We start from the raw sequence: 46,604 nt of genomic DNA, 5'->3' as shown, positions 1-46,604 counted from the left end.
CTTATCCCGGTTATATTGAACCCGAGCGATATCATCCCAAGGCATATGACCCTCCATCTTCTCATCAAAGACGGTTGAATCACAACCTATTGATATCGCTCAACTACTTTTAAATCTGGCTCTAAGGGGCAGAAGAATGACTATAATGACGCCGAGGCCATTGCCGAAGCGGCCTTGCGACCGAACTTGCCGACAGTGCCCGAAAAAAGTCAGGACCAGCTCGACCTGCAAGCTCTCCATCGCGTCAGATCGCGCTTGGTGTCGCGTCGAACAGCAACGATAAACCAGATACGCGCCTTCCTGATTGAACAGGGCATTACAGTTCGCAAGGGTCTGCGAGCTTTGAAGAATTCCTTCGAAACCATTCTCGAGCAGCGCAAAGATGAAATATCTCCTCGAATGCGCAACATCCTGTTTGGCCTCTATGGAGACTGGCTTTGGCTTGATGACCGGATCGAGGCTGTATCAGATGAGATTGAAGAGATCAGTAGAACCGAAGAAAACTGCATCAATGTGATGACGATCCCTGGCATCGGGCCGATAATATCGACAGCAATGGTCGCGGCGATTGGCACTGGCGAGGCTTTTGACCGTGGCCGTGACTTTGCCGCCTGGGTTGGGCTGGTTCCCCGGCAATACAGCACCGGAGGCCGGACGGTTCTTGGTCGCATATCAAAGCGGGGCAGCCGATATTTGCGCATGCTCTTCGTTCAAGCGGCCAAGGTCATCCTGATGCGGACCAATCGATGGCCAGACTTCAGTTTTGGTGAATGGCTGACAAGAGCTTCTGAACGGATGCACCGGAACAAGTTGGCAGTGGCTCTGGCCAATAAGTTGGCTCGGATGGCATGGAGTATATTGAGACATAAGACGGCGTTTGATGCGCCCAGAGATGCGGTCGTGGTTGGCATTTGAAAGCAGCCTCGACCTCAAAGAAGTTCGCGATAGACAGACTGCATGGAACGGAAACATTACGCCCCCAGAATCTGACGGCCCTTTCGGTCAACTTGGACCTTTCCGGTAATGAGATCACGGAGCGAGCGTAACCCCAACAAGGCCACGACCCGCGTGTCGATCAATAGGCCGGATACATATGAGCGACTTCCAGCAACATGCAAAGAAACCTCTTGCGAACAGCAGCCGGTACATACATAAGGGCCGAAAACGTAAAAATCTTTGCTTGATAGCAGAGCAAACATCTCTCACTGAACGGATATCGGCTGCAGCATATTGTCGGTATCAAGGTTGATCGCACTGCGCCAGAGCGGGGTTTTGAATACATGACATACAGGCTTGCTGCCTCCATCTTCACGTGTTTCCACCAGCAACCCAGCCCATTCGAGCGGGCGAAGTACGGAGGCTGAAAACACAGCCATCTCTCTCCACCCCGCGGTGTGCCAATCTTGCGGCTCACCATAGAAGGTTTCGAACAAGGCTGCCTCGGTCGTGCCATGATCGGCTTCGACGTTAATCACATTCATCCAGACGTCCCACTTCCCGAGGGGACGGTTCTCAAAACGTGAATAAAAAGCGTGATCCATCTGAAGCACAAAGTATGGGATCAATTCAGCAAACAGATGGCCAGGAGATTGCGCCAGCTTCATGCCTCGCTTGGTTAGCCGAAACTCACTCTTGATGTGGCGTCCCAGGCGCAGGGAAATTAGTAAGAAATGGATAATCTCGAGCGGTGGAAACTCATATTCATTGATTACCTTGTTATAGCGGAACATTTCTTCTGCGCTTTTTCCCGGCCAATTGAAATTCTCTACAGCCCAATGGACGAAAATGCGCTTGAAGGCCTTAGTTTTGGTTAGACCGATTGACCCGTGCTTCTGCGCATATTGCAGTGTCAGGATAGTGCCCTGCAGCAGCGGAGAATGCGCGAGGTCGGGGTGGTCATCTGGAAGGGGGCGGAATTCTATCATTCCAAGATCTTGCCACAGACAGTGCCTTGGTTCCATAATGTCCGCATAGTGTAAGGGCATATCCCCTGAGATTGTGCACCTACGGCGAATGACCGGATGTGAAGGGCGCTGCAACATGTCGGCTTGTTGTTGATTTAGGTTAGGGCCTTGGCTTTCGAGCTTCATCGATTCCTCGACAGGTTCGTTCACTCCGCCCAAAAAGAACAGTTCGACCACGAATCTATTGGGGAAAAGGGTCCAAAACAGACCAGACCTTCGTATGAATTTGTGTAGCAAAATGTGTAGCAAAAATGGGCACACCCATCGCCCCGGACAATCTAATGCGTTGTTTTTGCTATGAAAATTAGAAATTTTGGAAAGAAAAATGGCGGAGAGACAGGGATTCGAACCCTGGAGACGGTTACCCGCCTACACGCGTTCCAGGCGTGCGCCTTCGACCACTCGGCCACCTCTCCGTACCAAAGTGTGGGCGCAATATAGCCAAATAGAACGGGAACGCAAGCCCTCTTGACCCTATCTGTCAACAGAAAGTCAGACTCTTGTGATATTGCGCCCTCCCCTGTGCATATCACCAGCCAAAAATCAGGCCTCATGCGCCTTATGGTCATGTTCGCATGTCTGCTAACCCCATGGCGCACCATAAAAATCCACACTGAACATCAAATCATAACTTGCTGTTGTCGGCGTGACGTGGGACGCTTTTTGGATCTCATTTTGGCCTTTTATCTTGTGATAGACTTGAATGACGGATTGGGGAGCGACAAGTGTGTTGCGTCGGGCAGCAAGTTTTTCTATTGCCTGAACCATCACGTGTGTCAGCGTTTGAAAGGATAGAGTCATGCGTCTTTTGCGTTTCTTCAGTTCCATGCTTGGTCTGTGGACCTGCGCGCTTGCGCTTCTGGCTCTGGTGCTGGACGGGGTGCGCTCGATCGCCGCCAATGAAGTGGTGATGAAGTCGCTCGGAGCCACCTGGTTCGAAATCGACAATGCCAGCCTAAATTTGGCGCAGGCGGTGATCCAGCGCAACGTCCATCCGTTGATCTGGGATCCTGTGGTGCAGTGGATCTTGATGATGCCAGCCTGGTTGGCCGCGGGGCTGGTTGGTGCCCTTTTCATCTATCTGGGCCGCAAGCGTCGCCCAAAAGTGATCCGGATTTGATTTCTTCGAACGGGCCATGTGACCTAGAACAGACAGTCAGCCGTACCGATATAGATGACTAGTCTTTAGAAACCCTGCCCTTCGACACGCAACCCGGGCAATGGTTGCCCGGGCGGGGACTTGTTTCATGTGAGGAGCGACGATGTTTGGATTGACACGCAAGAAGCTTGACATGCCGACCAAGGAAAGTGCGCTGCCGGGGCGGGTAACCCCGATTGAAACTGCCAGCACCCATTATGTGCTGGGCAGCCCACTCAAAGGCCCCTTTCCAGAGGGTTTGGAAATGGCGATAATTGGAATGGGCTGTTTCTGGGGAGCTGAGCGGGCCTTTTGGCAACTGGATGGAGTATATACCACCGCAGTCGGCTACAGCGCGGGGCTCACGCCCAATCCCACCTATGAAGAAGTCTGCACCGGTGGAACCGGACATAATGAGGTGGTTCTGGTGGTGTTTGACCCGGCCAGGCTTTCCTATCGCAGCTTGCTGAAGACCTTCTGGGAACAGCATGACCCGACTCAAGGGATGCGGCAGGGCAATGATATCGGCACCCAGTATCGCTCCGGCATCTATACGTTCAGCGATGATCAGGCGAAAGTTGCCACCGGATTGCGGCGAGAGTATCAAACGGCTCTGAAGGAACGGGGCCATGGCACCATTTCAACCGAAATTATCGCTGCCGAGCCATTCTATTATGCCGAAAGCTATCACCAGCAGTATCTGGCGAAAAATCCTGGTGGCTATTGCGGCCTTGGGGGCACAGGGGTGTCCTGTCCGATGCCGTTGGCCTGAATGCATCAAGAGACTACCGACAGAAAAAGCCTCGTCCGATGGGAGCGAGGCTTTTTTGATTTTTCGCCTCACTGCCTCAGTTTGGCAATGGACGCGGTTTGGGCAGGGCCTGCAATGGCAGGATATTGTCTGGTGCAACAGCCGACCTCGCCGCACTGGCGGTTTGCAGCGGCGCGGCATCGAGTACTGCACTGCAGGCACTTGGCAAATCGCTCAACGTGACCTGACGGCGTTTGACGGGCTTCTTGTTGGGGTCTTTCTTGACCGGCTTTTTCGGCTTCCAGGGTTCGTCGGAGAGCCACCAGGCCAGTTCCTTGCCGCAGCCATCACCGGCCGGAGGCGGCGCCTGATTCTTGCAGCCGGGATTGCCTGGCGGGCAACTCATCCGCACATGGAAATGATAGTGATGGCCATACCATGGGCGGACCTGTCGCAGCCATGCGCGGTCATCGCCCGCACGATCACAAAGGGCTTTCTTGATACCCGGATGAACAAAAATGCGGGCCACACCGGGGGTTGAGGCGGCGCGTTTGATCAGGCGAAGATGGGCCATGGTGAATTTGTTGGCATCCACCGTCCGGGTGCCTGTCTTGAGCATGGAAATCGCCGAGACCTTCTCGCGCTCGGAGCGGGTGAACCGGCGCTCAGGCATCGGCCGAAGCCAGATATCGGCATCCAGTCCAATCTGGTGGGAGGCATGACCGGTCAGCATCGGCCCACCACGCGGCTGGGCCAGATCGCCGACCAGCAGACCGTTCCAGCCATCATAGGCTTGTGCATCAACAGCCAGCTTCTCCAGAAAGGCAACCAGCACCGGATGACCCCAATTGCGATTGCGCGACAGGCGCATGGCCTGCCAGGCCGGACCATCGATCGACAAGGCGCGACCACCAGCCAGACACCCTTTGGCATAGGAGCCAATGGCACGGGATTGCAAATCGGCAGGCGCTCTCTTCTTGCCGAACAATTGCTTGGCAGGCGTCTGTGCCCATGCCGCATCGCCCGGCAAGGCTGCCAAAGTCAATGGCAGGAGCGCCAAGGCAGAAAGACAGACAGCAACCACGCGCCCCGGTAGGAGGGTGCGGCGGCTGTGGGTAGGGTGACAGGGATGCGCCAACAGGGGCATCTTGGGCAGCGGCATGGCCTTTGCTCCACTTTATCGCAGTTTGAATGCTTGCGACTCTATGCACGAATTGTTAACCATACGTGGATGACGTCCATATTTCCATCCCTCTCGCCATGAAGTTCCTGCCATGCGTCCCTTCATTCCTGTCCTGCTCCTCTCGGGTCTGCTTGTCGGCTGTGCCAGCCTGACCGAGGATGAATGCCATATCGGCAATTGGCAATCGATTGGTCTCAACGATGCCGTTCAGGGACGAACCACTGCGCGTTTCAACGATCACATCAAAGCCTGTCAACGCTATGGGGTGCTGCCGGACAAGGGGCTGTATGACAAGGGGTATCATGAGGGACTGGTGCGCTATTGCACTCCGTCGAACGGCTTCAATGTCGGGCGAAATGGCTATCAATATCATGGCATTTGTCCCGCGGGTGCGGAGGCTTCCTTCCTCAGGGGCTATGAGCGGGGGCATGATCTGCACGAGATCGAAAAGCAGATTGCCGAAGCGCGGAACAGTCTGGGCGACGTGCGGAGCAAGATTGCGTCCTTGCGCAGCCACAAGGCAGCTCCGGGGAAAAAGGACAAGGTGAGCGAACGGGAAAGAAGAGCCTCGTTGCGGCGCTTGTTCCGCGAAGCCGACCGTCTGGAAGACGAGATCCATCGACTCAATCGTCAACGGGATCGGGCGCTGTTGGCTGCCGATGACTTTCTGGCTTCGGTCAGCCCGGATATCTGAACCGCGCGCTGCAATCCTTAATAGACCTTCCGGAATTTTATAGAATCAAATTGAGATTATCCACACGACTGCAAGGGATGAAATATCAAAAGGCATTCGGACACCAAGGATTCGACTCTTTTGTATATCCCTTTAATAATTTGAAACTATTACATATTGTCTTGTGTCTAGCGCAGAATCTTCCATCAGATCAGGCTCATTCTATTCACTGATACCAAAAATTAACTTTGTTGCATGATGGACATCAAGACGTGCATTTTTGGCTGTGGTCGTATTAGTACGTTAAGGCTCATGACCTAGGATGCCCATCAGTTACAACACAAGGCCGGCGCCATGAATGCTGTTTGACATGCATTCACTTGGGGGCAAGGGCAGTTTGCCTTGTGTAAAAAAGACCCGGGGGCAAAATGAAGATCGTTCTAGTGGAAGCCAAAGGCGCTGAGCGTAGCGCCATACGCTCAATGCTCGAAAAGCGACAGGAGACGGTGTATGCCTTCTCCAAGGGGCAGGATGCGTGGTCTTTCATCGAGCAGACACCCGACATCAACATCATTATCGTTTCGCTCAATGACGAAGGCATGTCCGGTCTGGAGATATGCTGGAATGCGCGCATTCTTGCCGAGCAACGCAAGGGCATGTATGTGATCGCCATTTCTGGCGAAGACAATGACGACATGTTGGTCGAAGCACTTGACAGTGGTGCAGATGATTATCTGCAAAGGCCACTACAGGAAGAAATCCTTCTGGCGCGCCTGCGAGTAGCAGAGCGGATGATTGTGCTGCAGCAGCAGCTGGTGCAATTGGCAAACCATGATTCCCTGACAGAGCTGCTCAATCGTCGCGCCTTTTTCGAGCATGCGGATCTGGAACTCTCCGACCCGGAAAAAAGCCCATCGATCCATGCCATCATGTTCGATATCGACCATTTCAAGCGGGTCAATGACAGCTTTGGCCATGATGCCGGTGATCAGGTGATCCGTACGGTCGCCAAGATTGCACAGGCTGAGGGCGATCTGATCGGGCGTCTGGGCGGGGAAGAGTTCGCGATGATTCTCAGCGACCAGTCGACGCTGGGCGCAGCGCGCAGCGCCGAACGGATGCGCGAGACCATCGAGAATACACCGATCCTGATCAATGGCCACCGGATCGAGATCACATCAAGCTTTGGCGTTGCCAGCTATCAGGACGGCGACAGTGTGGACGAACTGCTCAAACGCGCCGACATTGCGCTCTACCGCTCGAAGAATGAGGGGCGAAACCGGGTTTCGGTGGACAGACCGCATAAATCGGTGATCGAGGATGATTACAAAGCCACCTGCAATATCAGACAGAAAAGCAGGGCCTGAGAGCCCTGCTTTTCTGTGGTCTTTCTGGCGCCGTCCGTCTTCAGGGCCGACTATCGTCAGAATGCATCAATTGTCCATCTTCAGTGCGGCGATGAAGGCTTCCTGCGGGATCTCCACCTTGCCGAACTGGCGCATTTTCTTCTTACCCGCCTTCTGTTTGTCCAACAGTTTGCGCTTGCGGGTGGCGTCACCACCATAACATTTTGCGGTCACGTCCTTACGCATCGCCGAAATGGTCTCACGCGCGATCACCCGGCCCCCAAGAGCGGCCTGAATCGGGATCTTGAACATGTGACGCGGGATCAGCTCCTTGAGCTTTTCGCACATGGAACGGCCGCGAATGTCGGCCTGCGAACGGTGGACCAGCACGGACAGGGCGTCCACGGGTTCTTCATTGACAAGGATCGACATTTTCACCAAGTCACCTGCGCGATAGTCGGCCAGCTGATAGTCAAAGCTGGCATAACCCTTGGAGATCGATTTCAGGCGATCATAGAAGTCGAACACCACTTCATTGAGCGGCAAGTCATATTGCACCATGGCGCGACTGCCGACATAGGAAAGATCGGTCTGGATACCGCGTCGCTCCTGACACAGGGTCAGGATCGGGCCGAGATATTCATCCGGCGTCATGATCGATGCCTTGATCCAAGGCTCGCGGATTTCGCGGATCTTGACCACGTCGGGCATGTCGGCCGGATTGTGCAGGCTGATGTCGGAGCCGTCAGTCAGTTCCATCTCATAGACCACACTTGGAGCGGTGGCGATGAGATCGAGATTGAATTCGCGGCTGAGGCGCTCCTGAATGATTTCCAGATGCAGCAGACCGAGGAAGCCACAGCGGAAGCCGAAGCCCAATGCGGCAGAGGTTTCCATCTCGAAGGAGAAGCTGGCATCATTCAAACGCAGCTTGCCCATGGCAGCGCGCAAATCTTCAAAGTCGTTGGCATCGACCGGGAAAAGGCCGCAAAACACCACCGGCTGGGCCGGACGAAAGCCCGGCAGGGGCGTTTCGCACGGTTTGCGAACATGGGTGATGGTATCCCCCACACGGGTATCGGCCACTTCTTTGATCGAGGCGATCAGGAAACCGACCTCACCGGGCGCCAACTCCTGAACCTCGGTCATTTTTGGACGGAAGACGCCGATGCGGTCGACGTCATAGGCGGCACCGGTGCCGACCATCCGGATCTTGTCGCCCTTCCTCAGAACACCATCGACGATGCGGACAATCACCACAACGCCGAGATAGACGTCATAGTAGCTGTCAACCAGCATGGCTTTGAGCGGCGCATCCAAATCCCCTTCCGGGGCAGGCAGGCGCTGGACGATGGCTTCGAGTGTTTCCTTGATGCCGATGCCGGACTTGGCGCTGGCTTCAATCGCGTCAGACGCGTCAATGCCGATTACATCCTCGATCTGGGCGCGGACACGGTCGGGCTCAGCCGCTGGCAGATCGATCTTGTTGAGGATCGGGACAATCTCGTGATCATTCTCGATTGCCTGATAGACGTTGGCCAGCGTCTGGGCTTCCACCCCTTGTGAGGCATCGACCACAAGGATCGACCCTTCGCAGGCGGCCAGCGACCGGCTGACTTCATAGGCAAAGTCGACGTGACCCGGCGTATCCATCAGGTTGAGCGTATAGGTTTCCCCATCATCCGCCGGATAGGTCAGGGACACGGTCTGTGCCTTGATGGTGATGCCGCGTTCTTTTTCGATGTCCATGCTGTCGAGGACCTGCTCGGACATCTCGCGATCGCTCAAGCCACCGGTCAACTGAATGAGCCGGTCGGCGAGCGTCGACTTCCCGTGATCAATATGGGCAATGATCGAGAAGTTGCGGATTTTATCAAATGTCTGTTTTGTCATGGCGCGCTTATACCCTTAGCTCTCTCAAGTGAGAAGAGGCTTTTTTCCGGCCGATATGCTTTTTCTTGGCTATCTCATGAACAGAGAGAATGTTCCAGCAGGAATTGCGCGATTGAGCCGATTTACGCGCATATTCGTGCATTGAACTGGCCCGCTGAGGGGGAAAGCAGGACAGAAGCGGGCAAAGACGAAAAAACCCGGCCTTAAAAGACCGGGTTTTCTGACTTTGCAAACCGCTGGCCGTCTCAGAGATCGAGCGCCAATTTCCGGGTTCTGGTGGCTTCCCATTCGGAAATCATCACATAATCGGACGCAATCTTGCGGAAATCGACAAAGCTCTTGTAGATCTCGCCTGCCAGTGGCGAGGTATCTGCAATTTCCTTGGTAACGATGGCCGACTCTTTGGCCAGAGCCATGGTGATGTCATCGGGCAGGCTGCGCAGTTTGACGCCTTCCTTGGCCAGCAATGGTCCCAAGGTCATCATGTTGTGATAGGCAAAGTCCGCCATGGTGTCCATCGAGGTCGCCAAGGCTGCTTCACGGACGATGGCCTGCAGATGGTCTGGCAGGGCGTTGAATTTCTCGGTGTTGACGATCACTTCGAGCGATGGCCCCAATTCATGGAAGGCCGGCATGTAATAGTTGCCAACCACCTTATAGAGACCGAAGGCCAGATCGTTCCACGGGCCAACCCACTCGGCGGCATCAATGGTGCCTGCCTGCAACGCGGAAAAAATGTCGGTTGGCGGCAGCATCACGACAGACGCGCCCAGGCGACGCAGCACTTCGCCACCAAGGCCTGCAATGCGCATCTTCAGGCCCTTCAAGTCATCAAGGGTTTTGATTTCCTTGGCAAACCAGCCACCAGCCTGGGTGCCTGAAGAGCCAGCATAAAGCGGTGTGACGCCAAATGGTTCATAGGCGCGCTCCCACAGAGCTTGCCCGCCCCCATATTGCAACCAAGCAATATGCTCGATCTGTGTCAGGCCAAATGGCACACCGGTGAAGAAATGGAACGACTGATCCTTGCCCTGCCAGTAGTAGGGGGTGGCGTGGCCACATTCGGCAGCGCCATTGGAGACCGCATCAAACACTTCGAGCGGCGGCACCAGTTCGCCCGCGCCAAAGACCTTGATCTCCAGCTCCCCGGCCGACATCTTGTTGACGCGCTCGGCAAAACGGACACCGTTGACACCAACGCCCGGCACCTGCTTTGGCCAAGACATCGGCATTTTCCATGTGATGGTCTCATTCGCCTTGACAATCGCCGGGCTTGCCAAACTGGCTGCCCCGCCTGCCGCCAACCCCGTCAGGACCGAGCGGCGATTGATCGAACCATTCTTCGACATTGTTATTCTTCCTCTGGCTATTATTGAACTTTCTTATTGGATAGACCGTAGGTTGGCACGAGGATGCCAGTGGTGCAATAGGGACAAGACCGGTGCGACATCACTATCCTCAATCCATCCCGAAGACGTGCCAGCCCGCGCAAAGCCAAAGAGGCGCCGAATGCAGAAACTGGTGGAGAACCCAATTTCATGCGCCCTTTTAGGCACCTGAATTGACTTGCATAATACGCAGCATCCTGTAAAAACCCTATGAAACGCAACATATTGTTTCGTTTAAATGCCTCGAACCGAAGGATCCCAGCCTTGCCGCGCAAAAGCTCAAAACTCGATCGGATTGACCTGCGTATTCTTGATGAGCTGCAAAAAGATGCCCGCATCACCAACAAAGCGCTCTCGGAGAAAGTCGGATTGTCGCCGAGCCCCTGCCTGCAGCGGGTCAAGCGGTTGGAGGATATTGGCCTGATCAGTGGCTATCTTGGCCTGATCAATCTGGAGCAGCTTTGCCGCCATGTCACCGTGATGGCGACCATCACCATCCGTGACCATGATCATTCCATCTTCTCCACCTTTGAGGAATCGATTGCCGATCTTCCAGACGTGGCGGAGTGCCTCAAACTGAGCGGCTCGTTCGATTATCTGGTGCGGTTTGTCTGCACCGACATCCAGCGCTATCACTCGGTCACCGAGGATCTCTTGGTCAAGATTGGCGGCAAAATGCAGATTGCCAGCCATGTTGTGTTGGATCAGACCAAGCAATATCGTGGCGTGGCGCTGGATGAACTGGTCAATGGCTAGACCCTGATCGGACGCCCAGCCCCATTTCAAGCCCGCTTCTGTCAGAGCAGGTCTGTCACAACTGATCTGGCCGGACCGGCTCTTCTGTTTCCCAGTCAAGGATCCGCAAGTGCGGCCAGTGGCGTGCCATACGTTTGGCTTTTTCGGCATAATGGGTGCGGTTGGTCGGTAGCTTGCGACAAGGGCGAATGGTCAGGGCGAAAATGTCTTCCAGCCCAAAGGGCGCGGCAATCGACAGGCTGTCGTCGTCTTCGAGCCGGACCGCCACTGCATGGGTGGTACACATATAATTTTCCAAACTCTCATCGGTGTCTTTGAGCTCCGGATAAGAACCGCCAAAGCGCTCGGGATACCAGAGATGGACGCGGGCCTGATTGCGCAGCTCTATGCGCCCTTGCCATTGAGGCATTGCCGCCTCCACCCGCTTGATCATCGCATCTTCCGCCTCATAAGAGCGATCAGACGCGTCAAAATAGGCGACGTCATAATCCTTGATGCCGTGGCCCTGTGGCTGGCCTGTGAGGCGGTTCCAAACCGTTTGATAGATCGCGCCAGAGACCAGCCGCCAGTCGGGCAAATCGAGCGCGCGCAAGCCTGTAAGGATCTCCATCAGGTCATCGTCTTCTGAGACGAATTGCGCCAGCAGAAAGCGGCGCTCCTGCTCGTCGAGTTGATTGTCTTGAGCGTTGGCCTTGATCAGATGCGGGCTTTCCATCTTTGGATCTCCGTGCTGGACTCTCCTGTCGTTGCGTGGGCAGGGTCGGCGATTCTGGCAACCATCTCAACCGTACATGAGAGATCTGAACAAAAAAGGCGGAGCCGATGGCTCCGCCTTTTCAATCCATATCGGATCAAGATCAACCGCGCAATTCGCCGCCGGTTGACTTGGCGACCGCATCAACGATTTTCTTCGAGATGGCCTCGATGTCTTCGTCGGTCAGGGTCTTGTCCTTTGGCTGCAAGGTCACTTCGAACGCAACCGATTTTTTGCCCGGCTCCAAACGGTCGCCTTCGTAAAGGTCGAACAGATTGACGCCGGTGATCAGCTTTTTATCCGCGCCATTGGCGGCCCGCAGGATGGTGGTTGCGGTGACGTCCTTGTCGACAAGGAAGGCAAAGTCGCGGCGCACCGGCTGCAGGTCTGACAGGGTCAGAGCAGGACGGGACTTGGACGGCTTTTTCTTCGGCGCAGGTACCGCTTCGATGGTGATTTCGAAGGCATAGACAGGACCGTCAACCTTCAGATCATCAAGGACTTTCGGATGCAATTCACCGAAGGTGCCGATGACATTTTTCGGGCCCAACTGGATTTTGCCGGAGCGACCCGGATGATACCAGTCAGGACCACCAGCGACGATTTGCAGCTTGGTGCTATCAAGGCCCATGGCATCGAGTACACTCAAGGCATCGGCGCGGATGTCAAACACATCAACCGCCTTGGCAGGCTCGCGCCAGTGGCGGCCATTGCCGACCAGCTGGGTAGCACCGCGACGGATGCCAGAGGCGTGGGTGAATTGCTCTTCGGGCTGATCGCCAAGGAAGATCTGTCCCACTTCGAACAGAGCCAGATCATTGAAACCGCGGTCGACATTGCGCTGGGCTGCTTGCAGCAGACCCGGCAACAGGCTCGGGCGCATGTCGGACAGGTCGGCAGAAATCGGGTTGGTCAGGGCCAATTCCGGTTTGCCGCCGCCGAACAGGTCGGCCAAATGCTTCTCGGTGAAGGACCATGTGACCGCTTCGACCATGCCACGGGCCGCCAGTTGGCGACGGGCGGCGCGGATGCGCTTCTGACGCTCGGTCAGCGGTGGCTGGGTCACCGCATGCAGGCGCGGCAACGGGGTGTTTGGCACCCGGTCGACGCCAACAATGCGCGCGACTTCTTCCACGATATCCGCCTTGCCGTGAATGTCCGGGCGGAAGCTCGGCACGGCGATTTTGACGTCATGGCCATGGCCTGACACCCAGAAGCCGAGACGGGTCAGCACGGTCTTGATTTCCACTTCCGGCACATCGAGACCAACCAGACGCTTCACTTCCGACATTGGGAAGTCGATGATCTTCTCGCTGACCGGGGCCTGACCGGCAACGACCATATTGGATGGTTCGCCACCACACAGGTCAAGCACCATCTGAACGGCCGCATTCTGACCGGGAATGACGAATTCCGGATCACAGGTGCGCTCGAAGCGATAGCGGGCATCGGACTGGATTCCCAAGCGACGTCCCGCGCGAGCCGTCAGGATCGGATCGAACCAGGCACATTCGATGAAAACATTGGTGGTTTCGGGTTGGGAGCCGGTTTCCTCGCCCCCCATGATCCCACCGAAACCAACAAGGCCCTTGTCGTCGGCAATGACACAAATGTCCTCACCCTCGGTGATTTCATAGTCCTTGCCGTCAAGCGCCTTCATGCTCTCCCCCGGCTTGCCAAGGCGCACATGGATGTCACCGGTCAGCTTGTCCGCATCATAGACATGAAGCGGGCGGCCGCGGTCGTAGGTGATATAATTGGTGATGTCGACCAGCGCGTTGATCGGACGAAGACCGATGGCCCGCAGACGCTGCTGCAGCCAATCGGGGCTTGGGCCATTTTTGACGCCTTTGACATAGACACCGGTGAAGATCGGGCAGATCGGATTGTCGCCCTCTTCCTTCAGCAACACGTTGATCGGGCTGTCGAAAGAGCCATCCACCGCTTTGGGATGCTTTTCTTTGAGCACACCGACGCCAGCGCCGGCCAGATCACGGGCAACGCCATAGACACCCAGCGCATCGCCTCGGTTTGGCGTGATGGCAATGTCGATGACCGGATCATCAAGGCCCAGCAACGGCGCAAAAGGCTCACCGATCGGGGCATCTTCTGGCAGTTCCATAATGCCGTTATGCTCATCGGACAGGCCCATTTCGCGCTCGGAGCACATCATGCCGTTCGATTCCACACCGCGGATCTTGGTTGGTTTCAAAACCATACCGTTGGACGGAATGACAGAGCCATTCTGAGCCAAAACGACCTTGATGCCAGCGCGGGCATTGGGAGCGCCACAGACGATCTGCAGCACTTCCTTGCCGGTATTGACCTTGCAGACCCGCAGGCGGTCGGCGTCGGGATGCTGAACCGCTTCCTCGACATGGGCGACCGTGAAGGCCTTCAAAGCCGCAGCCGTGTCGATGACTTCCTCGACTTCAAGGCCGATGACGGTGAGTTTTTCGAGGATTTCTTCGAGCGACGCATCGGTGTCGAGATAATCCTTCAGCCACGAGAGGGTGAATTTCATGAGGAGAGCCCTCCTACCAGTCCGGGAATATCAAGGGGGCGGAAGCCATAATGGTCGAGCCAGCGCTTGTCGCCATTGAAGAAGGCGCGCAGGTCCGGCATGCCATATTTTAGCATGGCGATGCGGTCGATGCCCATGCCCCAGGCAAAGCCGGTATATTTGTCCGGATCAAGGTTGCAGTTGCGCAGCACATTGGGATGGACCATGCCGCAGCCCAAAATCTCCAGCCAATCGTCGCCTTCGCCAATGCGCAGCTCATTGCCGACGCGCTGGCAGCCAATATCGACTTCCATGGATGGCTCGGTGAAGGGGAAGTGCGAGGCGCGGAACCGCATTTTGACTTTGTCCACCTCGAAGAAGGCCTTGCAGAATTCTTCCAACACCCATTTGAGGTGCCCCATATGGGCGCCTTCTTCAATGACGAGGCCTTCAACCTGATGGAACATCGGGGTGTGGGTCTGGTCACTGTCGCAGCGATAGGTGCGGCCCGGACAGATGACGCGGATCGGTGGTTCCTGATTGACCATGGTGCGGATCTGAACCGGCGAGGTGTGGGTCCGCAACACCATCTGGCTGCCATCTTCTTTCTCAGGCAGGAAGAAGGTGTCATGTTCCAGACGCGCCGGATGGTCGGGCGGGAAGTTGAGCGCGGTGAAGTTGTAGAAATCGGTCTCGATGTCAGGGCCTTCTGCGACCGCAAATCCCATGTCGGCGAAGATTGCGGTCAATTCGTCCGTCACCTGAGCGATCGGATGCACGCGGCCATCAAAGGTCGCGCCCTGACGGGTGGGCAGGGACACATCGACGGTCTCGCTCTTCAGGCGGGCATTGAGGGCTTCTTCCTTCAGAATCTCTTTGCGCGCTGCCAGCAAATCACCGACGCGGCTTTTCAGCCCATTGAGGGCCGGGCCCATTTCCTTGCGTTCTTCCGGGCTCATCTTGCCGAGCGTTTTCATCAGCTCCGAAATCTTGCCCTTCTTGCCAAGGGCGGAGACGCGGACATCTTCCAGTGCAGTTTCGTCACCGGCCGCATCAATGGCGACGGCGATTTCCTGCTCAAGTGTTTCAAGTTCCGACATAACTATTCCGTTGGGACAGGTTTGGCCGGGCGAAGACCCGACACGGGGTGCGATTGCTGCGGTTTTAGCAGATTGCATGCGGCTTGCCAGTGGCTTTGTGGCAAAAAGATAAGGCAAATCTGATAGAACCAAGAAAAAACCCGCTTCGATTGCTCGACGCGGGTTTTCAAATCGTGAAATCTGTGTGTGCGCCGATATGAGACCATCCTGCGAGACGGACAAACCCGCTTCGCAACAGTTAGAGCCTCAACAGCAATCCCAGACCCAAAAAAGCGCTAAGCGCCTTTGCGGGAAGAGATTTAGGCAGCAGCAGTAGATTTGGCCTTTTCAACCAGAGAAGCGAAAGCTTCTGGCTGATGAATGGCCATATCGGACAGAACCTTGCGGTCAATTTCGATGCCAGCCTTGTTGAGGCCGTCGATAAATCGACCATAGGTCAGGCCCTGTTCGCGAACAGCGGCGTTGATGCGCTGGATCCAGAGCGAACGGAAGTTGCGCTTCTTGGCCTTACGGTCGCGATAAGCGTACTGACCGGCTTTTTCAACCGCCTGTTTGGCGACGCGAATGGTGCTCTTGCGGCGGCCATAATAACCTTTGGCAGCCTTCAGAACTTTTTTGTGGCGGGCATGAGCGGTTACACCGCGTTTTACACGTGACATGTTTTGATCTCCTTATAATCGGAATGCTGTTCTCAAGGTCTGCGCTTATTTGTAAGGCAGGAACTGCTTGACAATTTTTGCATCCTGATCGCACAGAGTGGTCGTGCCACGGGCTTTGCGGATGAACTTGGTGGTGCGCTTGATCATACCATGCTGTTTGCCAGCCTGTGCTGATACGATCTTGCCGGTACCGGTCACTTTGAAACGCTTCTTGGCGCCGGACTTGGTCTTCAGCTTGGGCATTTTGCTCTCCTGAAACTGTATCTTGGCCCGAATTCCCTTGATCGATTGAAGACAATCAATCGGAACGCGTGCTCGGATCGTTGTTTTTTTGAAACTGCTCGAAGGCGGATTGGCATCTCCGAAAAAATGGGGTCTGCAGCACCGTCTCGGATTGAGCATTCGAGACCCACCACGGCAGCCCTTACGATAGCCGGATGAGTCGAGACTGGCGGGTTATAGCGATGTGGGTGCAGAGAATCAAGGGCAAAGGGGGAAGATTCTGACAGGGGGGGTGACGGGAGGGGGGCTGTTCGGACGTTTTGAACATTCGGTGCCGAGCAATGCTTTTCTTAGAAAGAATGCAGCAACTGGTAATCGGGCGAAGAGCGGACATTAGCTCAAGAAGCGCGATATAAAGATTGGACACGCAAAAGCTGACATGAATTGAGCATCGAATCCAATTGCGCTACACTCTAACCATGGCTGAAACTCTATATCTCGACCAGAATGCGTGGGTGTCGCTGGCGCGAGGCGCTTGGGACAAGGCTAGCTATCCGAAGGACCATAAACGACTGGTGAAGGTAGTCGAGGCGCTTCAGCAGAACCGCTTTGTCGTCCCATTAAGCTTCGCCAATATCTACGAAACCTCGAAGATAAACGACCCGGCCCGTCGAGCCAACATGGCGCGAACCCAGGTTACAATCAGCCAGGGGCAGGTCTTTCGTGGCAGGCGTCGAATCTTGGGTGAGACACTCGCTTTATATTTGGCCGACAAATTTTCGATCGTGCATGCACCGCCGGAAGAGCACTGGTTCCTGTCTGACCTATGGTTCGAAGCGCTCGCTGACTATTCGCCAGAGACATTCGGCTTCTCGCTATCGGACGCAGCGCTTGACCATATGCATTCCTACCCTGCAAGGGTGCTGTTCGACTATCTTACCTCCAACGATGAGGATGTTAGGCTCGAAGGTGTTAGGCGCTTTAGCGCTAGCTCGGCCGATCTTGTCATGGGAATCGAAGCACGACGGGCTATTGTAGCTTCCGAACCGTTGGCGCTGCGCAAACGTGCTTATGGCGCGCGGCTGATTATCGATGAGCTAGATTTCGTCCTTGCAACTGGCCGAAGTCTTGGGTTGGATTGGAATGGCTTTACCGATATTGGATCTTCATTGGTCCGAAGTATACTAGGTGACGTACCGATCCTAGCTACAGAGAGGGAACTGGCTATCCGACTCGAGGATCTGGCGAGGCCCATCGAAGAAAATGACCTACGAGACATGTCGGCCTTCACTACAGTGTTGTCGCTTGCCGATGTCGTCATCGGCGAAAAGACGTTTGTCAATCTCGCCCGTCAGGCATGTCTGGACAAAGCTTATGGCACACGGCTTCTAACATCTATTGACGAACTTTGATCGCGGAGTGTGGGCTGAGGGCCGGCTTTTCTTGCCACCCTTTGTTGCATTGGCAATAAATTCTTCATTTTGAAGGCCAAAAAAGAACTCAAAGCATCCCTCCCCATTTCACACCTAAGGCCAGCCAGTTGTTCTTCTAACCCCTGCCTCACCCGATCAGGCAATGACCTGTTCGAGGTGCCAGATTTTGGAGATGATTTGCCAGCCTTCTTTGCCTAAATCAAAGCCCAGATGATCGACAAAGACATTTTCATGGGCGCGGATGTGGATTTTGGCCGTGGCGCTGCGGGGCGACAGAACTCGATCAGCCCCCTCAATTCAACGCCACCAATCCTGCATTGAGATAAGCGGCGAAGGTGACCCATAGGGCATAAGGGGCAAACAGCCATGCGGCGAGACGCTGCCGGTGCCATGTGGCGCGGATGAAGGCGGCGATGGTTGCGAGAAGGGCGAGGATCACCAAAAGCCCCAGCAGCAATTGATTGAGCGTGAAGACAATCGGGCTCCACGCGAAATTCAGGCCCATTTGCAGAATCCAGAGCATCATCGGGCCGCGCGGACCGGGCAAATCGAGCACATGCGTGCCGGCAACCGCAATGAGAATGTAAAGCAGGGTCCAGGCTGGCGCGAAGAGCCAGTTGGGCGGAGTGAAGGCTGGCTTTTCCAGCCCTGCATACCATGGGCCGGGAATATTGGTCGCCCCGATCAGCAGGCCGCCACCAACGGAAATAGCCAGAAAAATCAACAAAGCGATCCAGTATCCTCGGGTCATACACGCTCCTCAACCAATAGAAATGACAAAGCCCACTCACGCGTTCTGCCATAAGTCTGGAGCGCAAGAAAGCCTTTTGCAATGGGTCGATCGTGGGATGGGGAAAGGGCGCTGCCGCCCTGATCCAACGGAGCGTCCGGGGACGGATCGCTTGTTTGTTGTCAGGCCGTGCGCTGGGCAAGATCCGACAATGGAGGCCGGTCCGCCTGATCCAGAACACGATCCTCTGCTGCGGCCTTGGCTCTGGCAAGGGCTCGCAAGGCTGCGACATGCGCATCGGTTTCCTGCAAGTCGGCCTGCTCCGTCATGAAATGGGTCAGATCGGCCGGAGCAGAGGTGATGGCCTGTTCGATCGGCACCGGTTTTCCGATCAGATAGCCCTGAAACTGGTCGCATTTCTGGTTTCGAAGGAACAGGATCTCTTCCTTGGTCTCCACCCCTTCGGCGACGACTTTCATGCCCAGACCAGCCCCAAGACTGATGATGGCCTTCATGATGGCGACCGCATTGTCTTCCTGTCCCAGTGCGGCAACAAAGCTGCGATCGATCTTGATCGTGTCAAAGGGATATTTCGACAAATAGGACAGGGACGAGTAACCAGTGCCGAAATCATCAAGCGCCAGAGACAGCCCGATGGACTTGAGCAGTTTCATGATGGACAGACCACGGGCATCATCCTCAATCAGCATGCTTTCGGTCAGTTCCAGTTCCAGTTGGGATGGTTCGGCCCCTGTCTGGGCCAGAATGGCCTCAATCTTGGCGACAAAGTCCTTCTGCTGGAATTGCAATGGGCTGATATTGACGCTGATATGCTTGCCCGCAAACGGCCCCTTGGAGGCGAGACAGGCCTGATGGAAGACCCAGCTGTCGATATCGATGATCTTGCCACAGGCTTCGGCAACGGGAATGAACTCAGCCGGACTGACAAGGCCGCGCACCGGATGGTTCCAGCGCAGCAAGGCTTCATAGGAGTTGATTTCCAGATTGTCAGCCTCTGCCCGTGGCTGGTAATAGACCTCGAACTCGCCCGCTTCAAGTGCGGTTTCCAGATCCGCTTGCAGCAGCCTGCGCTTCTCCATCAACTCATTGAGACCCTGACGATACATGGTGGCCATGCTCCGCCCGGAATTCTTCGAATGGTAGAGCGCAATGTCCGCATTGCCGAAGACATCTTCCTTGTCGCGGGCATGTTCGGGACAAAGGGCTACCCCGACACTGGCACCGATCATTGCGGATCTGCTGTCGCCCAGCGAAATGGGTTTGGCCATTTCTGCAACAATGCGATGACCGGTATCTTCTGCCTGATTGGCAAAACTGATGTTGGGCTGAATGATTGCAAATTCATCGCCGCCCAACCGGGCAACCGTACCATCGGGCCCGACGATGGATTGCAACCGGCTGGCTGCCTCTTTGAGGACCAGATCGCCCGCCTGATGGCCATGCACATCATTGACATTCTTGAAGCGATCCAGATCCACCAGAATGAGCGCGGTGCTCCTGCCGTTGATTGCTGATTTGACGGCGTTGTCCAGCTTGTCATTGAACAAAGAGCGGTTGGCTAGCCCGGTCAACGCATCGCTTTGGGCCAGAATCCGCATGTTCCGCTCGGCCGCCTTGCGCTCGCGCAGATCGACCAGACAGACGATTCGAACATTGTCGCCCCTGAAATTGATGACCCGGCCCTTGACCGCAACCGGGATATGCTCGCCGGACTTGGCTGCCAGATTGACCTCGTAGAAGCCGCGATTGCCTCTATGCATGGCGTCGGAGGCGTCTCTTCGTTTGTCCTTGACGCGAAACCGCATGACGGATTTGCCGACCATTTCGTCCAGACTGTATCCCAACAGCTCAACCAGACGCTGGTTGCCATCGATGATGATGCCATTCTTGAGCATGGCGATGCCTTCAAAGGTCGCGTTGGAGAGCGCCGTGATCCGCTCGGCTTCCTCTGATTGCGCCTTCAGGGCATCAAGCTCGCTGAGTTTGCGATGCTCATGTTCCATATTGATCATCAGCTGGTTGAACAGATCAGTCAGCTTCTCGGCCTCATCGCCGGGCACCGTCGGGAGGCGCTGGCTGAAACCGCGCTGACCGGAGACCAGATTTTCCATGGCCTCCTCGACATGGCCGACACCGATGCGGGTGGCATGTTCTGCCACATTGAGCCCGATCAGCTCCTGCTTTTGATTGACGCGCAAGCCGACAACCCGGTTCAAAGTCCAGAAGAATGCATAACCAAGGAAGAAGCAGAAGCAGAAATTGAGCAACACCCCGCCGGTCTGCACATAGATCTGATGCAAGCGGCTGCCCGACAATTGATCAGCCGGAGCAAGAAAGGCCAGCCCGACCGTGCCCACCACGCCAGCAAAGCCATGGGTGCCAATGGCCCCGACGGCATCGTCAATCTTGTAGTTCTGCTCAAGAAAGTCATTGGCATAGATGGCGACGGCGCCGCCGACGGCCCCAATGATGATGGCCCCTGCAGGGGTCAGAACCGCGCAGCCAGCGGTGACCGCGACCAAACCACCCAGCATGCCGTTGACGGATTTTTCGGGCAGATAGCAGCCATCCTTTAAATAACCGAGGATGTGCCCTGCCACGGCCCCAAAGCCGCCCGCCAAAATCGTGTTGAGAATGATGAAGGCCACACCCTCGCCCGCCTTCAAGGTGGATCCACCATTGAAACCAAGCCAGCCGATAAAGAGAAGCAGCCCCCCTGCGGCCGTCAGTACCGGGCTGTGGCCCGCCAGCCGGATCGGCCTGCCTTGTTTGTCAAACCGCCCCTCTCGTGCCCCGAGCACCAGACAGGCCGCCAGCGCCACCCAGGCCCCTGTGGCATGAACAACGGTCGATCCCGCAAAATCGATAAAGCCCAGATTGGCCAGAAAGGCGCCGGGATTGTCCTGCAAGGCATTGCCCCAGACCCAATGGACAAAAACCGGATAGATGAGGACGGACAGGAAAATGGACCCGATCACATAGGCAGACAGCCGCATACGCTCGGCAACGGCACCGGAAACAATGGTGGCCGCCGTGCCACAAAACATCACCTGAAAGACAAAGAAACCCGCTTCATAGGTTGTGATCTTCTGGAGGCCCAGATACTTCCAGTCAAATCCAATCAAGCCATAGTGGCTGGAGCCGAATGCGATGGTGAAGCCGGCAATGGCGAAGGCCGCGACCGAGAAGGTGAAGTCGAGCAGGTTCTTCTGGGCGACATTGATGCTGTTCTTGGAGCGGACCATGCCGGCCTCCAGAAGCAGGAAGCCGACTTGCATGAACATGATCAACGCACTGGCTGCCATTATCCATGTCATGTTCAGTCCGGATTCGACATCCCTGACATTCAGCGCCGAGGCCTCGGCAGTCACGATGGACAAACCAAATGCGAGGGTTGAAATTGCCAGAATACGTCTCATCAGTTTTAGCTTCCCATAACCATTTCCTGAAATTTGATAGCAGAGCGTTAATTTTGTGTATGCAATTTCAATGATTTACCGTCAACCGAGCGCTCAAATAGAGTGCAACTGCCGCGATTTTGATCAAACCAGACCAACCGGTCCCCTTTGGACGGGCACACGCGCGGCCGCTAAAGGACAAAGTCCTATTCAGACGGATCCAGGCAGCTATTTTGCTGTTGCTCTTTATAATTGGCAGGGACGCAGCCGCGTTGGCTTGGGCATGCAGCTGCTACAGGCTTCTCAGGGGGGCAATCTGCATACAAAAAAGCCCGGCTCTGTTGAACCGGGCTTCTTAACTTCTGACTATATCGCTCGCGCTTATTTCGGAGCGAGGATCATGATCATCTGGCGACCTTCGAGTTTTGGCTCCAGTTCAACCTTGGTGCGCTCGACAAGCTCACCTTTGACCTTCCTGAGCAGCTCCATGCCAAGATTCTGGTGGGCCATTTCGCGACCGCGAAACCGCAGGGTGAACTTCACCTTGTCACCAGCATCGAGGAAGCGGTTGGCGCTGCGCATCTTGACCTCATAGTCATGGGTGTCGATGTTCGGGCGCATCTTGACTTCCTTGACGTCGACAACCTTCTGCTTCTTGCGCGCTTCTGCCGCTTTCTTTTGGGCCTGATACTTGTATCGACCATAGTCCATGATCTTGCAGACAGGCGGTTTGGCATTGGGTGAAATTTCCACCAGATCCAGCCCGGCTTCGGCGGCCATGTCCATGGCCTGACGTGCAGGCACGGACCCGTGGTTGGTGCCTTCATCATCGATCAGCTGGACTTCGTCTACACGGATTTGATTGTTGATGCGCGGTCCCGTCTCACGGGTTGGTTGCGCTCGATATGGACGGCGAATGGTCGTAGTCTCCTGTAAAGTTGCAATAAATGCGTTCCCCTACATATGCCGCAGCTTGCCCGTCCTTTCAAGTCATCAGACCGCTCAAAGGGCGCTTAATTGATAGAAACGACAACGCTTTGCACAATCTATCGGTCAATTCTCGGCGGAAATACGCATTTCAGGCTTCACCGCCTATCACCAAGGGGCGGCAGTCATGCATGAAAAGCATGGCAAAAGATGACCAAGATCAAGATCAGCAGCAAGGGATCTGCTATGAGCGAGCCAACAAGAGTTCAATCGTTGCAAATGCTGTATAGCATCCGTACCTCCCCCGCTTGGTGACCATATCCCCCGATGCGTCAACAAGTCAGACGGACCAATCAAGGGCTTTTTCATGCCACAAGAGCAGTTTGACGCACTCCTTCCCGCAGCCATGGCCCAGAAGGCGGAAGATGTCGGCGTTACCAAGGCGACCCGCCATCCCAAACAGACCTTCATGCTGGCCATCATGGCCGGGGCCTTTATCGGCATTGCCTTTATCTTCTATACGGTGGTGACCACAGGCAATAGCGGTGTCGGATGGGGTGCCAACAAATTCATGGGCGGGCTGGCTTTCAGCCTCGGGCTGATGCTGGTGGTGGTCAATGGGGGCGAGCTCTTCACCTCGACGGTGCTGACGGTGGTGGCCAAGGCGAGCGGCAAGATATCGTGGGGCCAGTTGGCGCGTAACTGGGCTCTGGTTTATGTCGGAAACTTCATTGGTGCCATTCTGCTGGTGGTCATCATGCAGATTGCCCGGCATTATGAGCAAGGCAACGGGGCGCTTGGTGTCAGCTACATGTCGATTGCCCAGCACAAACTGCATCATGGCTTCTTTCAGGCGGTGGCGCTGGGTATCATGTGCAACGTGATGGTCTGTCTGGGGGTCTGGATGACCTTTTCCGCCCGCTCGTTGACCGACAAGCTGCTCGCCGTCACCCTGCCGGTGGCGATGTTTGTGGCCGCAGGCTTCGAGCACTGCGTGGCAAACATGTTTCAGATCCCGATGGGAATCCTGACCGCAGCTGCGGCAGATGCGGACTTCTGGGCGACAACGGGCCGGTCCGCAGCAGACTTTGCGGATCTCACTTGGGGCCACTTTGTGATCAACAACCTCATTCCGGTCACCATCGGCAACATCATTGGCGGTGGCTTCTGTGTCGGGCTGGTCTACTGGTTTATTTATTTGCGCCCCGGCAAAGAAGCTTGAGCGCATAGATCCACCCAAACAGGTTTATTCAATGTGTCGGGGCGATTGCCCCGCGTCGTTGTCGACTGCTTAAAAGCGAACCAGCATCGGTGCGATACTGGCAATCAGCAACAGTGCCATCGCCCGGTTGAACCATAGGAGCCGATCGCCTGTGGAAAGGTTTCGGCGCAGCGCTGCTCCCGATATGGCCCAAACGGAAATCGAGGGTATGTTGACAAGGGCGAAAATGGCCACAAGCGCAAGCAGATTAGAAACCTGCCTGTCTGCACTCAAATAGGTAACGGTGACCAAGAGTGCCACGGTCCAGGCTTTGGGGTTAACCAGTTGCAACATCGAGGCCTGGAAAAAGGAAAGCGGGCGATCCAATGTGTCCTCCCCATTTGCGCCCAAGGATTTGGCGTTCCAGATCTTGTAGGCCAGCCACAAGACATACCCTCCGCAGAGCAGACGCAAAAGGCTATCGATTACAGGATATTGCTTGATCAATTCGCCCACACCAAGTCCCACTGCAAAGACCATCGACAAAAAGCCTAGCGATACGCCAAACAGCAATGGCAACGAGCGGAGCACCCCGAAATTTGCCCCCGAAGTCAGCAGCAGAAAGTTTGCCGGTCCCGGCGAAATCGACATAACGAACGCAAAGCCGGCGAGCGCCAGAATCCAATCCAGTGACATGGGAAATCTCCAATCCGAAAGACATAAGAAACAAGGAATGACCGTCTTCTGCTTGCCTCATCGGACGTCCCTTGTTAATGATCAGAACACCTCGATTTTTGATCGATCCTCCAAACTGAGGCCCCCATGGTGGACGGCGATCTTATTTCCGATATTTTCAAGATCCTGCGTGTCTCCGGCGAGGTTTATTTCCGTGCGCGATTGGCGGGGCCAATTTGCGTGGAAATTCCCCAATCCTATCGGCATATTCGCTTTCATATTGTGCTCAGCGGTCAGTGCTGGCTGTGTCTGAACGACGCCGAGCCTCTATTGATGCAGAAAGGCGACATTGTGCTTGTACCCGAAGGGCAGGCGCAAGAGATCAGCACCGAACCGGATCTGGCTTCTCATCCCTTGATGGATGCCATTGCTGGTGGGGCCTTGAAAGACGGTCAGCTTAGCCTTGGCTCCGGAGTTCAACGGGCTCAACTCCTGTGTGGTTTCCTGCAATTTGATGAGCAGATTGAACATCCGATCCTGTCGCTTTTGCCGTCCCATATGCATCTTTCTGACAAGACATTGTCGGCCGATCCATGGTTGCAATCGGCGCTTCACCTGATTTCGTTGGAAGCCAGACATCCGGGTCAAGGTATGGCAGCCATTGTCACGCGTTTGATCGAGGTGATTTTCATACAAGCCATCAGGCAACGGATCGAACTGGCAAATGACACGAGTGAAGGTTTTTTGCTGGCGCTTTCAGATCGGTCTATTTCGCGTGTTTTGTCCGCGATGCATGACACTCCCGACCAGAAATGGAGTGTGGAGGGCCTTGCTGACATTGCGGGACAGTCCCGTTCGGCCTTCGCTCGGAAATTTGCCGAGCAGGTTGGGACAAGCCCAATGGACTATTTGCGTCGATGGCGGCTGAGCAAGGCGCGCCTGTTGCTGGTATCAAGCCAGCTTTCCATGGGTGAGATAGCCTTTCAGTGCGGCTATGACTGCGTGCCTTCCTTCTCCCGCTCCTTCAAGCGGGAATTTCATATCGGCCCGGGGACATTCCGCAAAAATGGTGGGTCCAGCACCGTGCCTCGCTAGAGTTTGGCTGATGCGAGCGCGGTTCCCAGCAACTGATCATAGACAGCGAGCGTCTGTTCTCCCATCGATTTGAGAGAGAAGCGACGCTCCATTTGGGCGCGTGCGATGGAAGCCAGGTCTGCGATGGCCGCCGCGCCCATTCCTTTTTGCTGGGTAAGCTGCAGGGCAATTGCGGCCTGCCAGCCTTCGGGATTGTTGTGGGTGATGGAGCGGGCGATCCAGCGGGCCGGATCGACCCCGTCCGGGCAGGCGATCACCTCTGGCTGGGCGCCCAGATCTCCCACCAGAACCGGCGTCCCCATGGCCAGACTTTCCGCCGCCGAACGGCCAAAGGTTTCGGCATCCTGACTGGGCACGATGGCCAGATCTGCCCGTTTGTAGGCCGCAGGCATGTCTGACCAATAGCCAACGCGGCGCACACAATCGGTCAAATCATGCTCGGCAATCAGCTGGTCAAGCTCGGCGACATAGGCTTCGCGGCCCTGATCATCACCAATCAGCACCAGCTTGAAGCCAAGGCCAGCCTTTTTCAACGCCCCCATCACCGGCAGGATGAAGCTCTGGCCTTTCCAGCGGGTCAGGCGAGAGGGCAGGATGATCAGCGGATCTCCGCTCAAGTCCCACGCCTTGGCAAGGGCATCCGTGCGATCGGTTGAGACCGCAGCAGGGTCAAAAGCCGCCATGTCGATGCCGCGATAGATGCTGACGGTGCGGTCCTTGGCGGTTGGATTGCGTGACGCCACAAGAGCGGCGGTATAATCGGAATTGGCGATCACCACATCGCCTCTGGCCATCACCGAATTGTAAAAGGCCTTGAATTGTCCCTTCTGGCTGTAGGCCCCGTGATAGGTGGTCACGAAGGGCACACCAGCCCGGCGGGCGGCCAACAGGGCGCTCCAAGCAGGCGCGCGGGAGCGGGCATGGACCAGATCGACCTTTCGCTCCCGAATCATATTTTCAAGCACCTGAACGTTGGAGACCAGCATGGTCCATGGATGTTTGCTGCGCCCCTCAAAGGGCAGCAATTCTCCACCCGCTTCTTCCAACTGCGGCACCAGACGCCCCGGCTCGGCGGCCACCAAAGCCTTGCCGCCTGCCTCCGTTATGGCTTGGGTGATATCCACCGTTCCGCGCTCCACGCCACCGGAATCGAGCCATGGAACAACTTGCAGGATGGTAGGGGCTTTTTTCATGGGAACCGCCGCGTTATGTAGGCTGGGACTGGATTTTGCGTCGCGCTTGGTGCGCCGCAGCACTTGCATGCCCGGAGACATAGCCATGACAGCCACCGAAAAGCAAATCCTCCTTGTTGGCAAGGGCGAAAAGCAACGTGATATCGCCTTTCACCATCGCCCGGCGACCCGTCCCGCCAACCAGACAGACGCGGCCGGGATTTTCTGGATGGGCGGTTATAAATCCGACATGGCAGGCTCGAAGGTGATGACCTTGGATGGCTGGGCAGCGCATCAGGGCCTTGGCTGCACGCGTTATGATTATTCCGGCCATGGGGTGTCGGGTGGGGCTTTCATTGATGGCACCATTTCGAAATGGCTGGAGGAAAGTCTTGCGATCTTCGAAAGCCAAACCAACGGCCCGCAGGTGGTGGTCGGCTCGTCGATGGGCGGCTGGTTGGCCTTGTTGCTGGTTCGGGCGCATCTGGCCGCCGCTGGCGTGGGCAAGAGCCGCATCAAGGGGTTGGTGCTGATTGCGCCTGCGATCGACATGACCAAGGATTTGATGTGGGACCTTTTTGATGATGAGGCCAAACAGCAAATGGCCGAGACCGGTATTTTCCACCGCCCAAGTGAGTATGGTGACCCTTACGAAATCACCGCCGACCTGATTGAAGATGGCAAGCAGCATCTGTTTGGCGACGCGCTGATCGAAACCGGCTGCCCGGTGCATATTCTCCAAGGGGTGAAGGATGATGCGGTGCCATGGACTGTGGCGGTCGATCTGGTCGGGCGCTTGGCGCAGGATGATGTCAAGCTGACCCTGATCAAGGATGGCGACCATCGCCTCTCCCGCGACGAAGATCTGGCCCTTTTGACCCGCGTGGTCGGCGAGATGGCGGGGCTTTGACATCATCCCCCTGCCCATTCCTTGATGCGTTTGGGCAGAGGGATTTGCTGACGACTGAGGCATATAGATGGGGCTTATGGATGGGGCCTAGTTTTGGGCCGCTTTCATCGAATCGGACAGGATCGACAGGGCGCGGTCGATTTCCTCGGCGGTGACGGTCAGCGGCGGGGCGATACGGAAGACGCCGCCCATGCCGGGCAGTTTGACCACATTCATCGACAGGCCACGCTGCATGGCTTCTTCCATGATGCGGGTGCCAAGCTCATAGCCCGGTGCCTTGGTGTCGCGGTCTTTGACCACTTCAAGCCCCATCAGCAAGCCACGGCCGCGAATATCGCCGATGCAATCATAGTCTTTTTGCAGCTCCAGCAAGCCATTGCGCAACTGGCTGCCGCGTTCGACGGCCTTCTCGGCCAAGCCATCACGGGCCACCACATCGAGCACCGTGTTGCCAACAGCGGCGGGCAGCGGATCAGACACATGGGTGGTATAGAAGAGATAGCCGCGCTCATGGGCTTTCTGTTCAATGGCGTGCGAGGTCTGGATCGCGGCCAACGGCAGGCCCGCGCCAAGGGTTTTGGACAGGGTCAGGATGTCCGGGGTGACGCCATCGCGCTCAAAGGCAAACATCTGCCCGGTGCGGCCAATCCCCGTCTGGGCTTCATCGAGGATGAGCAGCATGCCGCGCTCTTCGCATTTCTTTTTCAAAGCCGCGAGATAGCCAAACGGCAATTCGATGATGCCACCGCTTGAAAGGATCGGCTCGGCAATGAAAGCTGCAAGTTTGCCCGAGGTCTGGCGATCAATCAGATGGAAGGCATCATCCAGCTCGGTCTGCCAGTCCAGCGAGCCATCCGCATGTTTGAAGCGCGGGCGATAGGCATCGGGCGCGGGAATCGCAAAGGAGCCGACCGCTGCCGGGCCATAGCCAAAACGACCGGCGCTGTAGGTGGCGGACGCTGCGGCCCCGGTCATGCCATGCCAGCTTTGGGCAAAGGCGACGACTTCGTGACCACCGGTGACCAGCTTGGCCATGCGCAGAGCGGCTTCGTTCGATTCCGCCCCGGTGGTGACCAACATGACTCGCTCAAGTCCCGGCACAAGCGAGCCAAGGCGGCTGGCAAGTTCAACCACCGGGCGGGACAGCATGCCGCTGAACAGGTGATCGACCAGACCCATCTGTTTGTTGACGGTGGCGACAATGTCCGGGTGGCTGTGGCCCAGAAGCGCGCTCATCTGGCCGGAGGTGAAATCGAGAATGGCGCGGCCATCGGCGTCATAGACATAATTGCCCTCGGCCCGCTCGATGATCAGCTTTTCAAAGGCTGAGCCATAGCGGATCAGGTGGGTGTTGGCGCGGTGCCAGAAATCAGCGTCGTCATTCAAGGACATGGTGGGTTCCTTTGCTCTGAAAGCGAGAGGGTCGCGAAGGGCGGATTGCGTGTTTGTTGTTTGTCTCACCCCTAGCAAGCCTTGCACCTTCAGGCAAATTGATAGTATTTGATACAGATATCATGATTTCTTATATCTAGTAGGCCGTCCTATGCAGACCCTTGATCTTTCCTTGCTGAGGCATTTCATCGTGATCGCGCGTTGCGGCTCGATCAGCCTTGCGGCAGGGGAAGTGGGGCGCACCCAGTCGGCATTGAGCATGCAGATGCAACGGCTGGAAGAGCAATTGGGGCGGACTTTGCTGCACCGAACCGGATCAGGGGTGCGGCTGACCCGCGCCGGGGAAAGCCTCATCGCCCATGCGGAAACCCTGCTGGCCCAACATGATGATATGGTGATGGAGTTAAGCGGGGCGAGCCTTCGCGGATCGGTCAGTCTGGGCTGCACGGAAGATTATGCCAGCGCTTTTTTGCCCGATCTGCTTGGCAGCTTCTGCGCGGCCTATCCGGATGTGAATTTGCAGCTGGTCTGTGCGCCCTCGACCGACTTACGGCCCCTCTTGCATCAACGCCAGCTGGATATGGCGCTGGTGTCCCTGCCCTCTCCCGATATGAGCGGGGCGATCCGCAAGGAGCAACTGGTCTGGGTGGCCCATGAAGCTGAGCCCCACTTGCTGGACGCGCCTGTGGTGCCTTTGGCTTTGGCGGCACCCAACACGCTGGACCATCGGGCGGCCTGCGCAGCGATGGATGTGATCCACCGGCGCTATCGGGTGGCCTATGCCTCCAACAGTTTGGCCGGGCTTCTGGCGATCGCCCGCTCAGGCCATGCGCTCAGCGTCTTGACCCAGTCAGCGGTGCCAGAGGATCTTTATGTTGTGACCGACAGGCTGCCGCCCCTGCCTGCCATTGGCATCACATTGGAGGTGGCGGATCAGCGATCCTCAGCGGCGGCAAGTGCGCTGGCCGATCATATCCGCAGCCAATTGCCGGTGCTTTGACGATCAAATGCCGGCCCGGATCACAAGACCCGGACCGGATGATGTGGCTCAGTCGTCCAATGGCGCAAACTGGCAGGTGAAGTGGCGCATCATTTTGGGCTCTTTGGTGATACGGAAGCCTTTGAGGCTGTCTTTTTCCTTGTCCAGCAGTGCAAATGCCTCAACCACATAATCGGCGTGCGACTGGGTGTAGGTGCGGCGTGGGAAGGCGAGGCGGACCAGCTCCATGGCGGCGGGCTTTTCCGAGCCATCAGTCTCGCGGCCAAACATCACCGTGCCGATTTCGCACGACCGGATGCCACCGATTTCATAGAGGCGGCAGGCAACCGTGTGAGCCGGATAGGACAGCGGGTCGATATGGGGCAGCCAGCGTTTGGCATCGACAAAGACCGCATGCCCACCTGCCGGTTTGACCACCGGAATGCCCAGAGCGTCGAGTTTTTCGATGATATATTCGTTGGTACGGATGCGGTATTTGAGATAATCCTCGTCGACAATCTCGTGCAGACCCTGTGCGAGGGCTTCCAGATCACGGCCAGCCAAACCGCCATAGGTCGGGAAGCCTTCGGTCTGAATCAGGCGCACGCGGGCTTGTTCCGCCACCGAATCGTCATTGAAGGCAATCCAGCCACCGATATTGCCAAAGGCGTCCTTCTTCGCGCTCATCGTCATGCCATCGGCAGCACGGAAGCAATCGCGGACAATATTCTTGATCGAGCGGTCCTGCTGGCCTTCCTCGCGCTGCTTGATGAAATAGGCATTTTCCGAGAAGCGGCAGCCATCAATGATGAAGGGTTTGCCAAAGCGATGGGCTAACTCGGCAACGGCCTGAATGTTGCCAAGGCTGACGGGTTGGCCACCGCCTGCATTGTTGGTGATGGTCAGCATGACAATCGGCACGCTGTCGCCATATTCGTTCAGGAAGGCTTCGAGCCTTTCCAAATCCATGTTGCCCTTGAAGGGATGAAGCGAAGAGGGATCTTTGCCTTCGGCAATCACCAGATCATAGGCTTCGGCGCCGCTGGCCTCAATGTTGCCGCGGGTGGTGTCGAAATGGGTGTTGTTTGGGATATGCTTGCCCGCGCCGCCATAGATCGACATCAGGATGGCTTCTGCTGCGCGGCCCTGATGGGTCGGGATGATATGCTCAAACGGCATCAGATCCTGCACGCTGTCGCGGAAACGATAATAGGATGGCGAGCCAGCATAGCTTTCGTCGCCACGCATGACGGCGGCCCACTGCTCGGCGCTCATGGCCCCGGTGCCCGAATCGGTCAGGAGGTCGATCAGCACGTCGTCGGAATGAAGCGCGAAGAGATTGTAATGCGCGTCGCGCAATTTGGCCTCACGCTCGGCGCGGGTCGTCATGCGGATCGGCTCGACAGATTTGATGCGGAAGGGTTCGATGATGGTTTTCATAACAAGTCTCCGGTCTGACAGCCCGGATTCCTGATGAAAACACATTCCGGGCTGTGCGCCGCGGTTGCCCTTTGGAGAGAGATCTCCCCGGACCGCGCTCAGCGCCGAAAGTTTTACACCGCCGAGTATGTGGGAGAGGGTGCCGTGGGTCAAGATGGGATCGGTGCTCTGCGTGCCAATGCGCACAGGGTGCCAAAAGATGTCTGAAGGGCGGCTTCAACAAAACTGGAGGCGCCTCTGGGGGACTTTCGTTTCGTGCAAGAATATGGAATGGTACGTATAGGACCAACCACGATGGACTAGTCATGCCATTGAAACGCTCAATCTTTTTTGCCCTTTGCCTGACGCTTTCCGGCGCGGCGCTCGCCCATCAAAGCGTCAAGAACCCGGCTGTCAAAGCCCGGATGGATGGCATGGTAACCATCAATGCCGCCATGAAGAATCTGGCGCAAATGGCCAAAGGCGCCGCCCCCTATCAACAGACCACCACAGACAGTGCCTTCAAGGCAATTATCGAGCAGTCGAGCAAGGTGCCAGAATTGTTTCGGAGCCGACAGGATGATCCGGTTTCAGAGGCCTTACCTGCCATTTGGTCGGATTTTGACGTCTTCTCCAACAAGGCCAAAGCGCTGCAGCAGGCAGCAGAAAAAGCGTCCAGCGCGGTCACGGATCAGGCCTCTCTGCGCTCAGCCATGCGCGCGATTGGCGTCACCTGCAAGGCCTGCCATGATAGCTATCGCAAATAACCCTTCTCTTCTCTCCCGAGCGAGGCTTGCGCGTGAGAATCAACCATGATGCTCGATCCCGTCGCACGGTGCTGTTTGCTGCCGCTGGCTTTGAGCTGATCCGCTCGCGCTCAGCCGCTCGGCCTCAGACTTCATATTTGGTCTTGTCGCCGATGTCGAAATGCAGCGGCATCCGCCACTTGGCGACTGCGGTGACCAGAAACAGCAAGGCAGACAAAGCGGCCAGTCCCTGAACAACCATCGGGGCGGTAAGGGTGGCATTGAGAACCAAAGCCAACCAAAGGGCAGCCAGCAGAATCGGCTGGGCGCGCAGGCCCGGCACCCGGAAGCAGAAATATTCCTTGAAGCACAATCCACCCAGGGTGACGAAAGCGCCCCCAAGTCCGAAAAGCGGAAAGCCAAAAATGGCGCAGATGAGTCCGCCCCATGTCGCGGCCTGAAGAATCAGCCGAAAATTTTTCATATAGATATGGAGACTGCTGGCACAGAGCATGGCGGCAAGGAATGTGAGCTGTTGTGCGGGTATGCCTGTTTCCACCTCCCAGGGCAAAAGCAGGATGGCAGGTGCAGCCAGCGTGAAGCCAAGCCGATAGGCAATGACGGTCACATAGTCGAGCCAATCCATTTTCGATTTGATATGCGGGTCGGCCAATTCGGCCTCCTTTGGGTCTTGAAATTTAAAGGCTGATGCCCAGCTCTGCGCGCAGTTTCTTGGTCAGCTTTGCGGCAATGATGTCGTAGGCGGCATCCAGATGCAGCCGGATATCCGCATCGTCCATGACATCAGGGCGGGTCAGCTGCACCCATTTGGCCCGCGCAAGATAGGGGGCCGGAGTGATCCCGTCTTGTTCAGGCAACAACTCATATGCCAGATCGGAGCATTTGAAGCTGATTGGCTGGAAGCCGGAAGGGACCGGCTCGACATCAGAATCCACGTCATCGGCTCGGGTCCAGTTTGAGCAGATCGCGAATATCTTTCCGCCAACCTTCCATACCGACGCCCCGCCCCACTGGATGACATGGCTGGTGCCCGGCTTGCTGCCGCAATAAGCATCAAATTCGTCTCGTGTCATCGGTGTCTCCTTGCTAAAGCGACAGGATTTTCTGGACGGCCTGCACCGGGGCATTCTTCTTGGGTGCCGGGCGATCCTCTTTTGGCAGACGCACCTCGAAATGCGCACCCGGAGCACGATCAAGCAGGCGGATGGTGCCCCCGTGGGCGCGAACGAGCTCGGCCGAAATAGCCAGCCCAAGCCCGGTGCCACCGCTTCGAACCGAACCCTGAAATGGCTTGAACAGGGCCGCCTTGGCCCGCTCTGGCACACCCGGACCGGAGTCGGACACTTCGATCACAGTCTCGTTGTCCTCTTCAAACGCCCGCAATTCCAGACGGCAGATCACCGAGCATTCCGCCTCATTGCGCATCACATCGGCCGCATTGCGGCACAGATTCATCAACACCCGGAACAATTGCCCGGGATCGGCATAGGCCTCCATGCTGTCGGGAATGTCGTTGATGAAGGTCACGCGGCCATCGGGTTGCAGGTCAAGAAAGTCGCGCAAATCCTCTCCCACCTGATGGAGCCGCAGCAAGCGTTTTTCGGGCGGGGCCTCTTGAGCCTTGCCGTAGGACAGGACCGCACCGGAATAGTCAACGGCCCGGTCAAGGGCGCCCATGATTTTCGGCACCACCCGTTGCACGGTGGGGTCATCAAGCATCGACAGGCGATCGGAAAAGAGCTGGGCTGAGGCAAGAATGTTGCGCAAATCATGGTTGATCTTGGAGACTGCGAGACCGAGATCGGCCAGACGGCGCTGTTTTTGCAGGGTTTGGGCGAGAATCATTTCCATCGCCGAGAGCTGCTGTTCGGTCATGCCGATTTCATCATGTCGACCCGATGGCTTAATCACCGCATTGGCATCTTCCGGGTCTGCGGTGAAGCGCGCCATATTGCCAAGCAGGCGCAGGATGGGCCGCACCAGAAGGGCGCGCAGTGACAGATAGACCAGCCCGGCCGTCATGGCAGAAATGGCGAGCGACAACAACAGGATGTTGATCGAGAAGGCGATCATGGCATTGCGCAGGGGCGTTTCATCAAACACCATTTCAATGAGACCAATGCCATTCTTGCTTTGACCGACCACCCGGATGGTTCGCCCTTCCCCCCACAGCAGGGTGTCAAAGGCGGCCAGCACGGTTTGGGTCGGCCGCATGCTGCGGATATCATCGTCCCGATTGATCTGGCCGGGCATGTCAACCATGGCTAACAGGCGCCGCTGGCCATCACTTCTGAGCGCCAGGGTCTGCACATCCAGCCGCTCGAGCAACTCGGCTTCCAGTTTTTCATCCATCAGGTCGGTCGAGGCCTTGGAATAGATCAGGGCGGCCACTTCCGCAACTTCGAGCTTGCGGACCAGCCAGTCGACGCGAAACTTGGATATGGACGGGACGAAAATAAGGATTTCGCTGAGCATGACGAACAGAATTGTCAGCAACAGCAGCTTGGAGGAGAGACCAAAGGCCGGCCGCCGGCCCTGCAGACGCGTGGCCGGGTTGTCTGCCTGTGTCGCAGCGGAGGGCGGCAGGGCAGTTTCTTCCTGCTCCGTGCTGACATTATCCGAGATTTCGTCGCTTCTGCCTTCACTCATGCCCACACTCACATGCACTTTTGCACTCTGTCTCCGGATGCTCAATCAAGGGACTCTTCAATCCCCCGCTCGCCCCCGAGCTCCACCCTGACGGTCGACAAGACCGCCCGATACTTCAAGGCAAGGCGGTTGCATTGCCTCTCGGCTCACTCCATATAGGTCTATCTATGCGATGTTGCGACAGGCTTTGGCAAGTCGCAAGCTTCATCGACACCCAACTGTGCGTTTCACCGCGCGTCGATGAAGCCCGATCGCAAGGATGCAGCTTGCTATGTTGCTCTTTGCGTGAGATCGTCTGACCCCAGCTCTGTTTCCCACTGACCCGACTTTCCACTGGCCAGTTGGAACCGACACAAATGGATATCTGCATGCAATCCGCCTTGCCTTATGGCGCCAACAGCCTTTCCGACTTTTCCGACATCGACAACTGGATCTTTGATCTCGACAACACGCTTTACCCACGCCATATCGATCTGTTCAAGCAGATGGAAGTGAAGATGAGCGATTATGTTTCGCGGTTGCTCGATATATCGGAAGAAGATGCAACGACCTTGCGCAAGGGCTATTACAAGCAGCATGGCACCACCCTGCGGGGGCTGATGATCGAGCATAATATCCATCCGGACGATTTCCTCGAATATGTCCACGACATCGATCACAGCGGCGTCGTGCCGGATCCATCGCTGGCTGAAGCCATCTGCGCCCTGCCCGGCAAACGCTATATCTATACCAACGGCACCCACAAACATGCGGTGAAAGTCGCCGAACGACTGGGCATCACCGAATATTTCGACGATATTTTCGACATTGTCTGGGCGGGTCTCGACCCCAAACCCAACCGTCCGCCCTATGAGAAGCTTTTGGCTCAGACGGGGCTGAATCCGCAACGGGCCGCAATGTTCGAGGATCTGGCCCGCAATCTCAAGGTGCCGTTCGACATGGGCATGAAAACCGTGCTGGTGGTGCCAGACCGGACGCGCGAGGTGTTCCATGAAAGCTGGGAAGCCAAGGGCAGTGAAGCGCCGCATGTGGGCTATGTGACGGAAAATCTGGGCCATTTTCTGTGGGACATGCTCGATGCCATTGGCCGCAAGCCGGGCTAGAACCAGCCTAGATCCGGTCCAGAACTGGCCCAGAACTGGCCAAAACGGACTTGCCCTTTGTGGTGGTCGAATGGCGAGCTTGACGACACGGCCCATCGCAGAGAGAACCAAAGTCGATGTGACAGCTTACGTAAAAGGCTTGCACTGACTCTTCGGCTCCGTTAGCCATAGGGTCACACAGACGCATTTCGATTGTGACGCATGATCTTTTCACTCATGATGGGAACATCCAGAGGGGTGCTGCGTTACAATCTGATATTTGCGCATACGAGATTTGGCTCCTTGGTCGCGGCCGCTATTGTGCGGACGAGGCAATAGGGGCTCCATTTTGCCGGAGGGACTGATGGCTTATGAAACAATCCTTGCTGAAACCCGTGATGGCGTTGGCCTGATCACGCTCAATCGTCCGCAGGCGCTCAATGCCCTGTCGTCCGAGCTGATCGCCGAGGTTTCAAACGCCCTTGACGGCTTTGAGGCGGACAGCAAAGTCGGTGCGATCGTCATCACCGGGTCGGAGAAAGCTTTTGCAGCGGGTGCCGACATCAAGGAAATGTCCGAGATGGGCTATATGGATGCCTATCTCAACGACTTCATCACCCCATGGGATCGGGTTGCCCAATGTCGCAAGCCGGTGATTGCAGCGGTGGCTGGCTATGCTCTGGGTGGCGGCTGTGAGCTGGCCATGATGTGTGATTTCATTCTTGCGGCAGACACGGCCAAATTCGGCCAACCGGAAATCACGCTTGGCGTGATGCCCGGTGCCGGTGGGTCTCAGCGTCTGACCCGCTTTGTCGGCAAGGCAAAGGCCATGGATATGTGCCTGACCGGTCGCATGATGGATGCCGAAGAGGCGGAACGGTCCGGCCTTGTCTCGCGCATCATCCCGGCAGGAGATCTGCTTGAGGAAGCGCTCAAAACCGCGCAGAAGATTGCCGACTTCTCGCTGCCGATCGTCATGATGACCAAGGAAAGCGTCAACCGCTCCTATGAGACGACCCTGACCGAAGGTCTGCGCTTTGAGCGCCGTCTGTTCCATTCGATGTTTGCCACCGAAGATCAGAAAGAAGGCATGGCTGCTTTCGTTGAGAAGCGCAAGGCACAATTCAAGGACCGCTAGGGCGCGCTGACCCTGCCTTGATTTGAGACGGATCCACGCCTCTGGCTGGGTCCGTTTTCGCTTCTCAAGGACTGGTGACTGACGCCAGAGAGATCGGGAATACCGGTTGAAGGGAAGGGGCAAAAGGGTTGAAAGTACCCGAAGGATGCCTGCCACGGGCCATTTTGGCCGATTTCTGCCTTCCGCATGAGTCATTTCGGTTGACGCCCCAGCCAAGTTTGACTATAAGCGCGATCCATTGGGCGGCCTTTGAGTGCCGCCTTTTGTTGTCGGCGCCCTCAGAATTTGGGCGCCCTTTTCGAGAAAAGCAAAACGCAACCCCGTTTTGTCAGGTTTGCTGCTCGTCCTTCCGGGCCCGTACAGGTTTGAGGGCTGATGTGATGCAGCGGCGCGAGCGTCCCGAGACTGGGGCGCAGATCAGATAAGGAATAGGCTCAATGGCCAATACTGTTTCCGCCAAGAAGGCAACCCGCAAAATCGCACGCAAGACCGCTGTCAACAAAGCGCGTCGTACCCGTGTTCGTTCCTACCTGCGCCTGGTTGAAGAAGCCATTGCCGCTGGTGAACAGGCTGCTGCCAGCGACGCACTGCGCAAGGCTCAGTCCGAAATGATGCGTGCTGTTGCAAAAGGCGTGTTCCATAAAAACACCGCTTCTCGCAAAATTTCCCGTCTGTCCAAACGCGTCAAGTCTTTGGCTGCTTAAGACGGTTTTGGAAATCAGGAGCCCGGTTGATGCCGGGCTTTCTTGTTTTCAGCCATACAACCTGTCGCCTATTCGTCACAATTCCTAGTGGGAATTACGTAAGCGATGATGCATGTTCCTCTTTTGGTCTCGTTGGCAAAAGAGCATGTATTACAGAGTCTTAGCGCCATCTCTTGGTGGCTGAAACATGACGGACGATTCTCTGCCAAGGTCAAGACTGGCGCGGCAAAAAAAAGTTTACGCCGCTTCTCTGTGGCCTTTTGTAACAGTTTGCTGACAGAAGGCATGGAGTCGCAATGAGATAGGCAGGGTCAAGCGGATTTGCTGAAAAGTGCGAATTTTTTTTCGGCGCAGTCGCGAAAAAGAATCTTGTCTTGGGCTTCTTGCACGCTTTTCCAAGGCTGTGTATGGTTTTTTAACTGCAAGATTAATGGTTGCCAAATAGATAAGCAAAAGCTGCTCGCCTGAGATCTTTCACAGATCCTGCTTGGTGCTTTTGAAACAACGACCGGCAACCACTCCTGCAAAGAATGACACCACTTTCTTCCCGGATTTTCCGGTTTCGACATCCTCTGAGTTGGTCTGTCGTCAGCTTTGTCTGACTTCCGCCTGACCGAGGTCTGGATTGGTTGGTGAAGGAGCGGTGATCCGTCTTGTATGCGGGCTTGCAGATGCCGGACTGATGCTGGTGCGTCAGGGTACGGTGGACCCAAGTTTAAGTGAGTAATGTCTGTTGGTCAGGGGTACCAGCTGCTGGGACCTCAAGAGGTGTGGTTTGTCTGTAAGTGAATTGGAAAGCTATGCTGGTGATGTCGAGGTCCGGACGGTCTGGCATCAGTTGGCAGAGAATGAAACGGCTTTGCTGATCGACGTGCGCACCCATGCGGAATGGTCCTATGTCGGGGTTCCGACTTTTGAGGATCCAAACCGCGAAGTTTTGCTGGTTGAATGGGTGTCCTACCCTTCGATGCAGGGCAGCGGCGACTTTGCCGAACGCCTTGAGGCAGAGCTGGCAAAGCGATCAATCGACAAGAAGGCGGCGTTGTATTTCCTTTGCCGTTCGGGAGTTCGCTCCCGACATGCGGCAATGGTGATGACACCGCGATGGGATGGGCCCTGCTACAATGTCGAAGCCGGATTCGAAGGGGATCTGGACGAGGCACAGCACCGGGCCACTCGCAATGGCTGGAAGCAGGCGGGCCTGCCATGGCGTCAATTCTAAGGCCGATATTCAGGGAAACCCGCATTGCGGGACTGCCCTGATTGTCATAAAAACAGGAGCTCTGTCGCAGTCGAGAGAATGAGAAAGACTCGTCAGGATTGCGGCTTGTCAAAGACCTTGCTGCGTTTTGCGGCTAATAGGCTAGACAAAAACTAGGCTAGAAAAAGACATGAGAATGCAGCAAATGGCCACGAAGGAAAATGTTGACATGGAGATGGGTGCGGCAGCTCATCAGTCTTTTCCAGGGGCAGACTCCCAACAAGAGGAGCCTTCGGTGAAAGTGGGCAAAGAAGACTGGGAACGAGTCAAAAAGAGATTGCAGGCCGAGTTGGGAGAAGACGTCTTCTCCAGCTGGTTTGCCAGCGTTGAGTTGGAAAGCGAACAGAATGGTCTTGTGACCCTGTCCGTTTCCACTCGCTTCCTGAAATCGTGGATCCAGTCCCATTATGGGGATCTTCTGATGGCTTTGTGGCGCGAGGAATGCGAGCAGGTTCGCCGCATTGACCTCTATGTGCGTGGTGCGGTTCGTCCAAAACCTGTCGCAGCCAAACAGCAGCCACAGCAGGCCGATGCAGCCGCCAAGGATGGTGGCTTTGCGCGCCCACAGGGCGGTATGGCGGCAATCGACGATCAGGATCATGGGGGCGGCTCCCCTCTTGACCCGCGCCTGACCTTTGACACCTTTGTTGTTGGCCAGTCCAACACGCTGGCCCATGCGGCCGCCAAACAGGTGGCAATGGCCCAGCCCGGTCAGCCGGTTTCTTTCAATCCCCTGTTCCTGCATGCCTCCGTTGGCCTTGGCAAAACCCATTTGCTGCAGGCGATCGCATGGGAAGCAAAGAAATCCAATCCGACCGCCAAGGTGCTGTATCTGACCGCCGAACGCTTCATGTATAGCTTCGTGCAGGCGCTCAAGAGCCAGTCGGCGCTCGATTTCAAGGATACCCTGCGCGACATCGACATCCTGCTGATCGACGACTTGCAGTTCCTGCAGGGCAAGAGCATTCAGCAAGAATTCTGCCACACCCTGAACAGCCTGATTGATGGCGCGCGTCAGGTGGTGGTGGCTGCTGACCGTCCGCCGGTCGAGCTGGAAAGCCTTGATGAGCGTGTCCGCTCGCGTCTGGCCGGTGGCTTGGTCAGCGAATTGCAGCCGCTTGAAAAAGAGCTGCGTCGCTCGATTCTGGCGGATCGTGCCACCAATGCCTCGCGCCGCGATCCCAATCTGGCGATTCCGGAGCTGGTGCTTGATCATGTGGCCGGTATCATCCGCTCCAATGGTCGTGATCTGGATGGCGCCTTCAACCGCCTGATGGCTCACAATCAGCTGACCGGGGCGCCGATCTCGATCGAGATGGCCGAGCAGGCCCTCAAAGATCTGATCCGCTCGAAAGAGCCGCGCCGCATTCGCATTGAAGACATCCAGCGGGTGGTTTCCAAGCATTATAATGTCTCGCGCTCGGATCTGTTGTCCTCGCGCCGGACGCGCACCATCGTGCGTCCGCGTCAGATCGCCATGTATCTGTCCAAGATGCTGACCCCACGCTCACTGCCAGAAATTGGCCGCCGGTTCGGTGGTCGTGACCACACCACCGTGTTGCATGCGGTGCGCAAGATCGAGGAGCTGGCAGGGTCTGATAATGCGCTGCAGCAGGAAATCGAAATGCTGAAGCGGAATATTTCCGAATAGGCTTTCGGTATTTGCTTTAGAATCGTGGAGAAAAGTGAGGGGATCGCGCGGGAATCGCGCCGATCCCCTTGCCATATCACGTCAATCGGGTCAAAGTTGCTTCCCCACCAGTCAACCGATCGTGGTTTCGCACGTGCGTTCATGCTGTCGGATTGCAAGGCTTCACATGAGGCGCGCACTGCAGATCTGCTGATCGGCGCGACCATTTGAGGGGCTTCGTGGGGATGCGTTAGTAAATTAATATTGCAGGGAGATTTCGGATATGAAGGTCACTCTTGAACGGGCAACTCTTCTGAAGTCACTGAACCATGTCCATCGGGTCGTTGAACGCCGGAACACCATTCCCATCCTTTCGAATGTGCTGTTGCGCGCCGAGGGCGGTGACCTGATTTTCAAGGCGACCGATCTGGATCTGGAAGTGCTGGAAACGGCGCCTGCCATGGTCGAAATTGGCGGTGCGACCACCGTGCCTGCCCATATGCTCTACGACATTGTCCGCAAGCTGCCCGATGGCTCGGAAGTGACGCTGGAGACCAATGAAGACCAGACCGCTTTGGCGATTGTCGCTGGCCGGTCCCACTTCACCTTACAGGTTTTGCCGATCACCGACTTCCCGGACATCACGGCAGGGGAATTTTCGCATACATTCTCGATTCCTGCTCTGGATCTGAAACGGTTGATCGATCACACCCAGTTTGCGATCTCGACCGAGGAAACCCGCTATTATCTCAATGGCATCTATGTGCATAGCCTAGATCTGGCTGGTGTTTCCACCTTGCGGGCGGTGGCCACCGATGGGCACCGACTGGCACAGGCCCAGATGCCAGCACCTGAAGGTGCGCAGGGCATGCCCGGTGTGATCGTGCCGCGCAAGACGGTGCTGGAAGTCCAGAAGCTGATCGAAGATCCGGAAGCCAACATTGCGGTGGAACTGTCCGAGACCAAGATCCGCCTGACCATCGGTCCGGTTGTTCTGACTTCGAAGCTGATCGACGGCACCTTCCCTGACTATGAAAAAGTCATTCCGAAGGGCAATGACAAGGTGATGAAGGTCGAGAATGGCGTCTTTGCCCAGTCTGTCGACCGTGTGTCGACCGTCTCCAACGAGCGCGGCCGCGCGGTCAAGCTGAGCCTTGAAGAGGGCCGTCTGGTGCTCTCCGTTTCCAACCCGGATTCAGGCACAGCGACTGACGAGGTGCTGGTTGATTATGCGTCCGAACCGATGGAAATCGGCTTCAATGCCCGCTATCTGCTCGACATCACCAACCAGTTGGAAAGCGATCAGACCTGCTTCCGTCTGGCGGATTCAGGCTCACCGACCCTCATCCATGATGAAGGCAATGACAGCACCCTCTATGTGCTGATGCCGATGCGTGTCTAGGGTAAAGCCCTTGATGATGGACAATGAGGGCGCAGTTTGCGCCCTTTTTGACTCCTGACCTTTTTTGGAAGTGTGACCGTGACGGGATGAAAGAGCCGCTTGCAATGACAGGCATCAAGCCAAATCACGAGGACGGTATGTCCGAGACCTCAGAAGCCATCGATGGGGCTGTCTCGAGCGTGGACCGGATTGTTGCCTCCTCGGTCACCCTGTCAGACTTTCGCAACTACACGTCCCTATCCTTGCCGCTCAGCGGTCGTCATGTGGTGCTGACCGGGGCCAATGGCTCGGGCAAGACCAATTTGCTGGAAGCCATTTCCTTTCTGTCACCTGGACGCGGTCTGCGCCGCGTTGCCTATCCGGACATTGCCCGGGAAGGGGCGTCGGGCAGCTGGGCAGTCTCCGTCGCTTTGAGCACCCCCTATGGTGACGTCAAGCTCGGCACGGGCTTGCAGCCGGGGCCCGACGGCAGTTTGCAGCGACGGATCCGGATCAATGGCGCCCCGGCGCGCTCTGCCGAAGCGATGGCCGAGCATGTCAGCGTCTTGTGGCTGACACCGCAGATGGACAGCCTGTTTACCGGGGCGGCGTCCGAGCGGCGCAAATGGCTTGACCGGATGGTGCTGGCCATCGACAAGGGCCACGGGGCGCGGGTCAACGCGTTTGAGAAAGCCATGCGCCAGCGAAATCGCCTGCTGGAAGACAGCCCGAATGAACGGGTCTGGCTCGATGGCATCGAAGGGCAAATGGCGGAATATGGTTCGGCCATTGCCACCGCGCGGGCTGAAATGATTTCGTTCCTGAATCGATCCCTGACAATCCTGCATGGAACAGAGGCCAAATCAGCCTTTCCGAATGCGCTTTTGGCGCTGGAGGGTCTGTTGGAGGTGGAGGCCTTCAATCGCCCGGCCATTGACAGCGAAGAGCATTATCGCAGCCTGCTGGCCAAGATGCGCCACCGGGATCGGGCCGCAGGGCGGACGCTGGAAGGACCGCATCGCTCGGATCTGCTGGTCCGTCATGGGCCGAAGGATATGCCGGCGGCCAAATGCTCAACCGGCGAGCAGAAGGCGTTGCTGCTGGGCATTGTGCTGGCTCATGCCCATCTGGTGGCGGAACGGCGCGGCCGAACTCCGCTGGTGCTGCTCGATGAAGTGGCGGCCCATCTTGATGAGAGCCGCAGGCTCGCCCTGTTCGATTTGTTGGATCGGCTCGGATGTCAGGCCTGGGTGACGGGAACCGATGACGCGGTCTTTGCCCCGCTGGGGGACCGAGCCGAGCGGTTCCATGTAGAGATGGGTATCGTGGAAAAAGTCAGCGCCTGAATGGTCATACAGAGTGGAAAGACAGGTGGAAAGCACCTATAATTGCCGCATGAAACGTCTTATCGTCGACACTTCCGTCACCATTTTGTTTTTCACCGTGGTGGCCAGTTTTACCGAGCTGGTCATTGCCGGAATGCCGCTTGAAACCGTCCTGCTGACCCGACTGGTGATGATGCCTGTTATGATTCTGACCGGTCGGCCTTACGGCCTTTACCGCGATTGGTGGATGATGAGGGTTCCTCCGGGTTCCACAAACATGCGAACCATCCTCGACATCGTCGCATTCTTGAGCTTTCAAGTCCCTGTTTATGTTGCTACATTGCTCTTTGCTGGTGCCCAGTGGAGTGCAATTGTTACTGCAGTCAGTTCGGCTTTGCTCCTGATGGTGCTTGTCAGTCGTCCGTTCGGACTGGTGCTTGACTTTGCCCGTCGCAAGGCTGGTGTTGCTGTCTAGGCAGATACACAGACGACATAGACAAGCAAGGCATGGATCGAGGGAAGAAGCATGGTCAAGAAAAGGCGCAAATGGCGGTTTTCCAACTCGCCCAACAGTCTCATCATCATGGTTCTGTCGGTCTCGGCTCTGGTGATGCTGTGGATCGGCGGCGGGCCATTTCTCAATCCGCGCGAGGCCGATGACAGCGTTCTCAAAAGTGGTCTCAACAGCGAAGATATCCGCAGGGCCGGGCACAGGCTCTATAATGCCCAATGCTTGAATTGCCACGGGGTGAATGGACGCGGTACCAGCTTTGGCCCACCCCTCGTCCATGGTCTTTACGAGCGCTCCAAATTGCCGGATCGGGCCTTCCTGCAGGCGATCTTTTATGGCACGCCGCAGAAGCACTGGTCCTATGGTCCGATGGAACCGCTTGAGGGGATCAGTCAGGTCGAGGCAGCACAGATTCTGGCCTATATCCGAACCCGTCAGGACGCTTTGAAAAACCGCTAATTTCCGCCCGCTACGCCACCTTTTGGGGCAGCTTTCACATTCCGTCTGCAAACTCTCCACAATGGCCCCGAACAAGTGAGCTTTGCGAGGGGTTGAGGGGCTCGTGGAGTTGAATGCGGCGCGAAACAACGTATAAGTGAAGGGTTAGTTCCCAGCCTAAGGATGACTGATTCGCATGAGCGATAACCAAGTTGACAATAATGGCGCAGACTATGGCGCAGACTCCATCAAAGTGCTCAAAGGTCTGGATGCAGTTCGCAAGCGTCCGGGCATGTATATCGGTGACACCGATGATGGTTCGGGCCTGCATCACATGGTCTATGAGGTGGTCGACAATGCCATCGATGAGGCACTGGCGGGCCATGCCGATCTGGTCACCGTCACGCTGAATGTCGACGGTTCTGTCACCGTCACCGACAATGGCCGCGGTATCCCGACCGATGTGCATCAGGAAGAAGGCATCTCAGCGGCTGAAGTTATTATGACCCAGCTCCATGCGGGTGGTAAATTCGACCAGAATAGCTACAAGGTGTCCGGTGGTCTGCATGGCGTCGGTGTCTCGGTGGTGAATGCGCTGTCGACCAAGCTGGTTTTGCGCATCTGGCGCAATAACTTGGAACACGAGATTGAGTTTTCCCACGGGGACGCGGTTGCTCCGCTGAAGGTCAATGGCCCGGCCAATGGCAAAAAGGGCACCGAGGTAACTTTCTATCCAAGTGATCAGACCTTTACCCATATCGAATTCAAGTTTGCGACGCTGGAACACCGCCTGCGCGAACTGGCTTTCCTCAATTCCGGTGTGCGCATCCTGCTGTCGGACAATCGCGGGCCGGATCCAGTGTCCGAGGAAATGCTCTATGAAGGCGGTCTGGAAGCGTTTGTCCGTTACCTCGACCGCACCAAAAAGCCGCTGATCGAGGCGCCTCTGGCCGTCACCGCCGAGAAAGACGGCATCACGGTGGAAGCCGCCTTGTGGTGGAACGACAGCTATCATGAGCATGTGCTCTGCTTTACCAACAACATCCCGCAGCGCGATGGCGGCACCCATTTGGCCGGTTTCCGCGCCGCTCTCACGCGGCAGATCACCTCTTATGCGGAAAGCTCCGGGCTGCTGAAACGCGAGAAGGTCAACCCAAGCGGTGATGATTGCCGTGAAGGCCTGACATGCGTGCTGTCGGTCAAGGTGCCGGATCCGAAATTCTCTTCCCAGACCAAAGACAAGCTGGTCTCCTCGGAAGTGCGCCCGGTCGTTGAGAATCTGGTCAATGCGGCCTTGAGCGAGTGGCTTGAGGAAAATCCTGCAGAAGGCAAGATGATCGTCTCCAAGGTGGTGGAAGCTGCCGCCGCCCGTGAAGCAGCGCGCAAGGCGCGCGAGCTGACCCGCCGCAAGGGCGCGCTTGATATCGCGTCCCTGCCGGGCAAGCTGGCCGACTGTCAGGAACGCGATCCTGCCAAGTCAGAATTGTTCCTGGTGGAGGGTGATTCCGCAGGTGGTTCGGCCAAACAGGGCCGATCCCGCGCCAATCAGGCCATCCTTCCCTTGCGTGGTAAGATCCTCAATGTGGAACGCGCCCGCTTTGACAAGATGCTGTCCAGTCAGGAGATCGGCACGCTGATCACCGCTCTGGGGACCGGCATCGGGACCGAAGAGTTCAATCTGGAAAAACTGCGCTACCACAAGATCATCATCATGACTGATGCTGACGTCGATGGCGCGCATATTCGGACCCTTTTGTTGACCTTCTTCTTCCGACAAATGCCGGATCTGGTCGAAGCTGGTTATCTCTATATTGCTCAGCCGCCGCTTTACAAAGTCAAGCGCGGCCAATCCGAGCAATATCTGAAAGATGAGCTGGCCTTTGAGAATTATCTGATCGATGCAGGCATCGATGAAGCGGTGGTGACCACAGGGTCGGGCGTGGAACGTGCTGGCCCGGATCTACGATCTTTGCTGGATGAAGCCCGTCATTTCGGTGCCGTTCTGAATGGCCTGCACTCTCGCTATAGTCGCTCCG

General features: G+C 56.4%; 41 protein-coding genes, 1 tRNA gene and 1 pseudogene (1 of these 43 running past the window's edge). 22 read left to right on the top strand and 21 right to left on the bottom strand.

The genetic code is table 11. From position 1 onward, the window contains the following. Nucleotides 1-120: 120 nt before the first annotated feature. Nucleotides 121-915, top strand: a pseudogene (locus FDK21_RS09705) (IS110 family transposase); the annotation flags it as partial. A 287-nt stretch (nt 916-1,202) separates the two neighbouring features. On the opposite strand, the gene FDK21_RS09700 reads toward FDK21_RS09705, so the two are convergent. The 3 genes from FDK21_RS09700 to FDK21_RS09690 all read right to left on the bottom strand — a co-directional run bounded on the left by FDK21_RS09700 (nt 1,203) and on the right by FDK21_RS09690 (nt 2,765). Beyond that, entirely contained in the window at nt 1,203-1,925 is a 723-nt protein-coding gene (locus FDK21_RS09700; RefSeq protein ID WP_246657538.1) for a hypothetical protein, read from the bottom strand. Between the two features lie 365 nt (nt 1,926-2,290). After that, nucleotides 2,291-2,380 (bottom strand) — tRNA-Ser (locus FDK21_RS09695). Between the two features lie 166 nt (nt 2,381-2,546). Further along, nucleotides 2,547-2,765: a hypothetical protein gene (locus FDK21_RS09690; RefSeq protein WP_138148330.1), complete on the bottom strand. Its 219-nt coding sequence runs from the start codon at nt 2,763-2,765 to the stop codon at nt 2,547-2,549. On the opposite strand from FDK21_RS09690, the gene FDK21_RS09685 reads away from it, so the two are divergent. After that, complete coding sequence (locus tag FDK21_RS09685) at nt 2,764-3,084, top strand: hypothetical protein (protein WP_114008046.1); 321 nt, start codon at nt 2,764-2,766, stop codon at nt 3,082-3,084. The genes FDK21_RS09690 and FDK21_RS09685 overlap by 2 nt on opposite strands. Nucleotides 3,085-3,226: 142 nt before the next feature. Continuing rightward, nucleotides 3,227-3,874, top strand: coding sequence for a peptide-methionine (S)-S-oxide reductase MsrA (msrA, locus tag FDK21_RS09680; RefSeq protein ID WP_138148329.1), 648 nt, complete (start codon nt 3,227-3,229; stop codon nt 3,872-3,874). A gap of 76 nt (nt 3,875-3,950) precedes the next feature. On the opposite strand, the gene mepA is transcribed toward msrA, so the two are convergent. Then, nucleotides 3,951-5,015: a penicillin-insensitive murein endopeptidase gene (mepA, locus tag FDK21_RS09675; protein WP_210238722.1), complete on the bottom strand. Its 1,065-nt coding sequence runs from the start codon at nt 5,013-5,015 to the stop codon at nt 3,951-3,953. Between the two features lie 112 nt (nt 5,016-5,127). Here mepA and FDK21_RS09670 point away from each other — a divergent pair, with 112 nt between their 5' ends. Beyond that, complete coding sequence (locus tag FDK21_RS09670; RefSeq protein ID WP_138148328.1) at nt 5,128-5,730, top strand: DUF2799 domain-containing protein; 603 nt, start codon at nt 5,128-5,130, stop codon at nt 5,728-5,730. A gap of 407 nt (nt 5,731-6,137) precedes the next feature. Further along, nucleotides 6,138-7,076, top strand: coding sequence for a diguanylate cyclase (locus FDK21_RS09665; protein ID WP_138148327.1), 939 nt, complete (start codon nt 6,138-6,140; stop codon nt 7,074-7,076). A gap of 66 nt (nt 7,077-7,142) precedes the next feature. Here FDK21_RS09665 and lepA read toward each other — a convergent pair whose 3' ends face one another. After that, nucleotides 7,143-8,948 carry a translation elongation factor 4 gene (lepA, locus tag FDK21_RS09660; protein ID WP_114008051.1) on the bottom strand — a complete coding sequence of 602 codons (1,806 nt, stop codon included), beginning with the start codon at nt 8,946-8,948 and terminating at the stop codon, nt 7,143-7,145. Between the two features lie 245 nt (nt 8,949-9,193). Then, complete coding sequence (locus FDK21_RS09655) at nt 9,194-10,297, bottom strand: TRAP transporter substrate-binding protein (protein ID WP_114008052.1); 1,104 nt, start codon at nt 10,295-10,297, stop codon at nt 9,194-9,196. A gap of 303 nt (nt 10,298-10,600) precedes the next feature. Between FDK21_RS09655 and FDK21_RS09650 the strand changes: the two genes are divergently transcribed. After that, nucleotides 10,601-11,092, top strand: a complete 492-nt coding sequence (locus FDK21_RS09650; RefSeq protein WP_198662796.1) for a winged helix-turn-helix transcriptional regulator — start codon at nt 10,601-10,603, stop codon at nt 11,090-11,092. A gap of 55 nt (nt 11,093-11,147) precedes the next feature. On the opposite strand, the gene FDK21_RS09645 is transcribed toward FDK21_RS09650, so the two are convergent. The 5 genes from FDK21_RS09645 to rpmI all read right to left on the bottom strand — a co-directional run bounded on the left by FDK21_RS09645 (nt 11,148) and on the right by rpmI (nt 16,351). Continuing rightward, a complete protein-coding gene (locus FDK21_RS09645; RefSeq protein ID WP_138148326.1) occupies nt 11,148-11,807 on the bottom strand; it encodes a nucleotidyltransferase family protein in 660 nt (219 codons plus the stop codon). Nucleotides 11,808-11,949: 142 nt separating this feature from the next. After that, complete coding sequence (gene pheT / locus FDK21_RS09640; protein ID WP_138148325.1) at nt 11,950-14,370, bottom strand: phenylalanine--tRNA ligase subunit beta; 2,421 nt, start codon at nt 14,368-14,370, stop codon at nt 11,950-11,952. After that, nucleotides 14,367-15,449, bottom strand: coding sequence for a phenylalanine--tRNA ligase subunit alpha (gene pheS / locus FDK21_RS09635; protein WP_138148324.1), 1,083 nt, complete (start codon nt 15,447-15,449; stop codon nt 14,367-14,369). The genes pheT and pheS overlap by 4 nt, the downstream gene beginning before the upstream one ends. A 299-nt stretch (nt 15,450-15,748) precedes the next feature. Continuing rightward, on the bottom strand, nt 15,749-16,108 hold the full coding sequence (gene rplT, locus FDK21_RS09630) for a 50S ribosomal protein L20 (RefSeq protein ID WP_114008056.1): 360 nt from the start codon (nt 16,106-16,108) through the stop codon (nt 15,749-15,751). A 45-nt stretch (nt 16,109-16,153) separates the two neighbouring features. After that, nucleotides 16,154-16,351, bottom strand: coding sequence for a 50S ribosomal protein L35 (rpmI, locus tag FDK21_RS09625; RefSeq protein ID WP_138148323.1), 198 nt, complete (start codon nt 16,349-16,351; stop codon nt 16,154-16,156). Nucleotides 16,352-16,809: 458 nt separating this feature from the next. Between rpmI and FDK21_RS09620 the strand changes: the two genes are divergently transcribed. Then, a complete protein-coding gene (locus FDK21_RS09620; protein WP_138148322.1) occupies nt 16,810-17,742 on the top strand; it encodes a hypothetical protein in 933 nt (310 codons plus the stop codon). 313 nt (nt 17,743-18,055) lie between these two features. Here FDK21_RS09620 and FDK21_RS09610 read toward each other — a convergent pair whose 3' ends face one another. The 3 genes from FDK21_RS09610 to infC all read right to left on the bottom strand — a co-directional run bounded on the left by FDK21_RS09610 (nt 18,056) and on the right by infC (nt 22,830). Then, nucleotides 18,056-18,514, bottom strand: coding sequence for a TspO/MBR family protein (locus tag FDK21_RS09610; RefSeq protein ID WP_138148321.1), 459 nt, complete (start codon nt 18,512-18,514; stop codon nt 18,056-18,058). Nucleotides 18,515-18,675: 161 nt separating this feature from the next. After that, nucleotides 18,676-21,933, bottom strand: a complete 3,258-nt coding sequence (amt, locus tag FDK21_RS09605; RefSeq protein WP_138148320.1) for an ammonium transporter — start codon at nt 21,931-21,933, stop codon at nt 18,676-18,678. 360 nt (nt 21,934-22,293) lie between these two features. Beyond that, nucleotides 22,294-22,830, bottom strand: coding sequence for a translation initiation factor IF-3 (infC, locus tag FDK21_RS09600; protein WP_114008061.1), 537 nt, complete (start codon nt 22,828-22,830; stop codon nt 22,294-22,296). Nucleotides 22,831-23,206: 376 nt separating this feature from the next. On the opposite strand from infC, the gene focA reads away from it, so the two are divergent. Further along, on the top strand, nt 23,207-24,061 hold the full coding sequence (gene focA / locus FDK21_RS09595; protein WP_138148319.1) for a formate transporter FocA: 855 nt from the start codon (nt 23,207-23,209) through the stop codon (nt 24,059-24,061). 69 nt (nt 24,062-24,130) lie between these two features. On the opposite strand, the gene FDK21_RS09590 is transcribed toward focA, so the two are convergent. Next, nucleotides 24,131-24,736, bottom strand: coding sequence for a LysE family translocator (locus FDK21_RS09590; protein ID WP_138148318.1), 606 nt, complete (start codon nt 24,734-24,736; stop codon nt 24,131-24,133). 126 nt (nt 24,737-24,862) lie between these two features. Between FDK21_RS09590 and FDK21_RS09585 the strand changes: the two genes are divergently transcribed. Beyond that, nucleotides 24,863-25,810: an AraC family transcriptional regulator gene (locus FDK21_RS09585; protein WP_138148317.1), complete on the top strand. Its 948-nt coding sequence runs from the start codon at nt 24,863-24,865 to the stop codon at nt 25,808-25,810. Here FDK21_RS09585 and FDK21_RS09580 read toward each other — a convergent pair. After that, nucleotides 25,807-27,090: a glycosyltransferase family 4 protein gene (locus tag FDK21_RS09580; RefSeq protein WP_246657537.1), complete on the bottom strand. Its 1,284-nt coding sequence runs from the start codon at nt 27,088-27,090 to the stop codon at nt 25,807-25,809. The two genes, FDK21_RS09585 and FDK21_RS09580, sit on opposite strands and share 4 nt — an antisense overlap. On the opposite strand from FDK21_RS09580, the gene FDK21_RS09575 reads away from it, so the two are divergent. Continuing rightward, nucleotides 27,089-27,892, top strand: coding sequence for an alpha/beta hydrolase (locus FDK21_RS09575; RefSeq protein ID WP_138148316.1), 804 nt, complete (start codon nt 27,089-27,091; stop codon nt 27,890-27,892). The genes FDK21_RS09580 and FDK21_RS09575 overlap by 2 nt on opposite strands. Nucleotides 27,893-27,979: 87 nt before the next feature. On the opposite strand, the gene FDK21_RS09570 is transcribed toward FDK21_RS09575, so the two are convergent. Further along, nucleotides 27,980-29,284, bottom strand: coding sequence for an aspartate aminotransferase family protein (locus tag FDK21_RS09570; protein WP_138148315.1), 1,305 nt, complete (start codon nt 29,282-29,284; stop codon nt 27,980-27,982). Nucleotides 29,285-29,435: 151 nt separating this feature from the next. On the opposite strand from FDK21_RS09570, the gene FDK21_RS09565 reads away from it, so the two are divergent. Then, entirely contained in the window at nt 29,436-30,284 is an 849-nt protein-coding gene (locus tag FDK21_RS09565; protein WP_138148314.1) for a LysR family transcriptional regulator, read from the top strand. Between the two features lie 48 nt (nt 30,285-30,332). Here FDK21_RS09565 and FDK21_RS09560 read toward each other — a convergent pair whose 3' ends face one another. Continuing rightward, nucleotides 30,333-31,703, bottom strand: a complete 1,371-nt coding sequence (locus FDK21_RS09560) for a tryptophanase (RefSeq protein WP_138148313.1) — start codon at nt 31,701-31,703, stop codon at nt 30,333-30,335. Between the two features lie 305 nt (nt 31,704-32,008). On the opposite strand from FDK21_RS09560, the gene FDK21_RS09555 reads away from it, so the two are divergent. Then, nucleotides 32,009-32,449, top strand: a complete 441-nt coding sequence (locus tag FDK21_RS09555) for a cytochrome c (RefSeq protein ID WP_138148312.1) — start codon at nt 32,009-32,011, stop codon at nt 32,447-32,449. A gap of 124 nt (nt 32,450-32,573) precedes the next feature. Here the strand turns inward: FDK21_RS09555 and FDK21_RS09550 are convergent, their stop codons facing one another. From FDK21_RS09550 to FDK21_RS09540, 3 genes are read right to left on the bottom strand one after another with little or no spacing between them, the layout of a single operon-like run. Continuing rightward, nucleotides 32,574-33,101 (bottom strand): DUF2301 domain-containing membrane protein, encoded by a 528-nt coding sequence (locus FDK21_RS09550; RefSeq protein WP_138148311.1) that lies wholly within the window; start codon nt 33,099-33,101, stop codon nt 32,574-32,576. Nucleotides 33,102-33,126: 25 nt separating this feature from the next. Then, nucleotides 33,127-33,522: an MmcQ/YjbR family DNA-binding protein gene (locus tag FDK21_RS09545; protein WP_138148310.1), complete on the bottom strand. Its 396-nt coding sequence runs from the start codon at nt 33,520-33,522 to the stop codon at nt 33,127-33,129. 13 nt (nt 33,523-33,535) lie between these two features. Continuing rightward, nucleotides 33,536-35,098: a HAMP domain-containing sensor histidine kinase gene (locus FDK21_RS09540; RefSeq protein ID WP_138148309.1), complete on the bottom strand. Its 1,563-nt coding sequence runs from the start codon at nt 35,096-35,098 to the stop codon at nt 33,536-33,538. 368 nt (nt 35,099-35,466) lie between these two features. Here FDK21_RS09540 and FDK21_RS09535 point away from each other — a divergent pair, with 368 nt between their 5' ends. The 10 genes from FDK21_RS09535 to gyrB all read left to right on the top strand — a co-directional run. Then, a complete protein-coding gene (locus FDK21_RS09535) occupies nt 35,467-36,201 on the top strand; it encodes a pyrimidine 5'-nucleotidase (protein WP_138148369.1) in 735 nt (244 codons plus the stop codon). Nucleotides 36,202-36,544: 343 nt separating this feature from the next. Continuing rightward, entirely contained in the window at nt 36,545-37,318 is a 774-nt protein-coding gene (locus FDK21_RS09530; RefSeq protein WP_114008073.1) for an enoyl-CoA hydratase, read from the top strand. 437 nt (nt 37,319-37,755) lie between these two features. Continuing rightward, the gene (gene rpsT, locus FDK21_RS09525; RefSeq protein ID WP_138148308.1) at nt 37,756-38,022 is read left to right on the top strand and encodes a 30S ribosomal protein S20; all 267 of its coding nucleotides are present in this window, start codon (nt 37,756-37,758) and stop codon (nt 38,020-38,022) included. A gap of 775 nt (nt 38,023-38,797) precedes the next feature. After that, the gene (locus FDK21_RS09520; RefSeq protein WP_198662798.1) at nt 38,798-39,244 is read left to right on the top strand and encodes a rhodanese-like domain-containing protein; all 447 of its coding nucleotides are present in this window, start codon (nt 38,798-38,800) and stop codon (nt 39,242-39,244) included. A 274-nt stretch (nt 39,245-39,518) separates the two neighbouring features. Further along, nucleotides 39,519-40,934: a chromosomal replication initiator protein DnaA gene (dnaA, locus tag FDK21_RS09515; RefSeq protein ID WP_245418333.1), complete on the top strand. Its 1,416-nt coding sequence runs from the start codon at nt 39,519-39,521 to the stop codon at nt 40,932-40,934. Nucleotides 40,935-41,196: 262 nt separating this feature from the next. Then, nucleotides 41,197-42,315 (top strand): DNA polymerase III subunit beta, encoded by a 1,119-nt coding sequence (gene dnaN / locus FDK21_RS09510; RefSeq protein ID WP_114008075.1) that lies wholly within the window; start codon nt 41,197-41,199, stop codon nt 42,313-42,315. A 137-nt stretch (nt 42,316-42,452) separates the two neighbouring features. Continuing rightward, on the top strand, nt 42,453-43,640 hold the full coding sequence (gene recF, locus FDK21_RS09505; RefSeq protein ID WP_138148307.1) for a DNA replication/repair protein RecF: 1,188 nt from the start codon (nt 42,453-42,455) through the stop codon (nt 43,638-43,640). Nucleotides 43,641-43,689: 49 nt separating this feature from the next. Then, entirely contained in the window at nt 43,690-44,094 is a 405-nt protein-coding gene (gene alaE / locus FDK21_RS09500; protein WP_138148306.1) for an L-alanine exporter AlaE, read from the top strand. Between the two features lie 51 nt (nt 44,095-44,145). Then, a complete protein-coding gene (locus FDK21_RS09495) occupies nt 44,146-44,589 on the top strand; it encodes a cytochrome c (RefSeq protein WP_138148305.1) in 444 nt (147 codons plus the stop codon). A gap of 175 nt (nt 44,590-44,764) precedes the next feature. Continuing rightward, nucleotides 44,765-46,604 carry the 5' portion of a DNA topoisomerase (ATP-hydrolyzing) subunit B gene (gene gyrB / locus FDK21_RS09490; protein ID WP_114008078.1) on the top strand. It continues 590 nt past the right edge of the window, so the window shows 1,840 of its 2,430 coding nt (coding positions 1-1,840); it begins with the start codon at nt 44,765-44,767; its stop codon lies beyond the right edge, outside the window.

Source organism: Cohaesibacter sp. CAU 1516 (genome assembly GCF_005771485.1).
Taxonomy (GTDB): domain Bacteria; phylum Pseudomonadota; class Alphaproteobacteria; order Rhizobiales; family Cohaesibacteraceae; genus Cohaesibacter; species Cohaesibacter intestini.
The sequence above is the reverse complement of the archived record's forward strand: the minus strand, read 5'-3'. Positions and strand labels throughout refer to the sequence as shown.

Coding starts and splice junctions, on each gene's coding strand:
- FDK21_RS09620 (WP_138148322.1), top strand. CDS start 16,810: ATGGCTGAAACTCTATATCTCGACCAGAATGCGTGGGTGTCGCTGGCG.
- focA (WP_138148319.1), top strand. CDS start 23,207: ATGCCACAAGAGCAGTTTGACGCACTCCTTCCCGCAGCCATGGCCCAG.
- rplT (WP_114008056.1), bottom strand. CDS start 16,108: ATGTCACGTGTAAAACGCGGTGTAACCGCTCATGCCCGCCACAAAAAA.
- FDK21_RS09655 (WP_114008052.1), bottom strand. CDS start 10,297: ATGTCGAAGAATGGTTCGATCAATCGCCGCTCGGTCCTGACGGGGTTG.
- FDK21_RS09555 (WP_138148312.1), top strand. CDS start 32,009: ATGCCATTGAAACGCTCAATCTTTTTTGCCCTTTGCCTGACGCTTTCC.
- FDK21_RS09685 (WP_114008046.1), top strand. CDS start 2,764: ATGCGTCTTTTGCGTTTCTTCAGTTCCATGCTTGGTCTGTGGACCTGC.
- FDK21_RS09700 (WP_246657538.1), bottom strand. CDS start 1,925: ATGATAGAATTCCGCCCCCTTCCAGATGACCACCCCGACCTCGCGCAT.
- FDK21_RS09670 (WP_138148328.1), top strand. CDS start 5,128: ATGCGTCCCTTCATTCCTGTCCTGCTCCTCTCGGGTCTGCTTGTCGGC.
- rpmI (WP_138148323.1), bottom strand. CDS start 16,351: ATGCCCAAGCTGAAGACCAAGTCCGGCGCCAAGAAGCGTTTCAAAGTG.
- FDK21_RS09495 (WP_138148305.1), top strand. CDS start 44,146: ATGGTCAAGAAAAGGCGCAAATGGCGGTTTTCCAACTCGCCCAACAGT.
- amt (WP_138148320.1), bottom strand. CDS start 21,933: ATGAGACGTATTCTGGCAATTTCAACCCTCGCATTTGGTTTGTCCATC.
- FDK21_RS09545 (WP_138148310.1), bottom strand. CDS start 33,522: ATGACACGAGACGAATTTGATGCTTATTGCGGCAGCAAGCCGGGCACC.
- FDK21_RS09565 (WP_138148314.1), top strand. CDS start 29,436: ATGCAGACCCTTGATCTTTCCTTGCTGAGGCATTTCATCGTGATCGCG.
- FDK21_RS09575 (WP_138148316.1), top strand. CDS start 27,089: ATGACAGCCACCGAAAAGCAAATCCTCCTTGTTGGCAAGGGCGAAAAG.
- rpsT (WP_138148308.1), top strand. CDS start 37,756: ATGGCCAATACTGTTTCCGCCAAGAAGGCAACCCGCAAAATCGCACGC.
- FDK21_RS09585 (WP_138148317.1), top strand. CDS start 24,863: ATGGTGGACGGCGATCTTATTTCCGATATTTTCAAGATCCTGCGTGTC.
- FDK21_RS09560 (WP_138148313.1), bottom strand. CDS start 31,703: ATGAAAACCATCATCGAACCCTTCCGCATCAAATCTGTCGAGCCGATC.
- FDK21_RS09570 (WP_138148315.1), bottom strand. CDS start 29,284: ATGTCCTTGAATGACGACGCTGATTTCTGGCACCGCGCCAACACCCAC.
- pheT (WP_138148325.1), bottom strand. CDS start 14,370: ATGAAATTCACCCTCTCGTGGCTGAAGGATTATCTCGACACCGATGCG.
- FDK21_RS09535 (WP_138148369.1), top strand. CDS start 35,467: ATGCAATCCGCCTTGCCTTATGGCGCCAACAGCCTTTCCGACTTTTCC.
- pheS (WP_138148324.1), bottom strand. CDS start 15,449: ATGTCGGAACTTGAAACACTTGAGCAGGAAATCGCCGTCGCCATTGAT.
- FDK21_RS09645 (WP_138148326.1), bottom strand. CDS start 11,807: ATGGAAAGCCCGCATCTGATCAAGGCCAACGCTCAAGACAATCAACTC.
- FDK21_RS09690 (WP_138148330.1), bottom strand. CDS start 2,765: ATGACTCTATCCTTTCAAACGCTGACACACGTGATGGTTCAGGCAATA.
- FDK21_RS09540 (WP_138148309.1), bottom strand. CDS start 35,098: ATGAGTGAAGGCAGAAGCGACGAAATCTCGGATAATGTCAGCACGGAG.
- FDK21_RS09530 (WP_114008073.1), top strand. CDS start 36,545: ATGGCTTATGAAACAATCCTTGCTGAAACCCGTGATGGCGTTGGCCTG.
- FDK21_RS09580 (WP_246657537.1), bottom strand. CDS start 27,090: ATGGCTATGTCTCCGGGCATGCAAGTGCTGCGGCGCACCAAGCGCGAC.
- FDK21_RS09610 (WP_138148321.1), bottom strand. CDS start 18,514: ATGACCCGAGGATACTGGATCGCTTTGTTGATTTTTCTGGCTATTTCC.
- FDK21_RS09590 (WP_138148318.1), bottom strand. CDS start 24,736: ATGTCACTGGATTGGATTCTGGCGCTCGCCGGCTTTGCGTTCGTTATG.
- alaE (WP_138148306.1), top strand. CDS start 43,690: ATGAAACGTCTTATCGTCGACACTTCCGTCACCATTTTGTTTTTCACC.
- recF (WP_138148307.1), top strand. CDS start 42,453: ATGTCCGAGACCTCAGAAGCCATCGATGGGGCTGTCTCGAGCGTGGAC.
- lepA (WP_114008051.1), bottom strand. CDS start 8,948: ATGACAAAACAGACATTTGATAAAATCCGCAACTTCTCGATCATTGCC.
- FDK21_RS09665 (WP_138148327.1), top strand. CDS start 6,138: ATGAAGATCGTTCTAGTGGAAGCCAAAGGCGCTGAGCGTAGCGCCATA.
- dnaN (WP_114008075.1), top strand. CDS start 41,197: ATGAAGGTCACTCTTGAACGGGCAACTCTTCTGAAGTCACTGAACCAT.
- msrA (WP_138148329.1), top strand. CDS start 3,227: ATGTTTGGATTGACACGCAAGAAGCTTGACATGCCGACCAAGGAAAGT.
- mepA (WP_210238722.1), bottom strand. CDS start 5,015: ATGCCGCTGCCCAAGATGCCCCTGTTGGCGCATCCCTGTCACCCTACC.